Origin of the sequence: Acidovorax sp. 56, assembly GCF_002749705.1 — a bacterium.
Classification (GTDB): domain Bacteria; phylum Pseudomonadota; class Gammaproteobacteria; order Burkholderiales; family Burkholderiaceae_C; genus Acidovorax.
The window spans coordinates 3,452,465-3,507,355 of record NZ_PEEV01000001.1 but is presented as its reverse complement, the minus strand read 5'-3'; the positions used below and the strand labels follow the sequence as shown (position 1 = coordinate 3,507,355).

The window sequence follows — 54,891 nt, the reverse complement described above, 5'->3', positions numbered from 1 at the left end:
CCACCCGACGCAACGTGCTGGCATCGGCCCTGGGCCTTGTGGGCGCGGGCAGCGCGCTGGCCCTGACCGGCTGCGGCGGGCTGGGCAGTGAAGCCCAGTTGCGCTTCATCAACGCCACGGTGGATTACACCCAGGCCGACTTCTACGCCGCAGGCGAGCGCGTGGTCTCGTCGCTGAGCAACGGGGGCAACATCTCGGCATGGTGTTCGGTCGAAGCCGACAGTACCCAGATCGCGCTGTACGCCGCCGGCGGCTCCAGCGCCAAGCTCACAGAAACCCGTACGCTGGAAGAAGACACCTACACCAGCTTGCTGGCGTATGGCTCACTGGCCAACAGCCTCAAGTTCAAGTTCTTTGCCGAATCCAACAGCAGTGCAGACAGCAGCAAAACCAAGGTGCGCGTGTTCCACGCCTGCGAAAGCCTGGGCGGCCTGGACCTGTACCTCACCAACACCAGCAGCTTGAGCGGGCTGAGCCCCACCGCCACCGTCACGGAATACGGCGACATCAGCGACTTTGTCTCGGTGGCGTCCGGCCTTTACCGCGTGCGGCTGACCAGCAAGGACGACCAAAGCAATGTGCTGTTTGACTTCACCAGCCAGATCACGCTGGGCAGCACCTCGGTGGTCACGCTGATCGTGGTGCCACGCAGCAGCGGCTCGTACCCCAACATCAGCGCGCTGCAAGAGCAAGGCGGCTACGCCCTGCTGGCGAACTCACTGGCCAGTTAAGCGCCGCTCAACCCCTGCCACGCAGGCCATCGGTGGCAGGCGGCGGGCGCCGGTGGTATTCTTTTCGGCCCACCCAGGAGACCCGCCCATGAACGCCCCCACCGCTGCTGCCCACCTGCTGCCCGCCATTGCCCTGCGCGATGTGCCCCAGGCACTCATCGACGCCCTGCAAACCCGCTTTGGCGCGCAATGCTCGCTGGCCCAGGCCGTGCGCGAGCAGCACGGGCGTGACGAGGGCTCGCTGCAGGCGCCGCCCCCTAGCGCCGTGGTGTTTGCGGAAAGCACGCAGGACGTGGCCGACGCGGTGAAGCTGGCCAGCCAGTACGAAGTGCCCGTGATTGCCTACGGTGCAGGCTCTTCGCTCGAAGGCCATCTGCTGGCGGTGCAGGGCGGCATCAGCATCGACGTGAGCCGCATGAACCGCGTGCTGAGCATCAACGCCGAAGACCTCACGGTGACCGTGCAGCCCGGCATCACGCGCAAAGCATTGAACGATGCCATCAAGGACACGGGCCTGTTCTTCCCCATCGACCCTGGCGCCGACGCCAGCATTGGCGGCATGGCGGCCACCCGCGCCAGCGGCACCAACGCCGTGCGCTACGGCACCATGCGCGAGAACGTGCTGGCGTTGCAAGTGGTCACCGCCAGCGGCGAAGTCATCCACACAGGCACCCGCGCCAAAAAGAGCAGCGCGGGCTACGACCTCACCCGCCTGCTGGTGGGCAGCGAAGGCACGCTGGGCATCATGACCGAGATCACCGTGCGCCTGTACCCCCTGCCCGAGGCCGTGAGCGCCGCCATCTGCTCCTTCCCCAGCATCGAAGCGGCCGTGCGCACCACCATCCAGACCATCCAGCTGGGCGTGCCCATTGCCCGCGTGGAGCTGATTGACCGCCACACCGTGCGCATGGTCAACGCCCACAGCAAGCTGGGCCTGCGCGAAGAGCCCATGCTGCTGATGGAGTTTCACGGCTCACCCGCCAGCGTGAAGGAGCAGGCCGAGATGGTGCAAGACATTGCCAACGAATTTGGCGGCCAAGCCTTTGAATGGGCCAGCACCCCCGAGGAACGCACCCGCCTGTGGACCGCGCGGCACAACGCCTACTTTGCCGCCGTGCAAAGCCGCCCCGGCTGCCGCGCCATCAGCACCGACACCTGCGTGCCCATCAGCCGCCTGGCCGACTGCCTGCTCGAATCGGTTCATGAAGCGGAAGCCAGCGGCATTCCCTACTTCCTCGTCGGCCACGTGGGCGACGGCAACTTCCACTTCGGCTACCTCATCGACCCGAACAGCGCCGAAGAACGCACAAAGGCCGAAGCCATGAACCACACCCTGGTCGCCCGGGCTCTGAGCATGGGCGGCACCTGCACGGGTGAGCACGGCGTGGGCATCCACAAAATGGGCTTCTTGCTGGACGAGACAGGCGCCGGCGCGGTGGACATGATGCGCGCCATCAAGCGCGCGCTGGACCCGAAGAACATCCTGAACCCAGGGAAAATTTTTGCGATGTGAGGGTGCGTGGCGATGCCACGGCCATCGCAAATTTTGCTATTTAATTGATAGCTATCAGCGCTTTATCTGCAAGCCCTAGATGCCATATTGATTGCAAAATCAGCACCTCGCTTTCCCCAACGCAGCGCTCCGAAGAAACACCATGCCCTTTGACATGTACGCCAACGGCCAGCATGAGGCCATTGGGCACCAAGAGGAATTCATCTTCGCGCTGATTCAGGCAGATGGACAACGCTTCCCAGCGCTGTCTGCGCTGTGGAGTGCGTACTACGATGACCCCCTCCTCTCACCCGCGCAGGCCGGTGCGCTGCTGCATGAACTGATTGATTTTCTGGCCAGCCATGGAGGCACTGCCAACAAGGCGCTGGCCCATACCGTGGTGCGCCTCTTGCCGTTCTTCAGCATGGCCTGCAAGGGTGGTCATGAGATACGCACGGAGAGTGACTGAGAGAATCGGCGTGCCCGTCGGAGACAAGCGCACCAGTGACACTACGTCTTTCGACGTCGCATGCCCCAACCCACCGGAGGAGTCTGTATGGCTGAAGAGAAAACCAAGGGACCGGCTTCGTACTTTCCGTCCATTGAAAAGACTTACGGCAAACCGATTGCCCACTGGCTGGATGTTCTGAGCAATGCGGGCGAGCGCAAGCACATGGAGTACGTGGCCCTGCTGAAAGAGCAACACCAAATGGGCCACGGGCATGCCAATGCGCTGGTGGCTTACTTTCTTGCCAAGAGGTGAACGGCTTGGTCACTGCTACAGACATCCAACCACGCGCAACATGAACATGCCCCCGATGAAACCGCTGTTTTCACGGTCAGAAAAGTTCCTTGCGGCCTTCAGTGCCATCTTGTTTGTGTTCGCCGCCGCTTGGGGAACATGGTATGAATCCCAGTCCCATCCCCTGCCTGCATTTCGAACCTTCTCTGGAAATCTCTGGGCCGCTTGGCCCGCTGCAGCGCTGGGCGCTTACATTGCTGCCGTGGTGGTGCTTCAGCGCAAGCACACGGCAGCGCAGCTGTACTTCCTCGCAGGATTTTCCGCCTGCGCATGGCTTACCCTGGCAAGCTTCGTATCGTCCACAGCCACCATGAGCTTGGTCCTCGTTTCGGGCATGCTCTACCGCGCCGGCGATCGCACTTCAACCGCTACAAATTAAATAGCATTTCAAATCCAAGGTCTGCCACTCAAAAGTCGCTAAACCTCAACACTTTTCGGAAATCCCTATGAAACGTTTGAATTGGCAACGCAACACCTTCCTTGGGCTGGCCTGCATCGCGCTGGCAGGCTGCGGCGCAGATGTGGCCACCACGGCCGTGACCACCACCAAGCTGCAGGCAGAGCAAGCCAAGCAAGCGGCGGCCCAGGCCGAGCAAATCAAAGCGGGCCTGGCGCAAGCAGCACAAAGCGCTGAAGCGCGGGCTTCGGCGGCAGAAGGCCAATGACCGCTCACTGCGCTCACCCATGCACAGCGCGCGAATCGAGCGGCGCCTGCGCCCGGTCGTTCAAGCCATAGTCCCGCACCACCGCTGCCACACGCAAGCGGTAGTCGCTGAAGATGTGGGCACGGCCCCGCTGCTGCGTGTCCCGGTGCGCCTCCACCTGGCGCCAGCGGGCCACGGCGGCTTCGTCGCGCCAGAAGGACAGCGACAGCAAACGGCCTGGCTCGCTCAGGCTTTCAAAGCGCTCGATGGAGATAAAGCCATCCACTTGTTCCAGCAGCGGGCGCAACGCGGCGGCGGCTTGCAGGTACGCATCCTGTTGACCAGGGGCGGGTTGCACCTCAAAGATCACGGCCATCATGCGGGGGCTCCTTCCACCCGGGCGTGGGCGGGCAGGCTGAAGGTGCCCTCCACCACCTGGGGGAAGCTGCGCTCTTCGCGCAGGATGAAGCGCTGTTGCTGGGCCATGGCAAAGTTTGCTTGCCCCTCGGGGTCGGCCCGCAAGCGGGCGCGGTAGGCCTCGTACGCGGCCAGCGAGTCAAAGCCAATCAAACCCCAGGCCTCGTAGTTGCTGCCCTCGTGCGGCACAAAGTAGCCCAGCAGGTGGCCGCCGCAGCGGGGAATGATCTGCCCCCAGCGGCGGGCGTACTCGGCAAACGCCTCGCGCTGGAAGGGATCGATTTCGTAACGGATGAAGCAGGTGATCATGGCGGCATTGCGGTGAAGTGGGTAGGCCCTGCACGATAGGCGGTTGACGGGCATGGATGGTTCGCTGAAGATCGAACCATGAAAGACGGACCCCACATTGCGCGCATTGCCGCGCTGATCGGAGACACAGCGCGGGCCGATGTGCTCACAGCGCTGATGAGCGACCGCGCACTCACCGCCACCGAGCTGGCCGCCGTGGCGGGCGTGACCAAGCAGACCATCAGCGCCCACCTGGCCAAGCTGCTGGATGCCGGGCTTCTGGCGGTCGAACAGCAAGGCCGCCACCGTTACTTTCGGCTGGCCAATGCCGAGGTAGCGCAGCTGCTGGAGTCGCTGATGAATGTGGCCTTCCGCTCTGGCGCGGTGCGTGTGCGGTCCAGCCCGCGCGAGCCCGCCCTGCGCCGCGCCCGCATGTGCTACGACCACCTAGCGGGCGAGGTGGGCGTGCAACTGTACGAAGCGCTGGTGCGCCAAGGGCTGTTGCAGCCTGCGCCGGATGGCGTGGCCCTGACGCCCGCAGGCACGGCCTGGTTCACCCAGGTAGGTATCGACACAGCAGCCCTGCAGCAACAGCGGCGCATGCTGTGCCGCCCGTGCCTAGACTGGAGCGAGCGCCGCCACCACCTGGGCGGTGCGCTGGGGGCCGCATTGCTGCAACGCTTGCTGGAGGGCGGATGGGCTCGCCGGACGCAAGATGCCGCAGGCGCCCCTTCTCGGGTGGTGCAGTTCACCCCCAAGGGAGAGTTGGCGCTGCGCGAGTGGCTGGCCGCTACGGCCCCCGCTCACTGACGGCCGTCCACCGGCACCCGCCCGAATCGCCCCCTCCCGATCACTGCATGAAAACCCTGCTGCTCTTCACCCTCACCGCCCTGGCCGAAATCGTCGGCTGCTACCTGCCCTGGCTGTGGCTCAAGCAGGGCAAGCCGGCGTGGCTGCTGGTGCCTGCGGCGGCCAGCCTGGCGCTGTTTGCGTGGCTGCTGACGCTGCACGACACAGCGGGCGCTGGCCGGGTGTATGCGGCGTATGGGGGTGTCTACATTGGCGTGGCACTGGCCTGGCTGTGGGCGGTGGATGGCATCCGGCCCACGGCCTGGGATGTGGCTGGGGTGCTGGTGGCGCTGGCGGGCATGGCCATCATCATGCTGCAGCCGATGAAATGAATACACCCCCTGAGTCGCCTTTGGCGCCTCCCCCCTCTCCTTCGGGAGGGGGCGTCCCCGGCGCGGCGGGGCGGCCCTTGCGCGGGGACACTGGCCTGCGCCGCGCCAGTCTCGAATGCTGCGGCGCCCAGGCCTCAGTTCACCTTGATGAGCCGCCAGTCGATGCGGTTGTCGGTGCGCTGCACCAGTTCAATGTTTTTCTTCATGGCCCAGGCCAGCATCTGGTTGTGCAGCGGGATGTGGGCGACGGTGTTGTTGTGCAGTTGCAGGCCTTCGGTGAGCAGGCGGTTGCGCACGGGCAAGTCGGTTTCGGTCTTCACACGGTCCACGATGTAGTCCATGCGCTCGTTGCTGTAGCGGCCCAGGTTGTAGTTGCCGTCGCCCCCGGTGGTTTTGGTGCGGACCAGGGACTGCAGGGTGTAGAGCGCGTCGAACGTGGGCACGCCCCAGCTGAGCATGGCAATGCTGGCCTCGTGCCGCTGCGCCATGGGGTAGTAGGTGACGGCAGGCAGCGTGCGCAGCTTGGCCTTGACTCCCACGCGCGCCCACATGGAGGTAATGGCCTGGCACAGCTCTTCGTCTTGCACGATGGCGTTGTTGCTGCAGGCAAAGTCCACCTCAAAGCCGTCTTTGTAGCCCGCCTGGGCCAGCAGGTCTTTGGCAGCAGCGGCATCAAAAGGCAAGCGCTTGTCCACGGCTTCGGCCCAGCCGTTGACCAGGGGCGAGACGATGGCCCCCGTGGGCTTGGCCATGCCGCGCATGGTCACGCGCTGCAGCGTGGCGCTGTCAATGGCCTGGTACAGGGCCTTGCGCACGCGCAGGTCTTTGAGCGGGTTTTTGCCCTTGATGTTGCTGCCGGGCAGCTCGTCGCGGAACTGGTCCAGAGCCAGGTACACGGTGCGGTTTTCCACCATCTCCATGACCTTGAGGTTCGGGTGGGCCTTGACGCGGGCCAGGTCCTGGATGCTGGTGTCGCGCACCATGTCCACCTCGCCCGAGAGCAGCGCGGCGATGCGCGTGGCTTCGGATTTGATGGGGGTGTAGGTGATTTCGGTGACGTTGCCTTCGGCCTTGCCTGCGCCCCACCAGTGGGGGTTGGTGGTGAAGACGATGCGCTGGTCGGGCACCCATTCCTTGAGGGTGAAGGGCCCGGTGCCCATGGCGTTGCGGTGCGAGTGGGTTTCTTCCTTGCCCTTGATGTCTTTGGGCTCTAGCGAGTGGTGCTTTTCGGCCCAGGCCCGGCTCATCACGCGCAGCTCGGTCAGCTGGTTGAGCAGCACGGGGTTGGGGTTCTTCAAGAAGATGTCGATGGTGTCGGCGTCGACCTTGGCCACGCGGTCCATGCCCTGGGTGTAGATGGCGTAGGTGGATGTTTTGGCCATGGCGCGTTGCAGCGAATAGACCACGTCTTCGGCCGTAAGGGCCGAGCCGTCGCTGAACTTCACGCCCTGGCGCAGCTTGAAGCGCACTTGCGTGGGGGTCACTTCCTTCCACGACAGCGCGAGCACAGGCTCGATCTTGAGGGTGCGGCTGTTGAACATGACCAGCGACTCGTACACCGCCGCGTGGATGCCGTTGCCCAGGGCGCTGTTTTGCGAGTGGATGTCCATGGTCTGGATATCGCTGGAGCCCGCCCATTTGAACGGCTTGGCCCAAGCGCTGGGGGTGGCGCACAGCCACAGCGTGGCCGTGACGGTGGTGGCGGCGACGGCCCTCAGAGAACGCTGCAATGGCATGGAAAACTCCCTGGATGAATGCGAGGTGCACCGCGGGTGGTATGGCGAACGGCGGTGCCGGGCACTATGCAGCACATCGCGTGCCACGCCCTTGGGGGATTGCACTCTTGCAGGGTGCGCTGGTGGGCGTACAGGCCCTGGCGCAGAGCGCACATGCTATACATTCAATAGCTGCTAGCGCTTTTACTGCGTGCGCTAGCGGCCATTTTTATTCAAACCCATATGCGCTGGTTGACTGTCTCTCGTTGTTTTGGCGCGGCCTTGTTGCTAGCGCTGCTGGCATGGCCGCTGGGCATGCTGTGGGTGTTGTCGCATGAGGACTACCACCCTGAGCCCGGGACGCTGGACTATTACCTGGGCCTGTCGTCCCTGGTGCGGGGCGTGCCCCTGCCAGCGGATGGGGATGCGCCGGAGTACTACGGATCCACCGGCGACGGACCCAAGCAGCCGGTGAGCATGGTGACGCTGCAAGTGCCACCCGAGCAAGCCAGCGCCACCCTGGCCCGGCTGCAGGCCTATCTGCAGACCAAGGGCCTGCAACCCACCGGGCCGTTCAAGCACGAGGCGACCGACACCGCCACGCTGCAAGACTGGGAATACGCCAACCCGCAACGCACCGAGGTGGTGGTGCTGCGGCAGGTGGTGCCCGCCCACCCCACTGCGCGCACCGATGGCGCTTCACGCAAGGTCACGTTCAGCGTGATGCACTACGACTAGGCGGCGGGTTCATTCGCCACGCCCCAACGCCCCACGCGTGCGCCCAGCCACACCCAGCCCTCAGGGCCGTTCGCGGTCTGGCACGCGGGTGTTCAGCGCGGCGGGGCGGTAGTCGGGCAAGAAAGCGCAGCCTTTGCCAAAGGCCGCCTCGAAGGCCGGGCACTGGCTGGCAATGCTGGCGGGGGTGGGCTGGGTGCCGTCATCCACCCAGCGCAGCAAGGCTGCCACCAGGGTGGGATAGGTCGGATCGCTCAGGTAGCTGTGGCCGCTGTGCTGGGTAAAGGTTTGCACCAGATGCCCACTGGTACCCGCCTTGTCCATGGTGGCCTTGAACACCGAGTCCAACTCGACAAACGCGGTGGGGTCGTTCACGCCTTTGACGGTGAGCACCGGCACGGGGATGCGGCCGGTGGGGTCGGTGTCTTGCGCAAAGCGGGCGACGGCAGCCGGGTCGGCGCGGTAGCGCAGCACGCCCGCGTTCAGGACCGCGTCCGCAGCGGCATCGCCCGAGCCGCTGTAGCGCACGCCCTGGTTGCCAAATGGGCTGGCGCCGCCGGTGCGGTGCTGCACCACATCGCGGTAGTGGAAGGTGGCCCAGTTCATGTGGCTGTGGATGGAGCTGGCCGGGATGCGGACCACGTCGGTGATGAGCTTCACCTTGCGCTGCTGATCAGGCGTGCGCTCGGCCTGCGGCTTGTCCAGCCCCAGGCACTCGTTGACGCGCGCCTGCAGGTCGGCCTGGGCCATGTGGGCATCGGCAGGCAGGCCGATATTGAGCGGGTAGGCGGCCTCCGTGGGGCGGGGGTGGTTGCCGCACAGGTACTGGTAGACCACGCGCAGGTCGGTGCGAAAGTCGTACGAGCGCGAGCCCCCGGCCAGCACGCCGCTGGTGAGCAGCACGGCATCGTAGGGGCGCTTGCCGTCGGCCGTGGTGGTGAACCTCTCCGCCCCCCGCGCCGCCACGCTGGCCCCCCACGATTGCCCGTGCAAGATGGTGCGCTGGGGCTGCGCCACCTGGCTCACAAAGATCTGGCGCAGGCGTTCGGTGTCCTCGGCAGCAGCACGCACTTCCACACCGCCCTGGCGGAAGGTGCTGCCCGCCCATGCATAGCCCGCCTTGACCATGATGGCCCAGCGCTCCAGGTCTTCCACCGACCGCTCCAGCTTGGGCACGCCCAGCGCCGGGCCGCCGTGGGCGTGCAGCACCAAGTGCCCATTCCACTGGTTGGGCAGGGCGATCAGGTAGTAAGCCCCCGCAGAGTCCTGGCCTGAAAGGCAGCGGGCAATCGATGCCACGGCTTTGGGGCACGCGGTGGGCGTGGGGGCGGCCTCAGGGGCCTGGGCTTGCAGTTTGGCCTGAGATGCGGGGGCCTGCGGCGGCAGCGGCGCGCAGGCCGCTGCCAGCACAGCCAGCCCCGCCAGGGCCAGCCGCCCGGGCAAAGACGAATTCAAAAGGGGGTAGCGCATGGTGGTGTCTCCTGTAGGTATGGGTGCCGATGCTGGATGCCCACGCATCGTAGAAAGCGCCACTCCATACGTCAAATAGGCTGCACTACCGTAGCTGATACGATTTTGATATGACGAAGACACCACAGCCCCGCCCCCACTGCCGCCGCGCCAACCAGGAGCGGCACTGATGGACCTGCGCCAACTGCGGTACTTCCTGGCCGTGGCGCAGACCGGCCACATGACCCGCGCGGCCGAAGCGCTGGGCATGGCCCAGCCCCCGCTGAGCCAGCAGATCAAGGGCCTGGAGACCCAGATAGGCCTGCCCCTGTTCAAACGCCATGCCAAAGGTGTGACGCTGACCGAGGCGGGGCGCACCCTGCAGGCCGATGCCACCCGGCTGCTGCACGACTTTGATGCCCTGCAAAGCCGCATGCAGCTGCTGGCCGAGGGCAAGACCGGGCGGCTGGACATTGCCTTCACCAGCTCGGCCGCCGCGCACGAGTTCACGCCTTACGCGCTGCGCGAATGCCGCGCGCGCCACCCCGGCCTGGTGCTGGACATTGGCGAAGCCAACGCCGCCGAAATCACCGAGGCCGTGGCCCAGGGCCGCCTGCACTGCGGCCTGCTGCGCGTGCCGGTGGACCGGCCCCCCGGCCTGGTGTTCGACACCCTGCAGCACGAGCCCGCCATGGTCGCCCTGCCCATCGACCACCCCTTGGCGCTGCGCCAGCGGCGCGGCCAGCCCACCCCCGTGCGCCTGGCCGATCTGCAGGACGAGCCCTTGATCCTGGTGCGCCGCACGGGGGCACCCGGCCTGTACGCCAACCTGCTGGCCCTGTGCGCCGCCCAGGGCGTGCAGCCCCGCGTGGTGGCCGAGGTGCCGCGCATGCTCACCAACCTGAACCTGGTGGCCGCAGGCACGGGGGTTTCGGTCGTGCCCTCGTCCATGCTGGGCGTGCACCGCCACGCCATCGCCTACCGCCCGCTGGACGTGGGCAGCCAGCTCGATGTGCCCCTGACCCTGGTGTACCGCGCCGAAGACAACGTGGGCGCCACGGCCACCTTCACCCGGCTGCTCAACACCCTGGCATCGCACAGCCAACCCCACCCACCACAGGCACGCCACCACCCCACTGAGCGGCCAATGACCAGATCGCCAAACGGCCAAAAAATGCACACGCCCGGCATGTAACCATTGGCAACCTGGGTGTTACAGGCAGTCAACGCAGGCAAACTCCCACCCATCTGTTTTTATTCAACCCAGCGGCCGCGCGAGGAGCGCCACGCCGCCCACCACCATGACACACCAACCATCACGCATCGCACGCATGTCTCGCTGGATCAGCGCCGCCTTCCTGGGCACTGCCTTGCTCACCGGTGCGGCCTGGGCTGGCACCGCCGAGGGCGTGCGCGCCTACGAAAAGGGCCAGTTCACCCAGGCCCTGAAAGAACTGCAGCCAGCCGCCCAGGCGGGCGACGCCGAAGCCCAATTCCACCTGGGCCTGATGTACGACTTTGGCCGCGCTGTGCCAGTAGACCATGTCAAGGCCGCAGCCCTGTACCGCAAGGCCGCAGACCAGGGCCACGCGGATGCGCAATACCACCTGGCCGTGTCTTACGACGACGGCGAGGGCGTGCCGCAAGACTACAAACAGGCCGTCTTCTGGTACACCAAGGCCGCCAGCCAAGGGCTGGCCAAGGCCCAGTACAACCTGGGCGTCTCGTACGACAAGGGCGAAGGCGTGGCCAAGGACCACAAGATCGCCGCGCAGTGGTACCGCAAGGCCGCAGACCAGGGCGACTCTGACGCCCAATACAACCTGGGCGTGGCCTACGACGACGGCGAAGGCGTCGAACAAGACCACAAGCAGGCCGTAACCTGGTACCGCAAAGCGGCAGCGCAAGGCCACTCACGCGCGCAATTCAACCTGGCCGTGTCTTACGACGACGGCGAAGGCGTTGCCCAGGACAAGAAGCAGGCCGTGCACTGGTACACCAAGGCCGCCGAACAAGGCGATGCCGATGCGCAGCAAAACCTGTCGGTCATGTACGCCAAGGGCGAAGGCGTGCCCCGCGACGCCGCCAAGTCCCGCTACTGGGCCCGCAAGGCCCGCGAATCACGGGCGCGGGACGAGAATTGATGAGATGCAAGGGCCTCGAATGAGGCCCTTTTTTATGGGATGAATTTTTAGAGGGAACTGCCTGGAGGAACTTGAAAACCATAGGTCGAAGCACCTCATGAAGCCAGCGGACAGGCATCCTTCAGGAATGCGGCGTTGGACCCAGCGCCAGCAGTAAAGCCGCTCAAAAAATGCAGGCCTCAATTCGTGAGGCAACATCGAGGTAAAACCGATGACTTCAATGACCGAACCGCTTTTCCTTACCGTAGACAGAGATAGCGTCTGCGCGGGGGATGACTGTGAATCTCATGAACGCTCATTTGCCGCACCACTTGGCTCGTCTGTTCCCGAGTTGATCAAGCTAGCAACAAGCGCGTGCAGGCTAGCGGGCATTGCGGGTGGCAATGCCACTTGGATTGTCGAAGTCGGAGGGTATGGAGGGCAACCGGTTGCTGTAGTGGCACAGCAATGGGATGAACCACGCCTACTGATTCCGCACGCAACCACCGTTGATAGCCTTTTCGCCCATCAGAAGACAAAGCTGTTCTTTAAGTATTGGTGCCAAGCAAATCCAGAAGCGGTCTTCAACGCCCTGGCGTCAAACAGTCCGCTTCCAAGTCGGTACGCTTAACCTGCCCTCAAGCCGACGTCTGCATCGCCGAATTGGGTAAGTCTCGCCCTCACCCCGCCACCGCCGCAGGCCGCGCCAAGCGTGCTGCCAGCCCCACCCCCACAAACGCCGCAGACACCACGCTCAGCGCCAGCGTAGCGGCAGAGCCGAAGAAGATGCCCGAGGTCATGCCGTGGTCCAGCATGGCGCCGAACACGGGGGCGGACAGGCAAAAGCCCAGGTCCAGGCCCGAGTACACGGTGCCGTAGACACGGCCGGTGGCTCCAGGAGGGGCGGCGCGTTTGATGAGCATGTCGCGCGAGGGGCCGGCCAGGCCGGTGCCCAGGCCGGCAATGGAGGCCACTGCCAGTGCGGCGATGCCGGGCAACAGCCCTGTGCCCACCAGCGCCAGTAGCACGGCAGAGCCCAGCAGGCAGACCGAGATCACCTTCTCCAGCCGCTGCACGCGGCCCACCAGAAAGCCGCCCACCACCATGCCGCCAGCGCCACACAGCATGTAGCCGGTGACCACCATGGCCGTCAGGCTCAGGGGCAGGCCGTACATGGACTGCAGCGCGGGGCTGGCGAAGCTTTGGATGGCGCTGAGCGCGCAGGTGCTCCAGAAGAAGAACGAGAAGCACAGCCACACCGAGGGCAGCTTCAGAAAAGCCATGGGGTGCTCGGGCTTGGCGGCCTGGGCGCCAGCGCCCTTGGCCTGGTGGGCCCATTCGCCCTTGCGGTCGTCCAGCGCTTCACGGTTGATGACCATGATGGCCAGCACCAGCAGCGCGAACACGGCACCGCTCAGGCTGGCCGTGCGCCACGAGCCAGTGGCCGTGGCAATGCCCGCCATGAACACCGGCGCCAGGGCCCAGCCCAGGTTGCCGCTGATGCCGTGCACGGCAAACCCGTGGCCCAGGCGCTGGGGGGACACACGCTTGTTCAAGATGGTGAAGTCCACCGGGTGGAAGGGCGCATTGCCCAGCCCGGCCAAGGCCGCCGCAACCACCAGCCCCACATAGCCCTGAGCCGTGCCCGCCACCAGCCCTGCGGCTGCAAAGCTGGACAGCGCAAAGAACATGATGGGCCGCGCGCCGATGCGATCGACCAGGAAGCCCGACAGCGCCTGGCCCACGCCCGAGATGACGAAGAACACCGACACCAGCAGCCCCAGCTCGGAATAACTGAAACCGAACTCGGCAATGAGCCAGGGGAACAGCGGCGGCAGCAGCATGTGAAAGAAGTGCGAGCTGCCGTGGGCCAGCCCGACGAGGCCGATGGTGCGCGCGTCTTGCCGCAGCGGCACTGCGTTGGGGGAAGAGATGCCAGGAGATGCAGAAGTCATGGGGATTGATCTTAGGCAAGCCGGGCTCGGCAGGTTTACGATAGTCGGTCAATTTCTATCGCCAATATGCCAATGCCATCCATGGAAGCCATTGCAGCCCCCGCATCCGCCGCGGCATCGCCAGTGACCGCTGCCTCCACAGGGGCCCCACGCGCCCGGCGCCCGGTGGCGTATGTCGATTCGCTGACCCCGCACCTGTTTGTGCCCACGGCCCAGCGCCCGGTGCGCGCCAAGGTGCGCCAGCTGCGGGCCGACACGCGGGTGATGCCGCACAGCCACCCGTGGGCGCAGGTGGCCATCTCCACCACCGGGGTGATCCAGCTCACGGTGGACCGGGGCACCTACATCGTGCCGCCATCGCGCGCGCTGTGGATACCGCCGGGCATGGAGCATGCCGTGACGATGGTGGAAGACGCCGAAATGCGCACGCTGTACTTTCACCAACCGCGCGGGCGCTGCGGCCCAGCGGCCTTGGGCGAGCGCACTGCGCCACACGGGCAGGCTGCGTGGCGCCAGTGCCGGGTGCTGGAAGCCTCAGACCTGCTGCGCGCCGTGGTGCGTGAGATGCCCACCACCCCTGACGATGGGCCCGCGCCCGATGCCGCCACGCTGCTGCGCGAGCGCCACCTGAGCGCCCTGCTGTGCGACGAACTGGCCCGCGCAGCCCCGGTGCGGCTGGGCGTGGACCTGCCGCACGACAAGCGCCTGCGCCAACTGTGTGAGGCGGTGCTGGCCGACCCCACCCGCCACACCACACTGGAAGCCTGGGCGCAAGACACCGGCGCCAGCCTGCGTACCGTGGCGCGGCTGTTTCGCACCGAGCTGGGCAGCACCTTCACCCAGTGGCGCCAGCAGGTGATCTTGGCCAAGGCGGTGTCGCTGGCAGCGGGCCGCATGCCCATGGGCCAGATCGCGGCGGAGCTGGGCTACAGCCCCAGCGCCTTCAGCGCGATGGTGCGCAAGTCGGTGGGGCAGCCGCCGGGACAGTTTTTGGGGCAGCGGTAGCCCAGGGCAGCGCTCAAGCCGAAGGCGCTGGCAGAGGCCCTGGCGTGGCAAACAGAAAGCCCTGGCCCAGGTGGCAGCCCAGGGCGCACAGGGCGTCGGCCTGGGCCTGGGTTTCGATGCCTTCGGCCACCACGCTCAGGCCCAGCGAGCCCGCCAGCGCCACCACGGCGCGCACCACGGCGGCACTGGCACTGCCCTGGTTGGCGAGGGGGGCTGTGAGGGGGGCGACAAAGCTGCGGTCGATCTTGAGCGTGAGCAGCGGAAAACGGTGCAGGTACCCCAACGACGAATAGCCGGTGCCAAAGTCGTCCAGCGCCAGCGACATGCCGTGGCTGCGCAGCTCGTTGAGCAGGTCGCAGGTGCGCTCGGGGTCGTCGATCAGGGCGCCTTCGGTGATCTCCAGGCACAGGCGCGAGGGCGGCAGGCCCGCAGCTTTCAGCATGTCCAGCAGCTGCTGGCAAAAGTGCGGGTTGCGGAAGTGGCGTGGCGCCACGTTCAGGCCCAGGTAGCCGGTGAAGTCGGTCTGGGCGGCAATGGCCTGGCTGGCGGCGGCAAAAATCTGCCAGTCGATGGCTTCCATGCTGCCGCTGTCTTCGGCCACCTGCAAGAAGTCGGCCGGGGCCAGCAGGCCCTCGCTCGGGTGCTGCCAGCGCACCAGGGCTTCATAGCCCAGCACCTGCCCGTCCTTGAGCGACACGATGGGCTGGAAGTACGGCACAAACTGGTGCTGCTTGAGGGCTGACCACAGGGCGTTCTCGATGGTCAGCACGCGCAGGGCATCACTGTGCAGGTGCGCGTCGTACAGCTCAAACCGGCGCCGACCATTGACCTTGGCGCGGTACATGGCGGTGTCGGCATTGCGCAGCAAATCGGTGGGGGTGGCCGCGGGCTGGTCGCACATCATGATGCCGATGCTGACCGACGCAAACAGCTGCTTGCCCTCCACCACCATGGGCTCGTCCAGCACCTGCAGCATGCGGCGCGCCAGGCGCATGGCGGCTTCCAGCGTTTGGGCGTCGCTCAACAGCACGGCGAACTCGTCGCCCCCCACGCGGGCGATCATGTCCGAGTCGCCCAGCGTGGCCAGCAGGCGCCGCCCAATTTCTTGCAGCACCGCGTCGCCCGCGTGGTGGCCCATGCTTTCGTTGATGAGCTTGAAACGGTCCACGTCCACAAACATCACCGCAAAGCGGCGGTGCCCGTGGCGTTGCAGGCGTGCCTGCAGCCAGGTCAGGCGCTCCAGCAGATAGCTGCGGTTGGGCAGGCCGGTGAGCGCGTCGTGCAGCCCCTGGTGCTGCAGTTGGGCCTCAACCCGCTCGCGCACGGCGATTTGCTCTTGCAGCTCGCCCGTGCGCTCGGCCACCCGCTGCGCCAGCTCGGCATTGGCCCGCTGCAGCGATTCGGTGGTGCGCCGACGCACCAGGCTGCTGGCGATCTGGTGCGAGACAAAGCTCAGCAGCAGCCGGTCGCGGTCGGAATACGACACATCGGCCAGGTAGCTTTGCACGGCAATCACGCCCAGCGCCCGCCCATCGCACACCAGCGGCACGCCCAGCCAGGAGTTGGCACGCGGCCCGGCCGTCTGGAAGATGCCCTGGGCGATGAGTTCATCGGCCTCGGCCCGGCTCACCAGCAGCGGCTTGCGGGTGCGCAGCACGTATTCGGTCAGCCCCCGGCCCATGTGCCGGGTGATGCCTTTGCCGCCCTGCTCGTCCACGTAGTAGGGAAAGTGCAACTGCTGCCCGTCCTCCGACACCAGGGCGATGTAGCAATTGCGGGCGTTGATGAGGTCGCCCACGGTGTCATGCACGGCGCGGTAGAAATCGTCCATGCTGCCCATGTCGTTGGCGCGCTCGGCAATGCGGTAGAGGGCGGCCTGCAGCCGCTCGCCGCGCTGGCGGCGGGCCACCTCGGCCAGCAGGGCCTGGTTGGCCTGGGCCAGCTCGGCGGTGCCCGCCTGCACGGCCTGCTCCAGGGCCTGCTGGCTTTGCTTGCGCTGCACGGCGGTGAGCACGTGGCTGGCCACAAACTCCAGCAGCGCCTGCTCCTCGGGGCCGTAGCGGTCGGGCTCGTCGTAGCTTTGCACCACCAGGGCGCCGCGCACGTGGCTGCCCTCGCGCAGGGGCACGCCCAGCCAGTCCTGCGCATGGGCGCCGCGCGCCCGCAAGGGGCCGGGCACCTGCTGTGCCAGGGCCTGCATGGAGCCGCGCCGGGGCAGGCCGTCGCGCACCAGGTACCAGGTCAGGGCCTGGGCATAGTCGGCCATGGCAATGCGCTGGCCGCTTTGGTGCAGGTCGGGGGTGGCTTCGTCCACCATGTAGATGAAGTCCAGGCTGTCGCTGGCCTCGTCGTACAACGCCATGAACAGGTTGCGCGCGTACATGAGCGAGCCCACGATGGCATGCAACTGCTGCAGCATGTGGGGCATCTCCAGGTCGGAGCTGGACAGCTCGGAGATGGCAAACAGGGCGCGCTGCAGGCGCTCGGCCTGTTCGGCCCGGTGTACTGCGGCACGCAGACGCTCCAGTTCGCTGGAGGTCTCCTCAGAGTCTGGAAGCGGGAAGCGCGTGTCGTTCATGGCGGGCGGTATCCGCACATTGTTGCCCAAGCCGAGGGGGCGGATTGGCAAACGGGCCCCTGGCCGCCCCGCAACACGGCACAACGTTGCGCTGGCGCACCAGTTTTACCCGCATGGCCAGGGCTTGCAGCCCATCGCCGCAAGCCTTGCGTCAGAGTTGTAAGAAACTGTTTTTATGGCGGGCGGGATGCGCTCCTGGGTCCCGGCTCTGCTTTTCGCCTGGGCCGGGCAGCGCAGTCGGCGGGCAATGTGTCACACCTGGGGCTGGCATTCTGTGGCTGGGCTGCCCGGCCTGCGGCGGCCGTCCAGCGCCTCGGCCAGCCGGTACAGGGCGCGCACCCGCCCCGGGGCAGAGGCCCCGTGCTGCGTTGGCGTGGGCACCACCTGCAGCAGCCCGGCCGACTGCAATTGGGCGAAGGTGCGGTACACCGTGCTCAGACTCACCCGGGTGCCGCGCTCCAGCAGGCGCAGGTAGGCATCGTCCGCCCCGATGCCGAGCGCTGGCGCGGCCTGCACCACCTGCAGGATGGCGATGCGCGCCACGGTGGGCCGCTGCCCGGCCCGGCGCAGGTGTTGCAAGACGCTGTGCGACACCCGCATCACTCCGATGCCAGGGCGACCACCGGGTCCAGCGCGGCAGCGCGGCGGGCGGGCATGTAGCCAAACACCAGGCCCGTGGCCACGGCGCAAGCAAACGCCCCCGCCATGGCCGTGACCGAGAAGATGGCGGGCACACCCGCCACCATGAGGGCCGCCCCCACCAGCAGCCCCATGGCCACGCCCGAGCCCCCACCCACCAGCGTGACGAGCACCGCCTCGGTCAGGAACTGGCGCAGGATGTCGCCCTGGCGCGCACCCGTGGCCATGCGGATGCCGATTTCGCGCGTGCGTTCGCGCACAGTCATCAGCATCACGTTCATCACGCCAATGCCGCCCACCACCAGCGAGACGGCAGCGATGAGCCCCAGCATCAGCGTCATGGCGTTGCGCGTCTGCGCCTCGGCCTGCAGCTTGGCGGCGGGGTTGCCAATGGCAAAGTCCTCGCGCCCGTGGCGCTGCAGCAGCAAGGCGCGCATGGCCTGCTCGGCCGCCTGCACCTGGGCCACCGACGCGGCGGCCACCACGGTGTAGTCGGGCTGGGTCTGGGCACGGTACACGCGGGCGCGGCCGGCCTGGTAGGGGATGAACACCATGTCGTCGTAGTTCTGCGCGCCCGAATCGGCGCCGCGCTCGGCCATCACGCCAATCACCTCGAACGGCGCGTTGCCGATGAGCAGGTGGCGGCCCAGCGGGCTGGGCGTGTCGGGGAAGAACTGCTCGCCGGCCTTGTGCCCCAGCACCACCAGCGGGGCCATGTCGCGGTCTTCAGCGGCGGTGTAATAGCGGCCTTGGGCCACCTGCCAGTGGTGCACGCGGGGCATGTCTTCGCTGGCGGCAAACACGTACAGCTGGCGCTCCACGTTGGCATAGCGCACGGGCGTGGGGTCGCCAATGACGGGCATGACGGTGCCGATGTCGGGCAGCTGCGCCAGCGCCTCCAGGTCTTGCGCGGTGATCTCGCCCTGCGGCCCGCCCTCGCGCGGGTGGGTGGTGCCCAGGTACATGATGGTGGTGCCCATGGCGCCCATCTGCTCCACCACGCGCTGCTTGGCGCCCTCGCCCACCGCCATCATCACAATGACCGAAGCCACCCCGAGGACGATGCCCAGCAGCGTGAGCGCCGTGCGCGTGCGGTGGATGCGCATGCCGCGCCAGGCGCCTCGGGCGGCCTCGGCCAGCTCGGCCCACAGCGCGCCTGCCCTGGCGGATTCACTATTATTTTTATAGCTGCTAGCGCTTATTCCTTGGGCGCTAGAGGCCAATTTGGCTTCAAACCCCAGCACTGGGCCCGCCGCACCGCTGTCGGCCACGATCTGCCCGTCGCGGATCTCGATGACGCGTCGCGCCTGCGCGGCCACCTCGCGGTCGTGGGTGATGAGCACGATGGTGTGGCCTGCGTCGGCCAGCTCGTGCAGCAGCGCCATCACCTCGGCACCGCTGTGGGTGTCCAGCGCGCCCGTGGGCTCGTCGGCCAGGATGATGCGCCCGCCGTTCATCAGCGCCCGCGCAATCGACACGCGCTGCTGCTGCCCGCCCGAGAGCTGCGTGGGCCGCAGGTGCTGCTTGCCCGCCAGGCCCAGGCGGCTGAGCAGCGCACTGGCGCGCTCGGCCCGCTCGCTGCGCGGCAGGCCGGCGTACACGGCGGGCACCTCCACGTTTTCGCGGGCGGATTCAGAGCGGATGAGGTGGTAGCCCTGGAAGACAAAGCCAAACGCCTCGCGTCGCAGCCAGGCCAGTGCGTCGGGGCCCAGGCCCGCCACGTCTTGCCCCTGGAAGAGGTACTGCCCGCTGCTGGGCCGGTCCAGGCAGCCCAGCAGGTTCATGAGCGTGGACTTGCCCGAGCCTGACGCCCCCACGATGGCCACGAACTCGCCCGCGTGGATGCGCAGCGACACGCCGCGCAGCACCTCCACCTCGGGCTGCTCGCCCCCGCCGTAGCGGCGGCGCACGCTGCGCAGCTCGATCAGCGGGGCCGCGCTGTGGATGGCATCCACGGGCCCACTCACAGCTTGAACCTTTGCGGCCCGCTGCGCGCGGGGCGCTCGCCCGTCACCAGCCGCTCGCCCTCTTGCAGGCCACTGCGCACCTCGGCCAGGTGGCGGTTCTTCACGGCCACCTGCACAGGGCGGGTTTCGATCTGCCCATCAGCGCGCAGCACGCGGGCACTGTGCGTGGGGCCGTCGGCTGTGGGCAATGCCCCAGCGGACGAGGCCTGTGCTGGCAAGGGCTGCAACGCGGCCAGCGGCACGGCCAGCACGCCCTGCGCCTGGGCGGTGATGAAGCTGGTCTGCGCGGTCATCTGCGGCATCAGCTCGCCGTCGGCGTTGTCCACGTCAAACAGCACGGTGTATGACACCGCCTTGCTCGCCGCCGCCTGCGCGCCCGCGCCGCCAGCGGCCTTGGCCTCGGGCGTGGGCGGCGCGGGCAGCAGCTGGCGCACGCGGCTGTGCCAGCGCCGGGCCGTGGCATCGGTCTGGCCACCCAGGGTGGTGAAGTACACCGGCATGCCCACCTTCAGGCGGCGGATGTCGGCCTCCGACACCTCGGTCCACACCGTCATGGTGGTCAGGTCGGCAATGCGCAGGATGTTGGGCGTCTGGTAGGTGGCGTTCAGCGTCTGCCCCTCGCGCGCCTCCAGCGCCACCACCGTGCCCGCCATGGGCGCGTAAATGCGGGTGTAGCCCAGCCGCGCCTCGTCGGCCTTCAGGCTGGCCTGGGTCTGCTCGATCTGCGCCTTGAGGTGGTCGATGCGCGCGGCGGCCGATGCCAGCGTGGCCTCGGCCCCCTGCAGGTCGTTGAGCGTGGTGGCGCCCAGCGGCTGCAGCGCCTGCTGGCGGGCGTGCTGGCGCTGGGCCAGCAGGTGCTGGGCTTGCTGCTCGGCCAGCTGGGCTCGCAGCCCGGCCAGCGCGGCGCGGGCGCCATCCACCGTGGCCTGCTGCACGCTGGGGTCAATCTCCACCAGCAGCTGGCCTTTCTTCACCTCGGCCCCGGGCTGCACCAGCAGGCGCAGCACCTGGCCCGACACCTGCGCGCCCACGTCCACGTAGCGCTGCGGCTGCAGCGTGCCAATGGCGGCCACGCTGGCTTCGATGTCGGCACGCGCCACGGGGGTGGTGTCGTACAGCACATCGGGCTGCTTCACCCACCACGCAGCGGCGCTGCCCAGCACGGCGGCTGCGGCCAGCCCCAGCGCGGTGCGGCGCACCCAGGGTCTGCTCGGTAAGCCCATGCCCATCAGCGCACCACCTCAAAGCTGAGCGTGGCGGTGTGGCGCACCTCCTCGTACTTGGTGCCGTCCACCATGGCCGAGCCGTTGATGCGGGCCGAGACCTCCAGCACGTACAGGCCTGCAAACGGTGTCTCCAGCTGCACGGTGCCATCGGCCGCCGGGGTGAGCGTGCGGCTCCAGCCCGCGCTGGTGTCCACGTTCACGCGCGTGGCGGCCACGGTCTGGCCCTTCCACACCAGCTTGAAGGTGTTGCCACCGGGGGTGGTGGGCACCAGCTCCAGCTCGTTATGGGCCTTGGTGTCCTGGCGGCCCAGCTTGGCCTGGTAGTAGGTGAGCACGCCATTGGCACTGGCGTGGCGCGCTTGCAGGCGCAGGTCGGGCAGCGCCACACCCACGCGGCCCTGGGGGCGTGGCACACGGATGGAGGCGGCCTGCACCGTGGCCTCCAGCGGCTGCGCATCGCCTTGCAGGGCGCGCACGGCTTGCAGCGGCGGCAGGCTGGGGGCGGGCTGCGCCACCGTGCCTGCCAGGGCTTGCGCGCCATCGGCATGGGGTTGCAGCCACAGGGCATCGGCCTGGGCGGCCAAGGGTGTCAGGCACACCCAGCCTGTCAGGCACCAAGCCGCTCGCGCGGCCACGGCGCGGGTGATCCAGTGGGTCATGGCAGTCAAGCTCCTGCGCGCCATCAGAACCGCACGTCCACACCCAGGCGCAGGTTGCGCGGGGCGCCGTAGTACGAGTTGCCGGTGGTGGCGTAGTAGCTCTTGTCGAACGCGTTGTAGAGGTTGGCGCTGAGCGTGACGCTGGAGGTGACGGCGTAGCGCACCATCAGGTCCACCACCGCGTAGGCGGGCTGGGTGTTGCGCACCTTGAGTGGGCCTTGGTCCTCCGCATAAATTGCGCTTTGCCAGCGCAGACCACCGCCCACCGTCAGGCCCTTGCCCACGCCTGCAATGCGGTAGCTGGTGAACAGCTTGGCCGTGGTTTGCGGCACGTTGGTCAACAGCCGATTGCGCAACCGGTCGTGCGTGATGTTGCGGGCCACGCTGGCGGCCAGTTGCCAGCCGGGGCGCAGCGCGCCCGAGGCCTCCACCTCCACCCCGCGCGTGCTGGTGCCCGACACCGCTTCGTAAGCCTGCGAGCCATCGGGCGCAAACGCGTTGGGAATGGCCACGGCCAGATTGTCCTGCCGCGCCTTGTACACCGAGGCCCCCAGATTCAGCTTGTCGCCCCAGAACGCGCCCTTGGCCCCCAGCTCAAAGCTGTCGCCCGTTTGCGGGTCGAGGTAGGCACCGCTCACGGTGCGGTTGCTTTGCGGCTTGAAGATGCTGGTGTAGTTGGCATAGGCCGACCAGTGCGCGCCCAGGTCCACCACCAGCCCCAGGTAGGGCGTGACCTCGCCCGACTCGGACCGGTCGGTGATGTCCACGCTGCCGGTGCTGTAGGTGAGGTCGATCTTGTAGCGGCTCCAGTCCGTCACGCGCGCCCCGGCCAGCACGGCCACGCCGTCCATGGGCTTGAGGCGGGTGGTGGCAAAGGCGCTGTTCATACGCTCGTCCGATTGGTAGTGGCCCACGCTGGGGTTGTAGGGCGCAGCGGGGCTGTTGCCGTCCCATGTGTAGATGTTGGGCACCGCGCTGCTCCAGTTGTCGTGCCACCAATTGGTGTACGTGGGGTCGCTGAAGGTGGTGCGGCTCATCTGCGCGCCCAGGGCCAGGTCGTGCGTGCGGCCCAGCAGCGTGTAGGTGCCGGTGGCCTGCACGTCCAGGCTGTCTTGGGTGGGCTTGGCCGTCCAGCGGCCCGCCCAGATGGTGACGCCTGCACCCGTGGCCCGGTCGGGGTTGCCGCCGCTGGCGTAGCCCACCAGTTCGTCGTAGTGGCTTTGCGTGCGGCTGGCCGTGGCGCGCAGTTGCCAGTCGCCCGCCAGGCGGTGCTCCAGCGTGGCAAACACGCTGTTGTTGTGCCGCTCGGAATATGCCCAGCTGGGCGCGGCCGAGGCCGAACGGCTCCACTGCGCGCGCGTGCCATCGGCGTAGTAGGCGGGCAGCCCTCCGCGCGCGTGGCCCGTGGCATCGTGGTTTTGCAGCGATGCACCCGCGCGCAGCAACGTGCCCGGTGCCAGGTCGGCCTCCAGCACGCCGTACAGCAGCTGCTTGCGCTCGTTCAGCCGGTCGATGTACGAGTCGTTGTCTTGCGCCGCTGCCACCAGCCGCCCGCGCAGCGTGCCTGCCTCGTTCAGCGGACCGCCCACATCGGCCTCCAGGCGGCGCAGGTTCCACGAGCCCGCCTCGGCCTTCACCTGGGCCTGAAAGTCTTGCGTGGGCCGCTTGCGGATCAGGTTGATGGCGGCCCCCGGCGTGCCCAGCCCGTTCATCAGGCCCGAGGCACCGCGCACCACTTCCACCCGGTCGAACATGGCCATGTCGTTGGTCTGGAAGATGGAGCTGTAGTTGGAGTCAAGCTGGCGCACGCCGTCCACCATGTAGGTGTCCACCTCAAAGCCGCGCGAGTAGATGGGCGATGAGTCCGACCCCGCGTTGCCTGCCTGGCTCACCACCAGCCCGGCCGTCTGCGCAGCCACATCGGCCAGCTGGGTCAGGCCCTGGTCTTCCATGCGCTGGCGCGTGATGACGCTGACGGACTGCGGCGTCTCGCGCAGGCTCAAGCCCAGCGGCGTGGCCGTGCCCGATTGGGCGGTGGTGTACGAGCCGGTGTGCTCCGTCAGCGGCCCCCGCTCGGCCTGCGCCTGCACGCGCACCTCAGCCAGCGCAATGCCAGCGCTGGCTGCGCCTGCTGCCCCGGCGGCCGGGTCGCGCTGCACCGTGACCAGGCTGCCCTCGATCACCGCCACCAGCCCGGTGCCTGCCAGCAACCGGTCCAGCGCCTGCCGCGCCGTGATCGTGCCCTGCACCGCAGGCGCCTGGCGGCCCTGCACCAGCGCAGGCTGCACCACCAATTCCAGCCGCGCCTGACGGGCCAGGTCGTTCAAGGCCTGGGCCAGAGGCTGCGCCGCAATCTGCACCGGCAGGGCTGCTGTGGTGGCGGCGTTGGACGCGGGTGCTGGATTAGGCGCAGGGGTCTGGGCCTGCGCAGCCAAAGCATTCAGGGCCAAACAGGCCGCCAGGGCCAGGGGTGCAGGGCGGGGGCAAAGGCTGCGCATGGACGGAAATTCCCTCGGGTGTGAGTGCATGGTGAACATTGCGAACAAGAAGTGTTCTCATGTAGACGCGGCACTTTGCGAGCCCCCTAGGTCGGTGGGGAAAAATTTTTCAGGCGGGGATTTCTGCGCAGTTGCCCCCTGCTTCTGAGGGCCTGTTTGACATCCCTCGGGATGGCTCAGCTGGCTCAAGGCACCTGGGGCAAGGCCAAAGCTCGGAGCAAGGAATGGGTTGTGGCGACAGATGAAAGCGGACGTTCAACGATCGAGGTCAGTCGATGGCCCGTGGGGGCCGGTCCGCTGGACCGGATTGATGCGCCGCCGACGCGAAAAATAGACTGACCCGCCAAGAACCAATAAAGCGAGGAAGCCGTTGCCGACAACAGAACCTATAGAGCGATTGGAAAAGGATGGTTGAAAGAGGGCCACCTGAACCGTGCTGGAAAGCGACCTGGCCCCGGGGGGTTGCCACGTTTTGGGGCTGTCGCCATGGCCTGCGATGAACGCCAGCATGAGTGCGGAAACAAGGATGGCACCAGCACTGCTAGCCATTGCAACGCGGGCGGCGGCATAAGACTTGCGAAGGCAAGCAACCAAGAAAACCAGTAGAAGCAAACCAGAGGGGCTAATCACGGCCTGAAGTAGCTTGATGCCGGGCTGATAGGTATTGGACAAAGAGGCTGTTGCAGCCTGGAAATACAGAGCCAAGGCGTACAGCATGAGAACAGGCGCGGCTTGGACGGCAACCAAGCCAACGGCTGAACGGTGCGGAAAATTAAGCGGCATAACGTCCGCGCTCAGTGGGCGGCGTAGCGATCCGCTGCAACAAAAAGTTGCGCAACGACGCTGCCAACTCGAAAACGGCTGGCAAATTACTCACGAGGAAGCTCGCGAATCTCGACCGTACCACCGGCTTCAAACAGAGGATTGCCGGTCAAGAACTGCTTCGCATCCTCGGCACTTTCGGCACGGACGCGAATGAAACCAGTCAATTCACTGGACGAAATCGTGACAGTTCCCGACTTGCTCACGCGAATACCAGAGCCAATAGAACTGCCACCATCGAAGCGACCGCTCTGGCGCAAGGCGTTGATGTAGCGCCCCCACAGTTCCTGGTTTTCGGCCATATCCGCGTCAGCGGGATCGTTCAACATGAAGAGGATGTAGTCATTCATAACGAGGGGTGTTCATCGTAAAAGAGGCTCGCACTCCGACTACCGGGCTGCTCCCGAGCGATGGACTGGCCTCTCGCTGCGCAACGTAAGGTTTCCCGAAAAACCTGCGGCATAAATTGGGGTGGTACGGAATATTCTGGACACGGACTACTCCTGAAAGGAGCTTGCAGCCTAAGTTTGCAGGAGATGGTCTGTTCAAAAATCTAGGTATAAAAATTCCGCGAAACCCGACACGCTTCAACTCAACAAACTATATGGGCGGAGAGCGGGATTGCCAAAAGCACGTTTGGGACTGTGGGCCAATGGGCAGCAATTCCATGGCAGCCTCCGGGTGGTGGCTCTCAAAGCGGCTCCGGGCACGAAGCGGATCGTCCACAGTTTCTGAGACATTCACCGCCCCACGCCCGCCACCTCTGCTGCTTCGATGCACGTGGCCTCCTTCCCCCCCCTGACCCTCACCACAAGCCACTGCCCGCACCGGCAGCACGCGCGGCAGCGCACGCACAAAGTTGTCGAGGTGGCGCGGGTCGAACGTGCCCGTCAGGCGCAGCGCGCCCAGTTGCGGGTCTTGCAGCGTGATGCCGGTGGGGCCGTAGCGGCCCAGCTCGGCCAGGGCCTGCACCAGTGGGGTGTCGTCAAAGCTCACGCGGTGGGCGCGCCAGGGGGCGATGCCTGAGGGCGGCACGGCCACCACGGGGCCCAGGGTGCCTGTGGCATCCGTCACCACCTGCTGCCCGGCGGTCAGCAGCACCGGCGCTGCACCAGGTGCGGCCACCTGCACCCGGCCCTCTTCCACCGCCACGTGCACGCCGTCGTAGCCCGCCATGCCGGGGGTGTAGCGCACCGCAAACCGGGTGCCCACCACGGTGATGCGCACCGGCCCGGCCAGCACATCAAAGGGGCGTGCTGCATCGCCTTGCACCTGGAACATGGCCTGCCCCTGCGCCAGGCGCACCTCGCGCCGCTGGGCGTACAGCGACACGTCCAGTTGCGTGTCGGTGTCCAGCCGCAGCAGGCTGCCGTCAGGCAACTGCACCTGGGTTTGCTGCCCCTGGGGCGCAGCAAAGGCCTGGGCAAACTGCGGCGGGCTTTGCCAGGGCGACCAGCCCACCACTTCCATCACGCCAAACACGGTGCCCAAGACCAGCGCTGCTGCGACGGCACCTTGCGCCCAGCGAGTGGATGCCGCGCCCAGCCATTGGGGGAAGGCTTGCGCGCCCGTGCGCAAACCGCCCAAGAGGCGTTGATGAGCTTGGTGACGTGGCGGGCTGACATGGCGGCTGGCCTCGGCCGCCATGTCGTGCGCCAGTTGGTCGCGCAGGTGCTGCACGGCCGGGGCGCCCAACTGGTCCAGCGCCTGCCAGTCGGCCTGCCAGGCGGCGTAGGCCTGCTGGTGGGCGGGGCTTTGGGCTTGCCAGTGGTCTAGCGCATGCTGCTCTTGCGCGCTCAGCCCGTGCTGGCTGCGCACCCACCAGCGCAGTGCCTGCTCTGGCAGCGGCAGGTGTACGTGGGTGTCGTCTTCAGAGAAGTCCATGGGGGTCGGGCTCAGGCGGAGTGATCGGGTTGGGGAGCGCAGGGAGCGTTGGTGGCTTGGGGGCCTTCTTGGGTGAAGACGCACCGGGGGCGACCGCCCCCAAGGTGCGCCCCTGCTCCAGCGCCTCGCGGCACTGGCGGCAGGCCAGCATGGCGCGCTGGATGTGCTGCTCCACCATCTTGCGCGAGATGCCCATGTGCGCGGCCACCTCGGCCTGTGGCAGGCCGTCGAACTTGTGCAGGATGAAGGCCTCCCGGCAACGCAGCGGCAGCGCATCGATGGTGGCCAGCAGCGCCGACATGCCCTGGGCCGAGGCGGCCTGGGCCTCGGGGCCCAGCGCAGCGGGCGCGGGCAGGTCGGCCACATCGGGCACGGGCCCGTCACCCTGCGCGCCATAGGCCACATCGCCTGCTGCGTGCGACGCGCGCACGGCCTGGCGGCGGTGCTGGTCGATGAGCAGGTTGCGCGCAGTGCGGTACAGCAGGGCCCGGGGCTGCTCCACCACCTGGCCCGATTGCTCCAGCGCCAGCACACGGGTGTAGGCCTCGTGCACCAGGTCCGAAGCCCGGTCACGGCTGCGCACCGCACGCGCAAAGTAGTTCAGCAGTTCTTGGTAGTAGTGGGCAAGCACGGGCACACAGCCTGTCGGTGGGGCCCTGGCGCGCACGGGTGCGCCTGATGGGCATGGACGGCTGGGGGCGTGGCGTGGGCTGGCCCGTGGCTGGGAAGGAGCGGGATTGTAAAACCTGCCGGGTGCTGCAGGGCCGGTGGCCCGCGCCGCCGGGCATGAAGGCGGGGCCAAGCGGGAAGGCACCATTTCAAGCAAAATACCCCTCCAGCGCTTGCAATACAAGCGCAAGCAGCTATATTTTTAATAGCAAAATGTTTGCTACGCAAGGATGGACCCATGACTGCACGCACCCTGCACAGCTACGAGCCCCGCAAGGGCCATGGCCTGCCGCACGACCCGTTCAACGCCATCGTGGGGCCGCGCCCGATTGGCTGGATTTCGACCCGCAGTGCACAGGGCGCGCTGAACCTGGCGCCCTACAGCTTTTTCAACGCTTTCAACTACGTGCCGCCCATCGTGGGCTTTGCCAGCATCGGCGCCAAGGACACGCTGCGCAACGTGCAGGAGACGGGCGAGTTTGTGTGGAACCTGGCCACGCGCGACCTGGCCAAGGCCATGAACCAGACCTGCGCCGCCGTGGCGCCTGAGGTGAGCGAATTTGCGCTGGCCGGCCTCACCCCCCTGCCCAGCACCCAGGTGCAGCCGCCCCGCGTGGCCGAAAGCCCGGTGACGATGGAGTGCCGCTGCACCCAAACCCTGCAACTGCAGAGCGCCGATGGCGTGCAGGTGCCCACCTGGCTGGTGCTGGGCGAGGTGGTGGCGGTGCACATCGACACCGCGCTGCTCAAGGATGGCGTGTACGACACCGCCAGCGCGGGCCACATCCTGCGCGCAGGGGGCCCGGCAGACTACTTCACGGTGGGGCCAGAACAGTTGTTCAAGATGTACCGGCCGCGCTGATTCAAGGCCGTGCCGCTTCCCAGCTACGTGCTGGCAGAGGCATCACCCGATGTGTCCACGGGCACATACAGGCTGTTTTTCATGGTGTCGATCACCACGTGGGTGGTCATGCGGGTGATCTGGGGGATGTCGCTCATCAGGCGGGCCGCCAAGGTGTCGTAGGCTTTCACATCGCGCGCCACGATGACCATCATGATGTCAAAAGTGCCCGTGACGTAGTACACCTGCTGCACGCCCGGCTCACCCTGAGACCAGCTGCGAATGCGCGGCAGCGCTTCGTAGTTGTCCTTGACCTCCAGCCCGGCCAGGAAACTCATCACCCCGCCCACAGCCTGCGGGTTGACCACGGCCACCTCGGCGCTGATGACCTTGTCGGAGCGCATGCGCCGCAAGCGGCGCTGCACAGCCGAGGCCGACAGGCCCACCTCCTGGGCAATGACCTCAGCGTTCATCTGGCAGTCGCGCTGCACCAGGGCCAGAATTTTGCGGTCGAAGAGGTCAAGGCTTGCATCCATGCGCGGCATTTTAGGGATTCGGCCTCTTTGCACTTGGACACTTGCAATATCCCCGTGTGGACTGAGCCCGGCGACAAGCTCAGCGTGAACGGTTCAAGTGGCTTACCCCCATCCACAGGCGGGGGCTTGCCAATCCGCCTTCAGGCGCCAGCGCCCCGGTTCTGCACCAACCCCATCGCTAAGCGGCCCTCTCCCACCGACCAATCGGAATAATCGTTCTCGTGCATGAAGATGAAGACATCGGCCGGGTTCACGCCCGCTGCACTTTGCAGGTTGCAGGCAATTGCCTCATAGAGCGCACGCTTCATGGCATCGCTGCGCCCCCGGCGCAGCGTGATCTCGACCACCACCACCTCCTCGGACCGAACCACCCCGTTAAAGGTGCGGCTGCAGGCAAAGTCACCCGGCTGGTAGCTGGCCACCATGTTGAACAACTCGTCCGCCGGCATGCCAATGCTGCTGACCAAGGCGTCGTGGATGGCTTGGACGATGCACTGGCGGGCTTGCGCCGACAGGTGATGGGGAACGTTGGTACGGATGAAGGGCATGACATATCCTTTTTATGTTCGTTTTACTCAAATAGAAGCCGCAACAAAGCAGGCTGGCAGTCGCTACGATGCAACGCTTTCTTTTGCTATTTTGAAAAACTGCCTGCCCCTTGAAAAGCGATGATTGCGCACACCCTATGTGCATTGAGATCAATTAAATGAGCTACCGCCTTCCCCCCTTGGGCGCCTTGCGCGCATTCGAAGCGGCCGCACGCCTGGGCCGCATGAACGCGGCGGCGCACGAGCTGTGCGTGACACCCGGCGCCGTCAGCAGACAGGTGCGCCAACTGGAGGAGCACCTGGGCATCACCCTCTTCGACGGCACCAAGGCCCGGCCCACCCTGACCCCGGCCGCACGGGTGCTGCAGCCCGTGCTGAGCAATGCCTTTCGACAGATGGCCGATGCCGTGCGCGAAGTCAGCGACCCCAGCCGGGGCCCGCTGGATGTGGCTTGTTTGAGCACCCTGACCGTGAAATGGCTGCTGCCACGCCTGTTCGACTTTCAGGCGCGCTACCCTGACATCGATGTGCGCCTGCGCACCAGCGAAGCCGATGCTGACAACACGCCCCAGCGCAGCGACCTGGCCATCACAGTGCAGGCCACACCGCCCCGCAGCGAGGACACCGGCCTGCTGCACCTATTCCCAGAGCACCTGGGGCCCGTGCTGAGCCCGCACCTGGCCCAGCGAAGCACTGCACCGCAGCAGATGCCCGACGATCTGCGCTCACCCGCGTGGCAAACCCTGCTGCTGCGCACCCGTACCCGGCGCAACGCATGGGCCATGTGGTGGGCTGCAGCCCATGCAGATCAGCCCATGCTGCCAGAGGCCCAAGGCAGTGCAGGGCCTGAATTTGAGCACTACTACTTCACCCTGGAGGCTGCTGTGCGCGGCCTGGGCATCGCCATCGCGCCCTGGCATTTGGTGATGGACGACGTACAGGCGGGCAGGCTGGTGGCCCCCTGGGGCTTCGTGGCATCGGGCTACCACTATGTGCTGCGGCGCAGGGCCACCCAGCCCCTGGCGCCCCGGCTGGACACTTTTTGCACTTGGCTGCGCGAGCAGGCGCAGGCCAACACACCGCCCCCACAACCGCCCCGACCCACTGGCACCCCATGATCCAAAGCGGCGTTAGGCACCCACACCCTGCCGCCAAACCGCACAGACATTTCAAAGCGCGCACAAAAACAGCGCAGCAGCCACCCAATTTGCAGCCCTGCCGCAAGTTTGTTGGCAATACTCATGTCCTTTTGCGTTCGCAAGGCACAGCCGCAGGGCAACCAGGGGTTTGAGGCCCGCGATGCACATGAACCAACCACCAACCCATCTGGAGCAGGATGATGTTCAAACGCGAGGCCCTGAAGTGGCTGGCAACGGGCGCCTTGGCAGGCAGCATGGCAATGGCAGGCGTGGCAAACGCCCAGCCCGCATCCCCGGCAACGCAGGATGTGGTGCGCATCGGCACCCTGTCGGACTATGCCCCCTTTGAATACAAGGACGCCAGCGGCCAGCTCAAGGGCATGGAGATCGAACTGGCCCACGCCATGTGCAAGCACATGCAGGCGCGCTGCGAGTTCGTGACCATGGACTTCGACGCCCTCATCCCCGCCCTGCGCGCCAAGAAGATTGACGCAGTGCTGGCACAGATGTCCATCACCGATGAGCGCAAGAAAGCGGTGGACTTCACCGACCTGTTCACCCTGGCACCCGTGCAGTGGGTGGCCAAGACCGGCTCGGGCATCACCGACAACCCAGAGACCCTGCGCGGCAAGACCGTGGGCATCTATAGCGGCAGCAACCACGAGACCTACCTGAAAAAGCGCCTGCCCACCGCCAAGTCGGGCATCCGCGTCAAAACCTATCCCTCGCAAGACCCCATCTGGCTGGACATGGAAGCAGGCCGTGTGCAGGCAACCCTGACCGACACCACCGTGGCACACGACTGGCTGGCCAAGACCGGTAAGGCCAAGGGCTTTGAGCTGGTGGGCAAGCCGATTGACGACGTGGCCATGTTCGGCGAAGGCACCGGGATTGCCGTGCGCAAGGGCGACCCACTGCGCACACGCTTCAACGTCGCCATCAAGCAGGTGCTGACCGACGGCACTTTTGCCGCAGAGAACAAGAAGGTTTTCCCATTCAGCATCGCCCCCGCCGTCAAGTGACAGGCGCACGGCGCGACGGCCCGGCACTGTGCCGGGCCGTTTTGCTTTTTGCAGAGAACCCATGGCGTTATTGACAGGCCCCTTGACCGACTACGCACTGCCACTGTTGCAGGGCGTGTGGGTCACGCTGCAGCTGGCCTTTGCCTCGCTGGGGCTGGGACTGCTGCTGGGGCTGGCCCTCGCGGCCTGCCGCCTGAGCATGCGCCCTTGGCTGCGGCGCAGCGTGGGCCTGGCCACGGCCTTGCTGCGCGGCGTGCCCGAATTTGTGATCGTGCTGGTGTGCTACTTCGGACTGTCCAACCTCATCAACAACCACCTGGACGGGGCCATCGAGATCAGCCCGTTTGGTGCGGGGGTTTTTGCCCTGTCGGTGGTCTTTGCGGCCTACGCCAGTGAAGTGTTTCGCGGGGCTTTTGCGGCCGTGCCAGCGGGCCAGATTCTGGCTGCCCAGGCCTTGGGCATGCGGCCTGCGCAGGTCTTCTGGGTGGTGCGCCTGCCGCAGGCCTGGCGCATTGCGCTGCCCAGCCTGGGCAACCTGTGGCAATCGCTGCTCAAGGACACTTCGCTCGTGTCCGTGGTGGGGCTGGAAGATCTGCTCAAGAAAGCCCAGATGGGTGCCCAGTTCACCCAGCAGCCCTTTGTGTTCTACCTCGCTGTGGCAGCGGCGTATCTGGCCTTGCTGGCGTTGTCGCACCCCGTGCAGGCGACGCTGGAGCGCTGGGCCCAGAGGGGCTATGCGCCCCACCTGCGAGGGGGCACAGCATGAGCGCCGATAGCTTGGCCTCGTCCACCTTCTCCCATTGGCTCGCTAGCCTGCCCGCAGACTGGCAGGAGACGTGGGAATCGGTACAGGCTGCGTGGGACCCGATGCTGGACGGCTTGCGCGTGACCGCAGGCCTGCTGGCGGGCTCCGCACTGCTAGGCACCGCCTTGGCCCTGGTGCTGGCCGTAGCCACTGCCATGGGGCCCCGGCCTATCGCTGCAGCGGCACGGCTGTATGGGGCACTGGTGCGCGGCACGCCCCTGCTGGTGCAACTGTTTCTGGCGTACTTTGGCCTTGGCCAGTTTGAGGCGGTGCGGCAGTCCTCCCTTTGGTGGTTGCTGGAAGACGCGACCTGGTGTGGGCTGGCCGTGCTGTCGCTGAACCTGGCGGCCTACATGGCACAGGACCTGCGCGCGGGCCTGCTGGCCGTGCCGCTGGGCGAGCGTCAGGCCGCCATGGCCCTGGGCTTCACCCCCTGGCAGGGCATGCGCTGCATCGTGCTGCCACGGGCCTTGCGCATTGCCCTGCCCGCGCTGGGCAACCAGGCCATCGCCCAACTCAAGGCCACGGCGCTGGTCAGCACCATCACCGTGCTGGACCTTACTGGCGCGGCGCGGCAGCTCTCGGTGGCCTCGTACACCACCGATGCGCTGCTGGTGGCCGGGGCCCTCTATGCCACCCTCACCTTGGGCATCGTGGCTTGCGTGCGCTGGCTGGAGCGGCGCTTTACACACCGCAGCCTGGAGAAGTAAGCCCCTTCAAAAGGCACTTGCGCGCCCACCGCAGGGCTGCCGCGCCTCCCCTGCGGCGAATGCCGGATTTGTGCATTTGCACGCTTTAAAAGCGGCCACCCAGCACTGGGCCTGTCGTACCTTTGCCGGGCTTGCCTGCGGCGGTGCGTTGCCCCCGCAGCCCCCTTTTTCCTTTGCAGACCTCGCTCACCATGACTTTTACGCCCACCGCCAATCCCTTGCAAACCCTGCTGGACAAGCAAGGCCTGTTCGTTCTCGACGGTGCGCTGGCCACCGAGCTGGAGCGCCGTGGAGCGGACCTGAAAGACCCACTGTGGTCTGCCAAGCTGCTGATCGAGCAGCCCGAGCTGATCCGCCAGGTGCACCTGGACTACTTCCTCGCCGGGGCCGATGTGGCCACAACCTCCAGCTACCAGGCCACGTTCGAGGCCTTTGGCCAGCGTGGCTATTCCGTAGAAGAGTCGGCGGACCTGATGCGGCGCTCGATCACCCTGGCCTGCGAGGCCCGTGATGCCTTTTGGGCTGACACCGCCAACCGCCAGGGCCGCCACAAGCCGCTGGTGGCTGCGTCGGTGGGGCCATACGGCGCCATGCTGGCCAATGGCTCTGAATACACCGGCTACCAAGGCGTCAGCCGCGACGACCTGGCGCGCTTTCATGCCCCGCGCTTGCGGGTGCTGGCCTGCGCTGGTGCCGATTTGCTGGCCTGCGAGACCCTGCCCTGCCTGGACGAAGCCCTGGCCATTGCCAGCCTGCTGCCCACGCTGGACGACGGGCACGGCAGTGCGCCCGGCGCGTGGATCAGCTTCTCGTGTAAGGACGGCGAGCACAACAGCCAGGGCGAGCGCATGGCCGACTGCGCCGCCGCGCTGGACGGGCTGCCCCAGGTGTGGGCCGTGGGTGTGAACTGCACCGCCCCGCAACACATCCCCTCGCTGGTGGCGCACATCCACAGCCACACACGCACCCCGATCGTGGTGTACCCCAACTCGGGCGAAACCTACGACGCAGTGGACAAAGAGTGGCGCGGCAGCAAACCACCCGCCGCCCACGCAACTCCTTGCGATGCCTTTGCCGAAGCCGCGATGCGCTGGCACGCGCAAGGCGCGCGCCTGATTGGTGGATGCTGCCGTACCAGCCCGCAGGACATTGCAGCCCTCCAGCGCAGAGCTTTGGCCCAAGGCGTGTTACGCAACGATACAGCACCTTGATTTGCATCAACTGCGCAAATCCAGGGTCTACCTAACATGAAACTTACCAAGGAGTAAATTTCATGCAACTGCTCACACGCGACGATTTCCGGATCAAGGCTTCTCACTTCAACATCACGCGCGCAGAAAACCTGCTGCGCATAGCCTGCGGCGCGTTCATGTTTCCGCATGCACTGAGCAAGTTTGCAGCGTTTGGCGTGCTGTCTGCGGGCACCATCGGGTTCTTTGGCAAGGCGGGGTTTCAGCCGCCCGAGCTCTGGGCCTGGCTGGCAGCGTTCACCGAGGCCGCTTGCGGCATCGCCCTGGTGCTGGGGCTGTGCACCCGCTACGCCGCCCTGGGCGCAGCCAGTGCACTGGCGATTGCGGTGTATGCGCTGCACACCGTCAAGGGCTTTGGCTGGCTGTGGAACACCGGCGGGTACGAGTACCCCATCTTCTGGGGCCTGGCCTGCGTGGCCGTGGCGTTGTGGGAGTTCCGCCGGGTGCATGGCCAACCCGGCCCACAGTAATACGGTCGTGCGCTTCCAATGTCCTTGGGCCAATCAAGGACCGACGGGAAAAGGTTGCCGCGCTTGCATTCGGCAAGGCCTGTGCCCATGCAGGCCGTGCCGCTAGGATGGATGGCTGATACAGGCCATTGCACTGGCCACGGCCCCGCGCCCGCCAGCGCGCCACCTTTCCCATCCATTGCTGCCATGACCGCTTCTACCGAAACCACCCGTGCCCTGGCCCCCCAGGGCGTTCTGCGCGCCTCCATCAACCTGGGCAACCCCATCCTGGCGGGCGTGGACGCGCAAGGCGCACCCAAGGGCGTGTCCATCGATCTGGCCCGCGCATTTGCCCAGCGCCTGGGTGTGGGGCTGGAGCTGGTGGTGTTTGACGCCGCAGGCAAGTCGGTCGAGGCCGTGCGCGGCGAGCAGGCCGACATCGGCTTCTTCGCCATCGACCCGCTGCGCGGCGAAGGCATTGCGTTCACCGCGCCGTATGTGCTGATCGAAGGCAGCTACCTGGTGCGGGCCGATTCACCCCTGCAGACCAACGACGAAGTGGACCAGAGCGGCCGCACCGTGACGGTGGGCAAGGGCAGCGCGTATGACCTGTTCCTGAGCCGCGAACTGAAGCACGCCACCATCGAGCGCGCCCCCACCTCGCCCGCCGTGGTCGACACCTTCCTCACCCACGGCCACGATGTGGCGGCGGGCGTGAAGCAGCAGCTGGAAGCCGACGCCCAGCGCTTGGGCGGCCTGCGCCTGTTGCCCGGGCGCTTCATGGTCATCCAGCAAGCCATGGGCACGCCCAAGGGCCGGGGCGCGGCTGCACAGGCAGCGCTGGCCCAGTTTGTCGAAGACATGAAGGCCAGCGGCTTTGTGGCCGAAGCCCTGGCGCGCCATGGCATCCAGGGCGCCTCGGTGGCGCCAGCGCAAGCCCAATCAAACTGAGGGCTCACCTCAGCCCGCCTCATGCAGCGCCACATCGTCAACAACGGCGGGCGCAATCCCGTACCACGGACACCAGCCCTGGACGAGGCGCCCCCGCCGTCGCAGATTGCCTTCACGCACTTTGGGTCAGCTGCAGGGCCATAGCTGTGGGTACCCGACGAAGACAGACACACGCCGGAATGCTGGCACGTGGATGCCACCACAGGCATGTGTGTGGGGTGTTCTAGACCAACACCCAAGCTGCCAAGGCGGGTAAAAATAGATGTCAAACCATGCCCTAAGGCGCATTTATAAAGCGCAAGCAGCTATTTATTTAATAGCAAACCAGTTCAACACCTGCTCCTTGTGAACGGTTCGGCATAGGTGTTCTTCCCAGCTAGGGCGATTCCTAGCTGGGAATCGCCTGTATAGCTTTGGCGGGGCAAAGCCGATTCAATCATGTCCATTGCACAGGGTCGCCGCGAGCAGCAGCCGCCCCGCGCAATGGCCCGCAGGCCCCAGTGCATCACCGGCTCCAGCGGGTCCAGGCAAGGACAGAAACCGATCACGGCCACAGAGCCAAACCAATTGAAGGAGTTGAACATGGGTGCAGCAGTAGGCGTAGTGGGTTCCGCATTGATGGGTGGTGGCGGCATGGGCGGCTTGCTCGGCGGAATCGGCTCCCAGTTCCTGGGTGGCATGGTCAGCGGGCTGCTGGGCGGCTCGGACATGGGCAAGACATTGGAAGGCTTCTCGCCCGTGAACATCCTCAACGCCACCACCAACTTGGTCAGCACCATCATGGGCGGCGGCGCCCAGCAGGCCACGCAAACCCTGCAGCGCGAAGACGGCATGCCCAAATTCCTGCAGGACGCCATCAGCCAGGCCATTGAGAAAGTGCTGCAAGACTGCCACAAGCCCAGCGAAGGCGCAGACGAAGCGATCTCGGACGCCGCAGGTGGGGGCATCCAAAGCGCAGTGGACGACATTGCCAAGCAAATCGTGGACAGCGTGCGCCGCCAGATGACGGAAGGCACCTCGGACATGGGCAAGGAATGCGGCGGCGGTGGCAAGACAGGTGCCAAGAGCTGGCTGCAGGCGATTGCACAGGCCATGGGAGAGGCCATGGGCAACAAGGCCTCCAAGATGGTGGAGCTGTCCAACAAGCTCAAGGAGAACTCGGGCGGCAGCGAACAAGACCAGGCCAAGGAGATGCAGGCGACGAATGCGGAGTTCCAGGCGGTGAGCCAGGAGTTCAAGCTGCTCACGGATGCGTTCAACACGGCGCTGAAGTCGCTGGGCGAAGGCATGAGCAGCATGGCGCGCAAGCAGTAAGGGGAGGTAAGAGGCAGCAGGTGGCTGGGTTGGGGCAGGCCATGCAGCCCGCTCCGGCCCCAGCCCCAGCCACTTCCTGGCAATCATCGCCAGTTGCAACAATGGAAACGGGCCGTTCTGCGGCCCGTTTTTATTGCAAACGCCCGATACGATGCGGCGGCACTGTGAGGCCAGCGCACGGGTTCGCCAATGCCTCATTCCCTGATTGAATTACCAGCGTTCACAGCACCACCTCCATGAAAGCCTTCAAACACCTGTGTATCGCCGCGGCGGTTGTGTTTTCCACGATGTCTCCGGCCAGCGCCTGGATGAGCGCGGATGGAGCAATGAACCTGTCCATTGGCGCGGGGCACTACATCCTCAACGAGCAAGTGCAGCGCGCCGCGCGGGCCAGCCGAGGGGGCATGTACAACACAGCCCCCAGGACGGCCCTGGCACGCACGCGTTTCACGCGCTCTTACAGCACAGCAGGCCTGGACACACTGGTCGGTTTTTACCCACCTTCTCAGCGCCCCCAAATGCGCCAAGGCTTTCTGGATTTGCACAACAGCTACCCGCAGGTGGCGCGCCAATTGGGGGTACCCACGAACGATGTGGCCACCGGGATTGCCTCGTTTCTTGCTGGCGCCTACATGGCCTACAACAACCACAACCTGAGCAACAGCTACGTGAGGCCCATGGCGGATCAGTTCAGGCATGCGCTGGCGAGCCAAAGCGATTTCACCCGCATGAGCGATTCCGAAAAGCAGCGCATGTACGACGTGATGGTGATGTTGGGCATGCTGATGGCAACGACCCAGGTGCAACTGCAGCGGCAGCCCGACCCAGCGCTGGAGGCTCAGATGCGCCAACTAGGCAGGCAGATGATCGAGGGATTTTTGAAGGTGGACGCCAGTCGCCTGCGCATCACATCATCGGGCATGCGCATCGTGTAATTACACGGCTTTCTTGTCTCCAGCGGCCAACCGCGCAGCAGCGGGGCCTCACCGGCCAGCGCTCAGCACAGCGCGCTGGCGTTCACGGCGCGGCTGGGCATGCCAGGCAGCCCAGCCGTTTTGGCACAGGCCAAAGCGCAGGGCTTGCCCCCCGTTGTACGGCGCGAGCCCCTGCGGCTGAAACCCCAGCACCTGCAGGCAATGGGCTGCGGAGCGATTGGTAGGGCTGCAATGGCCCAGGACATGGGATCGGCCCAACGTGCGCAAGGCGTGCTCCAGCAGCCACTCTCCCCCATCGAGAGCGAGCGTTCCACCCCAAGCCTGGGGGGTGAGCCGGGCGCCGATTTCCAAGGTGTGCAGGTCATCGCTGAGGTGCACCAAGCTGAACCATCCGCAAAAGGACCACCGAGGCTGCACCAAGGCGTCCAAAAATACGGCATCGATCTCGCCACAGGCGTGGGCCCGCAGGGCATCGGCAAGCACCTCGGCCTCGGGAGGGTGGGCACGCTCAGCGCACCAGATGCCGGTGCCTTCATGCAGGCGGTAGAACTGCTGCATGTTCTCCACAAACTGGTGGGCCACACGGGCGTCATCGAGCGGAACGTCGTCTGCCAGGTGGGCACGCACACGCGGATCGCGGTGCATCTGGACCAGCGCATGCACATCGCGCCAGCCAAATTCGCGAAGACGCAGCCGCGCGCCCTGGTACAGGTAGGGGGTCGAATCGGTCATCGCAGAGCACAGAGAGACTGGGTGAACGGCATTTCGCTCACAGCCCATGGGCATTGATCACGCGACGCATGGCTGCAACGCAGGCGATCGCGGCCTCTTTCTTTTCCACAGGGGCGCCTTCAGCAGCATGGGGCAAGACCAGTGCGGTAACGGCGTCGTCCTGAGGGCCTGCCTTCAGCGCACGGGTGAGCCGTTCAACGATTGGAGCACCCAACGCCAAGGGTGGAGACGCTGCCACGCGTTGGAGCGCACGGACCGCGCCACCGGAGAGCCAGAGCTTGCCCTCCATGCCTTGGCCACCCGACAGCCCCCCCGCAAAGATGGCAGCCAGAGGATGGGCCCACGGCGCCATCTCTGAAGAGAACACCTGGCAAGCGGCTTGCACCGCACCCACGTAGTAGCCCAGAGTAGCCGCGTGGCGGTATCGCCCCTGTGCGTCGTGCTGGTTGAAATGCCGGACGGGGTCTTCGCAGGCATCGTGGCTACAGCGCAGCTGTTCGGTCATGACCCGCAACTCGTTGGTACGGCCCTGGTGGACCATCTCTCGCACATAGGCGGCCAGGCCGTGCCCGCCACCGTGGTGGGTTTCCAGCGCCCCCAGAATACCTGCCGTGTCGCTGCAAACCAGGCGGGTCAGGGACTGCGCCAAAGCGGCATTGATTCCTTGGCGGGCCACTAGCCCGGGCACTGCGCTGCGGCCCACAGCCATCTTGCCGAGCAACTGGGCAGACCACTCGAACACGCTGGCTTTGGCACAGCGACTGGTGGCGCAGGCGCTGGCATCGATGAGCCGGAGCAAAGGCTCTGGATGGCAGGTGACGGTGGTAACACCGCCCCACGGGCAGGCTGGCACGCTGACATGCATTTGCTGGGCCGCGCCGACCACGGACTGCAAGCGCCCCGCTTCGCTGGGGTGGGGCGCGAGCAGTTGCAGCACTTCATCCACCTGGCGGGTGTGGTTTGCCAAGCCCGCCAGGGCTTGGGCTGCGAGCAAGGAGACTGCGGAGGAGACCGTGTCCCCACCCACCGCGGCGACCTCCATGCTGGACGGTGCGGCTTCAATGCGCGGAGCCCAGGTCTTCAAAAATGCCAGCGTTGTATCTGCACTGGCCCGTCGGCAAAGGCTATCGCCCCACAGGCTGGCAGCAGCCGAATGCAAGTAGACGGCGCCGACACGCGCCAGGTTATATCCGTCCAGACTGCTCGCTAGCAAGTCAAAGAGTTCGCCTTGCTCCCCGAAGGAGAGCCCTTCAGGGCCTAGGCCACGCAGCGCACACAGTTGCCCCTCGCTCAAGGCAGAAACCAAGGCATTGCGCTCCGCAGGAGACTGCCCGCGCAGTTGCTGCAGGATGGTGAGGGCCTCGGCATCGGGAACTCCATCGAGCCCCTCACGTTGGTCCCGCTGAACATCAAAGGCGGTGTCCCCCACTGCGGCCAGGGCAACCCAGGCGATGGGGGCCGACGCTGCGACCGATGTGACTGGCTGGATCGGGGTCGTCATGGCGCAGCGTGGTGCCATCCAAGGATGACCGCGAAGCAATCAACAGATAGGCGGCTGGCTTTGGACACGCAAGCTCAACGCCAAGAGGTTGGCGGGATCCAGCCCCCGGGCGCTGGCGGGGTGGCCAGGCTGCCAGCAGTTTGCCGAGTGGCCGCCAGAAAGGCCTCCACCGCCTGGGTACCCGCCCGGCGAGGGTCCGCATCGGCACTGGCCCAACTGCGGGCCATGGCCTGCAGGGCCTGGCGGCTGCTGCGGGACCACGTGCCTTCGAGCGGGTCCTCGGCAATGCTGAGCAGCTGGGCGCAATAGAGGCGACGGGCGGCATCGCTGTGCGAGACGAGGCCCACCAGTGCACGCGCACCCTGATCGAAGGACACAGCGCCTAAGGTGCCGCGTCCATCCGGCTGGGTGAACCAGGCACACAGGTATTCGATGGGCCCGATGGTTCGGGTAGCACGCTTGGCAGGGTCCCACTGCGCACCCCAGGCCGCATGGCGGCCTGAGGGCATGCGGCCGCTCTGCAAGGCCAGCACAAGGGTGTCAGCCACCACTTTCTGGGCTTGGGGGTTGCCATGTTCGCCAATGCGGCAAAGCACCTGCAGGAAGGCCGGGTACAGCGCATCACCAAGGGACAGGCACAAGCGTTCCATCCAACGTACGCGCTCTTCCGGCGACGGCAGATAGGCGCAGCCTTCGATGAGCACTTCAGCCGCAGCAGACCAGTCGGGTTGGTCTTTCAGGACAAGGCCGGGGATCTGGATCGACATGGGCCGCAGCGCGGCCTCAGGCGCGTGTAAAAAGGCAATCGACGAAGCGCGCTTGGAGTTGCGCAGGACTTTCGCCGCTGGCAGGCGGCACCGACAGCACCCGGGCTTCGCTGTGCGACCCCGTGAAGCCAAACAGGCTGGCACTGTCAGTCCCGCCCAAAGCAGGCAGATTCGCTTCAGGGGTTCGCAGCGCCGCACCAGAGGCGCCGGCCAGAAACGAGAGGGAAGACGGGGTCACCATGTCTGTGAACGGTTGAAGTTGGCAGTGGGCTCCATCTTAGAAAAGTGCTTGGCTGGGCGCCATTGGGAAGGCTCCTAGTTTTGCGGAGGTGATTGCAACAAAATGCTTCAAACCCACCGGAGCCACCACCTCCGTCAGCCGCCCAATGCCTGGACCTTTTGTAGCAGCGTGGGCAACAAGGCCGCGAGATGGTTCAGCAACGTCTTGACGAGCGTGGAGAGCATGGCGAGCCAGACCATGACGGCCGCCACGCTCTTGAGCGAGGTAGACAGCGAATACAGGTTGAGCTGGGGCGCAAAGCGATTCATCAGCCCAAGGGACAGGTCAATCGCATACAGGACCACCAAGGCGGGCGCGGCAAGCATAAAGCTCAGCCCCGCAAACTGGGCAAACGCGCTTTCGAACAAGGCCACACCGCCGCGCTGCACGGAGAGTCCTTGCTGCGCGAGGGGCCAGAGCAAGAAGCTCTCCATGAGCACGCCAATCCACAGCATCATGCCCCCGGAAAACATGAACACGTAGACCGCCAACCGGCCTAGGAATGCCCCAGACAGTGACGTCTGGCGACCCGAGAGGGGATCGGTCACCTGCGCCTGTGACAGCCCACTGGCGCCATCGACGATCTCGCCCGCAGCAGCGAACGCCCACAGCACGGCAGCGAGCAGCATGCCCAAGGCCAAGCCGAGAAAGGCTTCCTTGGCGAACAGGCCGATCCAATGGGAAACGCTCCAACCGAGAACGTTGACGGCGGGCTGCATGGCCAGCGTAACGACACCGAAAGCCAGAAACACCGCGCCACGCACAAGCTGCGGAACCGTGTCTTGCGACAGGACCGGCAGGAGCAAGAACGCCATCGCAAAACGGACGCTGGCCAGCGCAGCCAGCATGGCAAGTTCGCTGACGTTGTGGATGGCGGCAAAGGTGTCTCCCATGGCTTGAGCGCGTCACTTCCTCACGAGGGCGGGGAACTCCGTCATCACGCGGTCAGTGAACCGATAGAGAGTGCCCCCCAGCAATGAGGCCGTGATGAAGATGGTGAGCACGATGGCGAAAAACTTGAGTGCGTACTGCAGCGTCTGCTCCTGAATCTGGGTGGCTGCCTGCACCAAAGCGACAAGCAGGCCGACCAAGGCCGCCACCATCACAGGGGGAGCGGAGAGCAGCAGCACCAGCCACAGTGCCTGGTACATGAGTTGGATGGTCTGGCTTTCAAACATGGCGTTGTTGCAGCAAGGTGAAGAGGCGCGGTGTGCTCATACCGGTCAGTAAGACAGCACGAGACCATGGGTGAGCTTGACCCAACCATCCACCAGCACGAACAGCAAAAGCTTGAACGGCAGGGAAATGGTGGTGGGGGACAGCATCATCATGCCCATGGCCGTGAGGATGTTGGCAATGACCAAGTCAATGATGAGAAAGGGCAGGAAGATGAGAAAGCCGATCTGAAAGGCCGCCGACAACTCACTCACGGTGAATGCAGGAACAACCACGACAAAGTCACGTTCGCTCAGTTGTGCGGCACGTTCTGGGCTGAGGCTTTTCTGTGCGGTCTTGAGAAAAAAAGCGCGTTCGTGCGCCGAGGAGTGCTTGATCAGGAAATCCCGCAGCGGCTCTTTGGCCGCATCGGCCACAGCCAGCATGCCGGAGGTACTGCCCACATTCGAGACGCTGCGGGCACGCTCAGCCATGTCCAGGCCCACCGGCAGCATGACGTAGATGGTGAGCACCAACGCCATGCCGTTGAGCACGACATTGGGCGGCACCTGTTGCAGCCCAAGGGCATTGCGCAAGAGGCTGAGCACCACAATGATTTTGGTAAACGATGTCACCATGACGCCCACGAATGGGGCCAGCGAGACCACGATCACCGTGATCAGTGCCGATGACGGGGTAAATTGTGTGAGATCCATGCGTTCTATGAGGGCCAGCGGCAGTGCCGCCACCCCGTTCTCCCGGGTTGTTGTTGGGTTTCAGCGGGTTTCGCCAGACGGCTCGAAGGGGTGAGAGGCTGCTGCTTCAACCTTGAAAGCGTGGCCTCTGCCTAATGGCAGGAGGCCGCCCGAGGCGCGCACGGCTCCGGCTTGGCGCACCTGCACTGCCAGGTTCTGGGGATGCAATGGCAGCGCAGCCGACCGCGTAGCTGTTGGCGACCATCCAAGCCAATGCTCCAGCGGTACAGACAAAGGGGCTACCAACACGACATCAGCCTGCTCTGATGCGTCCAGCGGCGCCGTGCATGGCACGCGCGTCGTCCCCGTATCGGCACACAATGGGCCCAGCGTGAGCTGCTCCAATGACACTTGGCCACGTCTCCATTGACCGCTGCAAGGTGCCAGCCGATGGAGAGGGTCGCGTACGGTGATGGGCCAGTCAGTGCCGAATGAGGGGGCGAGCCAAAGCAAACTGCCGATGGGGAGGCAATCCAGTTCATCGCCATGCAAATGGTCAATGCAGACCTCGGCCTCCACTTGGGGCCAGATCACGTGAGGTGCCTGTAGCCATGGGGGTGGAGCAGTGCGCAAGGCCGACCAAGGCAACCTCAGCCTGGTGCCTGCAGGAGCCAACGCAGGCGCGCGCACCACAGCCTCGCACCAGGTGGCAGGGTCAGACGCATCGCAAGGCAGTGGTTCGGGTGCCAAGTCCCAGGGCGCTAGCTGCCACTGCTCAACGGCACTGACCAAAGGCTCGGCCTTGGCCATCTCCAACATCAGTTGCGGCCCCGTCAACGGCCCAGGGGCAAGGGCCAAGGCATCCATGGGCAGCAGCAAGCCTGCCACTGACGCCCCCAGATGTCCCTTGAAATACAGAACCGCTGATGGAGTGGCATCTCGCGCCATGGCCGTGGGCTCAAGACTCGATGTCATCGTCAAAGCCGATATCCTCCAGCCCCCCGGCACTGCGCTCACGCAGGCGGTCACGCAGCCGTTCCAGGTGGGGCGCCAGTTGTTGCCGGGTGGCGGCGTCTCCTCCCACCCGCAACTGCCATTGGCCCGCGCCGGTTTGAGCCAAACGCAGCGCCAGCGTGGCAGCCTCAGCCCCACCCAGCGGCACCTGCATGCGCAGTGGCTGCCCCACGCCCAGGGCACTGGTCTGCAAAACCGTAGGTATGGCATCCGGCAATGGGCTGGTGGGCAGCACGGGCTGTGCGACGGCAGTGTGCCCTCCCAGCCCAGCCGAATCGCCCCCCAAGGCCTGCCCGCTGTGCCCCACCAAAGGCGGCAAATACGGCATCAGGCCGGGCAAAGGCAGGCCAGCGTCGGCGGGCGTGTGCTCAGACGTTTCAGCCTCTTCTGGCTCATCATTCCCCCTGTCGCGAACACGTCGGATCGCAGCATCGAAGTCACGTCTCGCCTGGACTGGGGCCTGTGCCCATGGGTTCGCCGATGGCGTACTCTGCAATGGAGCGACCTCTCGTGCCTTGGACGAGGTGGTTTGGCGGATTTCACTCATGCCCTGGTTTCCTCATGGTTCTGGTCGCAGGGGTGGGTCTTCGCGATCAAGTCGCATCTCTTGCTCACGCCGCAGGCCCTTGCGGGCATCGTCCCGCAGCGTGGTGCAGGCCTGGTGCTGAGCCACCGCGTGCAGCCACGCGTCGCGGGCAGCACCGGACCGGTTCTGGGCATTGAACAACTCTTCCTCCTCGTCGATCAGTGCGTACTCAGAGCGCTCAAGTTGGTCATCGAGGACTTCTTGCGCCGCACTGGCGTAGGCGGCCAATGTGCCCAGACGGGCGGCGTATTCACCGATCAAGCTGCGCTGCAGTGCCAGTCGCTGGTCCTGTAGCTCCCGTATCTGGGCCTCACGCTCCTGCACCAACTGCTGCGCATTGCGCACGTCCAGTTCTGCACGCTGGTAGGCCTGCAGGGCTTTGCGCTCACGCAGCTCACGCAGGCGCTGCAGCTGCCTGGCTGCAGCCAATTGCTGTGCATGGCTCACCGCAGTCATATACGGGCCTTCTCGTGTTCACCGCAGCATCGGATCTCAGGACACGCCAGAGGTCCAGAAGTCCAAGAGGGCAGTCGGCAGGAAAGAGAAGACATTGCAAGAGTCATGCAGTTCTCAGTGCAAGAACTGCTGCAGCGCAGCGAGGGTTTCTTGAAAGGCCGTGCCTTCGTCAGGGCGCTGGCGCAGCAGTGCCTGCAGTGCGGGCTGCGCCGCGATGGCATCGTCGGCCAAAGGGTCGCTACCCGGAGCGTACTCACCCACCTGGAGCAGAAACCGGATCTCTTCGTGCTTGGCCATAAGAGAGCGCACCCGCTGGGCGGCTTCTTGCTGCGGCTGACCGGTCACGCGGTTAAAAACGCGGCTGGCACTGGCCAGCACATCTATCGCCGGGTAATGCCCAGCCTGCCCCAGCTGGCGGGAGAGCACGATGTGCCCATCCAAAATAGAGCGGGTTTCTTCCGCCACAGGGTCGGAGCCGTCTTCATCCTCTGCCAGCACGGTATAAAAAGCGGTGATGGAGCCATGCGCATCGTTGCCCGCACGCTCGAACAGGCGCGGTAACTCGGCAAACACGCTGGGCGGAAAGCCCCGCCGCACGGCGGGCTCTCCGACGGACAGTCCGATCTCGCGCAGAGCCCGGGCATACCGCGTGACAGAGTCCATCATGAGCAGCACACGCTTGCCCTGCTCGCGAAAATGCTCGGCGATGGCCGTCGCGGTTTGCGCAGCCCGCAGGCGCTCCATGGCAGGGCGGTCGGAGGTGGACACCACAATCACCGAACGTTCCAAGCCCTTCGCACCAAGGCTGTCCTCCAAAAACTCACTGACCTCTCGGCCACGTTCGCCAATGAGCGCAATGACATTGACATCGCTCTGGGCAAGCTTGGCCAGCATGCCGAGCAACGTTGATTTACCCCCACCGGCCATGGCAAACACGCCCAGTCGCTGGCCTTCACCTACTGTGAGTAGCCCATCCAAAGCACGTACGCCCGTCACGAACGGGGTGTCAATCGGACGCCGGGTCAGGGGGTTGGGCGGATCTGACTGAAACGAGCGCAGCGGCAGACCCACAGGAAGGGGACGCCCATCCAGGGGGTTGCCAAATGCGTCCAGCACGCGCCCCAGCAACGCATCCCCCACAGGCACGAACGTGCCAGTGTCCAAAGCCTCGACCTCAGCCCCCATGGACACTCCGAGCAAGTGCCCCAGAGGGACCAGAATGGCATCGTGCTCGCGCAAACCCACCACCTCGGCCCGCAGGGGTGGGTTATGCAGTTGCGCAGGGTCGCGTATGAGGCACTGCTGGCCAATGGAAACCCGCAGACCGCTCACTCGCAAAGTGGTCCCGAAGGCTTGCACTACGCGTCCGCGCGCAGCCACGGGCTGCAGCGACCTGAGGGATGCCAGCACGGCTGGATCAAGCAATGGGCGGGGGGAGGTATCCAGGGTCATGGCATCCAGGGCAATGTTGCAACGTCGGTCATTCAGTCCGCAGGAGCACCTGCCGCTGACCCACTTCCAGCTGCTGAGTGGCATGGGCCAGCATGTCATCCAGTCCCGCCAGCAAGGCGCCTGCTTGTGACTCCACCACGCAGGTCAGTCCCTCCAGAGTCGGGTCGGGCAGACACTGCACAGACAGAGGCAATTCCCGCAGCGACAGTTGGGCACGCACCCCCTCCATCAGGGATGGCGGCAATCTCAGTCGCACCGGCTGTGGTGGAACGACCTGCTCCAAAGCCCGCACGGCCAAGGCTGTGACCACCTGCTCAGGGGCGATTTCTGCAGCCATGCAACGCACCAGCCCTGATGCCAATTTGACCAATGCGTCGCGCAGCTCATCGCGCTGGTCTTGCAGTTGCCGGGATAGATCGTGCAGTGACTGGGATAACTTTTGCGCCGACTCTTCGAGTGCGATCGCCTTGCCTGCTTCATATCCGGCGAGATAGCCACGCTCTTTGGCCTCAAGCTCTGCAGCGGCCACCGTCTGGCTGCTGCTGTCCATCAATTGCCGCAGGGTGGTGAGCAGCGCCAAGGCGTCCTGAAGAGGAGCCACGTCTTGCGGCGGCACCACACGGGATGTCGTGACCACAGACAAGAGAGCGTCGTGGTGCAGCGTGAGTTGGTAGCTCATGGCGTGTCTGTCGTGTAGGTGTGGTCCTGAGGCAGGACAGGCGCCAACCCAGCGGCAGCTGCGGTCGCATGGGCTTGCCGTAGCGCAGTCTGTGCCCACTCGGGGTGAACATCAATGGAATTCACTAACGCTGGTGCATCGGCCCATGACAGATGGCCAGCCAAGGCGTCACGACACGCATGCGGGCAACCCCACACCAGCAACGCCCGCCCCCACGCCACAACATATGCGGCGATGCTCTGCTGCGGCGGCAGCAGGGGTTTGGGGGCGCTGGCCAAAGCCAACGCCGGAATTTGGGTATCTGTGTTGAGGACCGCACTGAGCGCCTGAGGCCCCACAAGCCCAACGATGGGGGCCAACTGCCGCCCATCAATGCAAGATCGCAGCGACAACTTGAGCCAACCCAGGCCAGCCAGGGCACACAGGGCTTCGCGCGAAGCGATCGGCCAGACAACCCACAGCGGGCACTCATGCAATTGCTGCCAACTCCATGGCAGGCCGTGCAACTCCTTTGCCAGCACGGCCCGCGCACGACGATTGCCAGCCGCCTGCGCGAGGGCGAACGCAGTCCCCCCCTTATCAGTCGATGCAGACGAGGGGGCGTGCGCCATAGCGGCTGCGCTCAAGTGGTCGATGCTTTCCACTCAGGCTCAGGCCTCACTGGCCATGCTCTTCGGTGCCGCTTCGACCACAGGGGCCTTGGCACGCCGCAATGGCGCTACAGCGGCATCCACCATCGATGCCAAGCCCCTCTGCGGCGAAGGCTGCACTGCGGCCTCACGGCGTTGCCACCAAGCGGCGACAACAACGCCCCCGGTAATCAGAAAACCCAGGCCCGTGACGAACAACAGCAAGCTGCCATATTGGGACCAGAGGGCAGATGCCAACGATTGGGGCGCAGCAGGCGGAATGGGTTCTGCGGGAAACAAGGCCACGGTCACGTTGTCATAAGGCAGCCCTTCCATGGCATTGACAACCAACGCCTTGATCTTGCCCGTCTGCTGGCTCAGGTCCACACCAGGCCGATGCTTGATGAACACCGATGCTGTCGAGTGTTGCGGCTTGTCAGACAGCGGATTTTTCTCTGGCACTGACACATGCACTCGGGCTTGCACCACACCGTCGATATTGGAAAGCGTATTCGACAGCTCCTGCGAAAGAGCATGGGTGAAGCGGGCGCGCTCTTCCAGTGCCGAAGACACAAAGCCTTCTTTCTTGAAAACCTGGCCAATGGTGTCAAACGACTCCTTGGGAAAGCCACCTGCCTGCAAAACTTCAACCGCTCGGGAAAAGTCGCTGGAACGGGTACTCACGACAAAGGCTTTGCCGTCACGTGATGCCGCTTTGTCGGCCTGGAGACCGGCATTGCGCAGCACGGCAACCATTTCGTTGGCCTGTCGCTCACTCAATTGACCATAGAGATCCTGCTGCGAACAAGCGCTCAGGCAAATGAGCAAGACAGGGGCGACGGAACGCCATAGGCGGAAAGTTCTCACACTCGATCCTGCGGGGGAAAGCGGTCTCATTCGAAGGACTCTGGCCACTCAAGCCTGTTGCCTGAACAATTGCTGCAGACCATCCGATGTACGGTTGGCAATGTTGGCGGTGAGCTGGCTGTGGAACAAGAACTCTTGAGCCCGCACGGTCAGCATGACCATTTCTCCGGGGGTCATATCGTTGCCTGCGGCCATGGCGGCCTGAGCATGCTCCTCTAGCGAGACAGCCTCGGCATTGATGTGCTCCAGCGGCTTGAACAATGCTTGCATTTCCTCGCCCGGCGCAGACACAGGCTGGGCATTGAGGGTGCTGAAGCCACCGGCTTGGGCTCGCGCCAAGGCCTCATGAAAGCCGGACATATCGGTAAGCGAAATGCCGTAGCCCGCGTGGACGCCGCCACTGCCGAGCAAGGCGGAAGTGTCAGCACCTGGGGCGCCAAGGCCCATGGATAGGGTGGAGTTCATCAGTTCACCGCCACATCACTGCTTGCGCGCCATGGTTTCCAGGGCCGTGCCAACAGACTGCAGCGAGGTGTGCGCGCTGTTGGACATGAATCCCATTTGCTGTGCCAGCATCGTCATGTGGGTGATGTGGGCAGGCTTGTCGTTGCCATCGGCCAGCGCATCGCCAGCGGCTTCAATTTCACTGGCCTTTGCATCCAGTGTCTTGCCCCAGGCATCGGCCATGACTTCGTACCAGCTTGACCCCTTGCCGCTGCGGCTTTGGGTGCCGGTCATGCCGGTGGTGGCCATCATGGCCAGTGGGTTGATGGAATTGCTCATGCGTTGACTCCTTCAAGGAAACGCTGGCGGACATCGCCAGCTTGGAACGTTGAAATGCAGGAAAAATGGCGCTGCAGCACAGACATACGGCAGGGCGCTAACAACTCAAAAGGCCAGCACGCTGCCAACACCGTCGCGCTCCATCTGGACCTTGTCTGGCAGGATGGAAACAATGCGGTGGCCACTGGGCAACATGGCACCTTCGAAGTAGCGGGTTCCATCCACAGTGACCAAGTAAGCGGGTTCCCCCGGAACAACGGCCGCTACGCGCTTACCTGGATCATTGATGCCAGAGGCCGCTGGTGGAGGCGCTGGCGGCGCATCGTTGGCGGCAACCAGTTGTTTGAGGCCTGGAACGTCGCGCCGGGCCGCAGACTGCACGTGCTCCAGCAGTTTGGAGTCGCTGATGGCGGTTTGCACACGCACGACCCCGGGGCCGGTGGCACGGACTTCAGCAGCGACTCCGTTGAGGCGATACACCTCGGCCACGCTGGCCGCCACCTGTTCATTGACCCAGACAGACAACCTGGCAGGGGACCGGTCGGTCAAGGCTTTTTCCAGTCTTGTGCGCTCTGCCTGGGACTCCAGGTGCCCGGTCACAAAAAGCTGCCCATTGCGCGACTCCACGTTCAGGGCTGTCAGGCCGAGGTGCGAGAGGGTCTGGCGAATGTTCACCGCCTGCTCTTGAGGGCTGAGCGTAGAAGGCCCCATCGCCCAAGCCAGCGTCAACGTACAAACGGAGACACCGACCAGAGCGGTTCCAGCCAGCATGAGACGGGACGTCCAGCTGCGCCGTGGCAGTGGTGCCATTTTTTCCCCTGAGGAAGTCGCGGCAGGGGCCGCCTCAGGGGGCTGGACTTCTTCAGCATGGGTGCTCTCGTTTTGCACCGTCTCCTGCGCCTGGGGCGCAACGTTTCCGTCGAACAGGCCAGCCCATTGGGATGCTCCCATCTTCCCAACGGCCATGCGCACCCCACCCACCGAAAAGGGGACGTACAGAGCCAACCCATTACGCCCTCCGGGCAGCAAAGCGTGGTCGGCCACGGTGCAGTCGCCCTGCTCAGCCTGAAGCACCAGGCCATCTTCAGCCGAGAACGAGAGGACGGCACTGCCCTGCGCCTGTTGCAGCACCACTTCGCTAGACCAGTCGCGGCCGATACGCAGCGTCTGACCCGGCTGCATTACCGATGAAGCGCCTCGCTGCTCGCCACTCAATACACGAAGTTCGTACAAAGGTTCTGTGTTCATTCCACGGGACTCCTGGACCCAGACTTTCGGGCGGTGATCACTGTGATTGCTCACCCCAGCCCTGCTGCAGACCCGTGCTCGGATTGACCGGCTCAACGGGGCGGGCGGGCGGGGACGGCTCTTCCATGGCCGGGACGGGCGGTGCTGCAACGGCACCGCCCGGACGCAGCGGGCCCATCGGGGCACTGGCACTCATCGATCGGCGCGCAGGGATCAGGCGCGGCGAGATCAGGAACAATCGCTCCACGCGTTCATGCTGATCGGTGTTGGAGCGAAACAAGCTACCCGCCAAAGGAATGTCGCCCAGTAAGGGGACCTTTGACACGCCCTCGCTGGTGGACTCTTTGACCATGCCGCCAATCAGCAAACTCTCCCCCGCCACAATCAGGGCCTGGGTGTTGATGGAAGAGCGTTCGACAATCGGGATCGAATCGACTTGGCTAGCGCCACTGATGCCACCGTCTTCGATCTGGACGAGCAGCTTGATGCGGACATCAGAGCCGTCCTGGAAGACATGGGGCGTCACACGCAGCGAAGTGCCGGCAGAGACCTTGTACAGATCCACCTGTTCGCGACCTGCCACACGCACATAGAAGCTCTTGTTGGTGTCGAACAGTGCTTCGACGTTGGACAGCGTCATGACCTGCGGGCTGGAGACGACACGCGCCACGCCCTTGTTCTGCAGCGCATTGATGCGGGCTGCAAAGTTATTGCGCCCACCCAGCACCAACGACATGAAGCCACCCTGCCCTGCCGGAGTGATGTTTTGCACAGGCGTGGATCCCAGAAGGCTGTTGTCGCTGCTCGTTCCATTGCCAAACAAGAAGGAGTAGCGATCGCCTGTCAATCGCCAGTTGATTCCCAGCTCACGCAGTTTGTCGGTACTCAGATCGATGATGGTGGCCTCGATCTCCAGCGCCTGAGGCTCGATGTCCAGGGACTTAATGAGCTCATCGTAGTAAGGCAAACGCTCAGGCAGATCGCGCACGATCACCGCATTCAAACGGACATCGGCCTCAACTCGGGCCTGATTGGCAGCCGACGAGGCGCCCAGACCGTCGAGCAGGGAGGCATCCACACTAGCGACCTGAACGCCACCAGGGCGGTTACCCCAGGCTTGCTGCACCGTTTCTGCGGTGGCCAGCATGGGATTGGCGCCCGAGGCCCCCAGCGTTCCCTGGCGCGCCAAGCCCTGCCCACGCAGGCCAGGCTCCGAAGCGCCCCGATACTGGGTTAACGCTGGCGACGGATTGCCCCTCTGCGCGGTCAACAGCGACCGCAAAATGCTGGCCACGCCGGGAATCACAGTCACAGTGCCACCGTACTGCGCACTCACATCCTGCGCCCAAGCGTATTTCAGGTAGTACACCTTGAAGCCCACGGGCGCCAGCGTAGTGGACTGGCTTTGCTGGCCCGAGGCCAACTCTCCCACCAGTTCGACAAACCGGCGGTTGCCACTGGCAATCAATCCACCACTCTGACTGACCCGCAGGGTATTGCGTGAATCCATGACCTGCATGTCTCGGGCAGTGCTGATCACCTGCCGTGCATCGCCCTGGCGCATCGCAAAAGTGCGCGTGGTGACTTCGTTGGGTGTGTAGATGTGCACCACCGAACCATCGTAGTAAGCCATCAAGCCAAAGGATTTTTGGATGTTGGAAAAAACGCGCTCGGTAGGCCCTCGAAACACGCCATTGACGGCACCTTTGACGTTGGAGCTGACAGAGACGGGCACATCCATGGTGCCGAAAAAGTCCTGGAGGAATGCGGCGATCGGCTGCTCGCGCACCGTCATGTCAACCTGCCGGTCTTCAAAAGGAATGGGGGTAGCATGCACGGCCCCAGCGCTCAGCGCCAACCCCAAGGCACAACCGGCCACCCACATGCGCCAGCCGCGCTCAAGCGGTACAGCGGTGCCATGCGCCAAGTGCTTTCGCACTTCTGCACTCTTTTTCACTCCCAGATCAGAACTCATTTTTTTATATCAATGGAAAGGTCAAACACACAGCCGGCGTATCGCTGGCTACTTCTCTTGTGACGCGGCCTCCAGCATGGGCGCATCGTCTTTTCCGACATGGGCCAGCACGCCCAAATGCAAGGTCGGGATCAACTCGTGGTAGCTGAGGACTGGCGTGTCAAAGCACTCCACCTCAATCAGCTTGCGAACATGTCGCCGGATGTCCACCGCTGTGACGATGGCCGCAGGCTGGTGACGGCCAACGGCCTCTGTGAATTTCTGAATCAGTTGCGTGGTCTGGGCAGGGTCCAACGCCAGCTGCTGCACTCCGCCATTGACACGCACGGCACCGCGCAGCATTTCCTCGATAGACGGATCGATCAGCAAGGCATTCAGCCGTCCAGCAGGCGCATACCGGTAGCACAGCTGGCGCTTGAGACCAATACGCACCAACTCGGTCAATGCAAAGACGTCTTTTTCCCGCTGGGCAGCATCGGACAGGGTTTCGAGAATGTCCCGCAGATTGCGAATGGCCACCTCTTCCTCCACCAAACGCCGAAGAATCTCTGCGACGCGGGCCAACGGCAAGGCTCGCAAGGTTTCCTTCACCACGTCGGGGAGATCCACACTGGCGCGTGTGAGCAAATGGTTGGTTTCCTGGGTTCCCAGAAAAAGCGAAGCATTGCGGCGCAGCGCCTCGCGCACGGCCATAGACAGTGCGGCAGGCGCACCCTCGGACACCATGGCGCCCTGGGCGACGGGAACCTCATGCACCATCAGCCGCCACGGAGCCTGCGCACCCAGGTTTTCCAAAGCCAGCGCGCCCTGCTCGCCAGAGGGTGTCCCTGGGCCGTTGGGGCCTTGCACGACATGAACGTCAATGCGGGGCAATCGCAGCCCCAGGTGCAGTTGAAAGTGATCCAACACACCTTCCAGGCCATGCAAAAGCTCGCGGCTGGCTTCTGCCGTGAGGCGGCCAGACGGCAACTCCAGCAGCAGCGGTACGTTAGGGCGTGCGGGAATGGCGTCGGTGGACATCAAATCAGGAGCATCAGCTGCCCGTCGGCGAACCGCCACCACCTTCGGGCCAACCCAGCGATCCCAGCGCTCACGCAAGGCCGGGGTCAGCATCGCCCCTGTGACAAAGAAGGCCATGCCCAGTAAGCCAAACACCACCGCAGGAAACCCCGGCACCGCAGCAAACAGCAAACACAAGCCACCCGCAACCAACAGTACACGTGGCTTGGCGGTGAGTTGCCGCCCAATGGCGTCGCCCAAATGCTTGTCGTGCTCATCATCGGTCGTGCGCGTCACCAGCAAGCCTGCCGACATGGCACCCAACAGTGCAGGAATCTGCGTCACCATGCCATCACCGATGGCCAAGATGCAGTACTTGATGGCTGCCGCCGACATGGGCATGCCTTGCTGCAACACACCCACAGCAAGACCACCGAGCAGATTGATGATGATGATGATGATGCCGGCGATGGCATCGCCCTTAACGAACTTCATCGCACCATCCAGGCTGCCGTTGAGCTTGCTTTCGCTTTCCAACTGCCGCCGCCGGCGACGCGCCTCATCTTTGTCAATCAGGCCGGATCGCAGATCCGAATCGATCGACATCTGTTTGCCAGGCATGGCATCGAGGGAGAACCGAGCGGCCACCTCCGCTACGCGCTCAGAGCCTTTGGCAATCACGATGAACTGCACCACCGTGATGATCAGAAAGACCACAAGACCCACAACCAGATTGCCACCAGCCACCATGTTGCCGAAGGTGTCGATGATGTGCCCCGCTTCGCCATGCAGCAAGATCATGCGCGTCGTCGCAATCGACAGCGACAGCCGAAACAAGGTGCTGATGAGGAGCACGCTCGGGAACACCGAGAACTCCAGCGGATTGGCCACATAGATGGCCAGCAGCAGCAGCAACACGCCACCAGAGATGTTGACGGCCACCAGCGTATCCAGCGCCCAGGTAGGCAGGGGCACGATCATCAGCGCGATGATGGCAACAATGCCCGCCACCAAAACGATGTCGGTGTAACGCGCTAAGCCACCCCCTCGGTGATCGACCCGTGCAGCCGACCTGAAATAGCTCGCAAGGCTCA

General features: G+C 65.1%; 57 protein-coding genes (2 of these 57 only partly in view). 23 read left to right on the top strand and 34 right to left on the bottom strand.

The window, feature by feature from the left end; all coding sequences use genetic code 11:
- From CLU88_RS15550 to CLU88_RS15525, 6 genes are all read left to right on the top strand, one after another.
- Nucleotides 1–731 carry the 3' portion of a DUF4397 domain-containing protein gene (locus tag CLU88_RS15550; RefSeq protein WP_158235610.1) on the top strand. 46 nt of this gene lie to the left of the window's left edge, so 731 of the gene's 777 nt are visible here — the last part of the coding sequence; its start codon lies off the left edge, out of view; its stop codon occupies nt 729–731.
- Nucleotides 732–819: 88 nt separating this feature from the next.
- Nucleotides 820–2,244, top strand: a complete 1,425-nt coding sequence (locus tag CLU88_RS15545) for an FAD-binding oxidoreductase (protein WP_099657367.1) — start codon at nt 820–822, stop codon at nt 2,242–2,244.
- A gap of 142 nt (nt 2,245–2,386) precedes the next feature.
- A complete protein-coding gene (locus tag CLU88_RS15540) occupies nt 2,387–2,692 on the top strand; it encodes a hypothetical protein (protein ID WP_099657366.1) in 306 nt (101 codons plus the stop codon).
- An 87-nt stretch (nt 2,693–2,779) separates the two neighbouring features.
- Entirely contained in the window at nt 2,780–2,986 is a 207-nt protein-coding gene (locus tag CLU88_RS15535) for a DUF4287 domain-containing protein (protein ID WP_099657365.1), read from the top strand.
- Nucleotides 2,987–3,041: 55 nt separating this feature from the next.
- Complete coding sequence (locus CLU88_RS15530; protein WP_143226021.1) at nt 3,042–3,404, top strand: hypothetical protein; 363 nt, start codon at nt 3,042–3,044, stop codon at nt 3,402–3,404.
- A gap of 67 nt (nt 3,405–3,471) precedes the next feature.
- A complete protein-coding gene (locus CLU88_RS15525; protein WP_099657363.1) occupies nt 3,472–3,690 on the top strand; it encodes a hypothetical protein in 219 nt (72 codons plus the stop codon).
- Between the two features lie 13 nt (nt 3,691–3,703).
- On the opposite strand, the gene CLU88_RS15520 is transcribed toward CLU88_RS15525, so the two are convergent.
- Together CLU88_RS15520 and CLU88_RS15515 are read right to left on the bottom strand one after the other, a co-directional pair.
- Nucleotides 3,704–4,048, bottom strand: a complete 345-nt coding sequence (locus tag CLU88_RS15520; RefSeq protein ID WP_099657362.1) for an antibiotic biosynthesis monooxygenase — start codon at nt 4,046–4,048, stop codon at nt 3,704–3,706.
- A complete protein-coding gene (locus CLU88_RS15515; protein ID WP_099657361.1) occupies nt 4,045–4,395 on the bottom strand; it encodes an NIPSNAP family protein in 351 nt (116 codons plus the stop codon). Before CLU88_RS15515 ends, CLU88_RS15520 begins: the two co-directional genes overlap by 4 nt.
- Before the next feature lie 78 nt (nt 4,396–4,473).
- Between CLU88_RS15515 and CLU88_RS15510 the strand changes: the two genes are divergently transcribed.
- Both CLU88_RS15510 and CLU88_RS15505 read left to right on the top strand, forming a co-directional pair.
- Nucleotides 4,474–5,184, top strand: coding sequence for a helix-turn-helix transcriptional regulator (locus tag CLU88_RS15510; RefSeq protein ID WP_099657360.1), 711 nt, complete (start codon nt 4,474–4,476; stop codon nt 5,182–5,184).
- Nucleotides 5,185–5,231: 47 nt separating this feature from the next.
- Nucleotides 5,232–5,555, top strand: a complete 324-nt coding sequence (locus CLU88_RS15505; RefSeq protein WP_099657359.1) for a YnfA family protein — start codon at nt 5,232–5,234, stop codon at nt 5,553–5,555.
- Between the two features lie 134 nt (nt 5,556–5,689).
- Here the strand turns inward: CLU88_RS15505 and CLU88_RS15500 are convergent, their stop codons facing one another.
- The gene (locus CLU88_RS15500; RefSeq protein WP_099657358.1) at nt 5,690–7,291 is read right to left on the bottom strand and encodes an ABC transporter substrate-binding protein; all 1,602 of its coding nucleotides are present in this window, start codon (nt 7,289–7,291) and stop codon (nt 5,690–5,692) included.
- A gap of 231 nt (nt 7,292–7,522) precedes the next feature.
- Here CLU88_RS15500 and CLU88_RS15495 point away from each other — a divergent pair, with 231 nt between their 5' ends.
- Entirely contained in the window at nt 7,523–8,008 is a 486-nt protein-coding gene (locus CLU88_RS15495; protein ID WP_143226020.1) for a hypothetical protein, read from the top strand.
- Nucleotides 8,009–8,068: 60 nt separating this feature from the next.
- On the opposite strand, the gene CLU88_RS15490 is transcribed toward CLU88_RS15495, so the two are convergent.
- Nucleotides 8,069–9,475 carry a hypothetical protein gene (locus CLU88_RS15490; protein WP_233205493.1) on the bottom strand — a complete coding sequence of 469 codons (1,407 nt, stop codon included), beginning with the start codon at nt 9,473–9,475 and terminating at the stop codon, nt 8,069–8,071.
- 169 nt (nt 9,476–9,644) lie between these two features.
- On the opposite strand from CLU88_RS15490, the gene CLU88_RS15485 reads away from it, so the two are divergent.
- Complete coding sequence (locus CLU88_RS15485) at nt 9,645–10,649, top strand: LysR family transcriptional regulator (protein WP_099657356.1); 1,005 nt, start codon at nt 9,645–9,647, stop codon at nt 10,647–10,649.
- Between the two features lie 136 nt (nt 10,650–10,785).
- Nucleotides 10,786–11,598 (top strand): tetratricopeptide repeat protein, encoded by an 813-nt coding sequence (locus tag CLU88_RS15480; RefSeq protein ID WP_099657355.1) that lies wholly within the window; start codon nt 10,786–10,788, stop codon nt 11,596–11,598.
- Nucleotides 11,599–12,257: 659 nt separating this feature from the next.
- Here CLU88_RS15480 and CLU88_RS15475 read toward each other — a convergent pair.
- Nucleotides 12,258–13,532, bottom strand: coding sequence for an MFS transporter (locus tag CLU88_RS15475; RefSeq protein WP_199173462.1), 1,275 nt, complete (start codon nt 13,530–13,532; stop codon nt 12,258–12,260).
- Between the two features lie 81 nt (nt 13,533–13,613).
- Here CLU88_RS15475 and CLU88_RS15470 point away from each other — a divergent pair, with 81 nt between their 5' ends.
- Nucleotides 13,614–14,537 carry a helix-turn-helix domain-containing protein gene (locus CLU88_RS15470; RefSeq protein ID WP_233205492.1) on the top strand — a complete coding sequence of 308 codons (924 nt, stop codon included), beginning with the start codon at nt 13,614–13,616 and terminating at the stop codon, nt 14,535–14,537.
- 13 nt (nt 14,538–14,550) lie between these two features.
- Here the strand turns inward: CLU88_RS15470 and CLU88_RS15465 are convergent, their stop codons facing one another.
- The 10 genes from CLU88_RS15465 to CLU88_RS23300 form a co-directional block, all read right to left on the bottom strand.
- Nucleotides 14,551–17,115 (bottom strand): EAL domain-containing protein, encoded by a 2,565-nt coding sequence (locus CLU88_RS15465; RefSeq protein ID WP_099657352.1) that lies wholly within the window; start codon nt 17,113–17,115, stop codon nt 14,551–14,553.
- 252 nt (nt 17,116–17,367) lie between these two features.
- Complete coding sequence (locus tag CLU88_RS15460) at nt 17,368–17,709, bottom strand: transcriptional repressor (RefSeq protein WP_158235609.1); 342 nt, start codon at nt 17,707–17,709, stop codon at nt 17,368–17,370.
- A gap of 5 nt (nt 17,710–17,714) precedes the next feature.
- Nucleotides 17,715–19,709, bottom strand: a complete 1,995-nt coding sequence (locus tag CLU88_RS15455) for a MacB family efflux pump subunit (protein ID WP_099657350.1) — start codon at nt 19,707–19,709, stop codon at nt 17,715–17,717.
- A gap of 8 nt (nt 19,710–19,717) precedes the next feature.
- On the bottom strand, nt 19,718–20,944 hold the full coding sequence (locus CLU88_RS15450) for an efflux RND transporter periplasmic adaptor subunit (RefSeq protein WP_099658924.1): 1,227 nt from the start codon (nt 20,942–20,944) through the stop codon (nt 19,718–19,720).
- 5 nt (nt 20,945–20,949) lie between these two features.
- A complete protein-coding gene (locus CLU88_RS15445) occupies nt 20,950–21,606 on the bottom strand; it encodes a hypothetical protein (RefSeq protein WP_099657349.1) in 657 nt (218 codons plus the stop codon).
- Nucleotides 21,607–21,629: 23 nt separating this feature from the next.
- The gene (locus CLU88_RS15440; RefSeq protein ID WP_233205490.1) at nt 21,630–24,134 is read right to left on the bottom strand and encodes a TonB-dependent receptor; all 2,505 of its coding nucleotides are present in this window, start codon (nt 24,132–24,134) and stop codon (nt 21,630–21,632) included.
- 225 nt (nt 24,135–24,359) lie between these two features.
- Nucleotides 24,360–24,821 carry a hypothetical protein gene (locus tag CLU88_RS15435; protein WP_143226019.1) on the bottom strand — a complete coding sequence of 154 codons (462 nt, stop codon included), beginning with the start codon at nt 24,819–24,821 and terminating at the stop codon, nt 24,360–24,362.
- Between the two features lie 152 nt (nt 24,822–24,973).
- On the bottom strand, nt 24,974–25,276 hold the full coding sequence (locus CLU88_RS15430) for a YciI family protein (protein ID WP_099657346.1): 303 nt from the start codon (nt 25,274–25,276) through the stop codon (nt 24,974–24,976).
- A 250-nt stretch (nt 25,277–25,526) separates the two neighbouring features.
- Complete coding sequence (locus tag CLU88_RS15425) at nt 25,527–26,810, bottom strand: FecR domain-containing protein (RefSeq protein ID WP_099657345.1); 1,284 nt, start codon at nt 26,808–26,810, stop codon at nt 25,527–25,529.
- Nucleotides 26,797–27,441 carry a sigma-70 family RNA polymerase sigma factor gene (locus CLU88_RS23300; RefSeq protein ID WP_143226018.1) on the bottom strand — a complete coding sequence of 215 codons (645 nt, stop codon included), beginning with the start codon at nt 27,439–27,441 and terminating at the stop codon, nt 26,797–26,799. Before CLU88_RS23300 ends, CLU88_RS15425 begins: the two co-directional genes overlap by 14 nt.
- A gap of 276 nt (nt 27,442–27,717) precedes the next feature.
- Here CLU88_RS23300 and CLU88_RS15415 point away from each other — a divergent pair, with 276 nt between their 5' ends.
- Complete coding sequence (locus tag CLU88_RS15415) at nt 27,718–28,341, top strand: flavin reductase family protein (protein WP_099657343.1); 624 nt, start codon at nt 27,718–27,720, stop codon at nt 28,339–28,341.
- Between the two features lie 23 nt (nt 28,342–28,364).
- On the opposite strand, the gene CLU88_RS15410 is transcribed toward CLU88_RS15415, so the two are convergent.
- Together CLU88_RS15410 and CLU88_RS15405 are read right to left on the bottom strand one after the other, a co-directional pair.
- Nucleotides 28,365–28,856, bottom strand: coding sequence for an Lrp/AsnC family transcriptional regulator (locus CLU88_RS15410; RefSeq protein ID WP_099658923.1), 492 nt, complete (start codon nt 28,854–28,856; stop codon nt 28,365–28,367).
- Nucleotides 28,857–28,996: 140 nt separating this feature from the next.
- On the bottom strand, nt 28,997–29,404 hold the full coding sequence (locus CLU88_RS15405; protein ID WP_099657342.1) for a tautomerase family protein: 408 nt from the start codon (nt 29,402–29,404) through the stop codon (nt 28,997–28,999).
- Between CLU88_RS15405 and CLU88_RS23405 the strand changes: the two genes are divergently transcribed.
- The 10 genes from CLU88_RS23405 (at nt 29,403) to CLU88_RS15360 (ending at nt 37,979) form a co-directional block, all read left to right on the top strand.
- Entirely contained in the window at nt 29,403–29,528 is a 126-nt protein-coding gene (locus CLU88_RS23405; RefSeq protein WP_255410664.1) for a hypothetical protein, read from the top strand. The genes CLU88_RS15405 and CLU88_RS23405 overlap by 2 nt on opposite strands.
- A gap of 34 nt (nt 29,529–29,562) precedes the next feature.
- A complete protein-coding gene (locus CLU88_RS15400) occupies nt 29,563–30,522 on the top strand; it encodes a LysR substrate-binding domain-containing protein (protein ID WP_099657341.1) in 960 nt (319 codons plus the stop codon).
- Between the two features lie 221 nt (nt 30,523–30,743).
- Nucleotides 30,744–31,565 carry a transporter substrate-binding domain-containing protein gene (locus CLU88_RS15395; protein ID WP_233205489.1) on the top strand — a complete coding sequence of 274 codons (822 nt, stop codon included), beginning with the start codon at nt 30,744–30,746 and terminating at the stop codon, nt 31,563–31,565.
- Nucleotides 31,566–31,626: 61 nt separating this feature from the next.
- Nucleotides 31,627–32,331 (top strand): ABC transporter permease subunit, encoded by a 705-nt coding sequence (locus tag CLU88_RS15390; protein ID WP_099657340.1) that lies wholly within the window; start codon nt 31,627–31,629, stop codon nt 32,329–32,331.
- A complete protein-coding gene (locus tag CLU88_RS15385) occupies nt 32,328–33,080 on the top strand; it encodes an ABC transporter permease (protein WP_233205488.1) in 753 nt (250 codons plus the stop codon). Before CLU88_RS15390 ends, CLU88_RS15385 begins: the two co-directional genes overlap by 4 nt.
- 191 nt (nt 33,081–33,271) lie before the next feature.
- On the top strand, nt 33,272–34,291 hold the full coding sequence (gene mmuM / locus CLU88_RS15380) for a homocysteine S-methyltransferase (RefSeq protein WP_099658920.1): 1,020 nt from the start codon (nt 33,272–33,274) through the stop codon (nt 34,289–34,291).
- A 62-nt stretch (nt 34,292–34,353) separates the two neighbouring features.
- Complete coding sequence (locus CLU88_RS15375) at nt 34,354–34,800, top strand: DoxX family protein (RefSeq protein WP_099657339.1); 447 nt, start codon at nt 34,354–34,356, stop codon at nt 34,798–34,800.
- A 186-nt stretch (nt 34,801–34,986) separates the two neighbouring features.
- A complete protein-coding gene (locus CLU88_RS15370) occupies nt 34,987–35,730 on the top strand; it encodes an ABC transporter substrate-binding protein (RefSeq protein WP_099657338.1) in 744 nt (247 codons plus the stop codon).
- A 582-nt stretch (nt 35,731–36,312) separates the two neighbouring features.
- Nucleotides 36,313–37,044: a hypothetical protein gene (locus CLU88_RS15365; protein WP_143226017.1), complete on the top strand. Its 732-nt coding sequence runs from the start codon at nt 36,313–36,315 to the stop codon at nt 37,042–37,044.
- Between the two features lie 236 nt (nt 37,045–37,280).
- Nucleotides 37,281–37,979, top strand: coding sequence for a DUF6683 family protein (locus tag CLU88_RS15360; RefSeq protein WP_143226016.1), 699 nt, complete (start codon nt 37,281–37,283; stop codon nt 37,977–37,979).
- Nucleotides 37,980–38,027: 48 nt separating this feature from the next.
- Here CLU88_RS15360 and CLU88_RS15355 read toward each other — a convergent pair whose 3' ends face one another.
- The 17 genes from CLU88_RS15355 to CLU88_RS15265 form a co-directional block, all read right to left on the bottom strand.
- Nucleotides 38,028–38,711, bottom strand: a complete 684-nt coding sequence (locus CLU88_RS15355; RefSeq protein WP_158235608.1) for a GNAT family N-acetyltransferase — start codon at nt 38,709–38,711, stop codon at nt 38,028–38,030.
- A gap of 37 nt (nt 38,712–38,748) precedes the next feature.
- Nucleotides 38,749–40,212 (bottom strand): hypothetical protein, encoded by a 1,464-nt coding sequence (locus tag CLU88_RS15350; RefSeq protein ID WP_143226015.1) that lies wholly within the window; start codon nt 40,210–40,212, stop codon nt 38,749–38,751.
- Between the two features lie 74 nt (nt 40,213–40,286).
- Complete coding sequence (locus tag CLU88_RS15345) at nt 40,287–40,979, bottom strand: hypothetical protein (protein WP_099657333.1); 693 nt, start codon at nt 40,977–40,979, stop codon at nt 40,287–40,289.
- A 375-nt stretch (nt 40,980–41,354) separates the two neighbouring features.
- On the bottom strand, nt 41,355–42,152 hold the full coding sequence (gene sctT, locus CLU88_RS15335) for a type III secretion system export apparatus subunit SctT (protein WP_099657331.1): 798 nt from the start codon (nt 42,150–42,152) through the stop codon (nt 41,355–41,357).
- A 12-nt stretch (nt 42,153–42,164) separates the two neighbouring features.
- Nucleotides 42,165–42,437: a type III secretion system export apparatus subunit SctS gene (gene sctS / locus CLU88_RS15330; RefSeq protein ID WP_099657330.1), complete on the bottom strand. Its 273-nt coding sequence runs from the start codon at nt 42,435–42,437 to the stop codon at nt 42,165–42,167.
- A 45-nt stretch (nt 42,438–42,482) separates the two neighbouring features.
- Nucleotides 42,483–43,130, bottom strand: a complete 648-nt coding sequence (gene sctR, locus CLU88_RS15325; RefSeq protein ID WP_099657329.1) for a type III secretion system export apparatus subunit SctR — start codon at nt 43,128–43,130, stop codon at nt 42,483–42,485.
- A 937-nt stretch (nt 43,131–44,067) separates the two neighbouring features.
- Nucleotides 44,068–44,670, bottom strand: a complete 603-nt coding sequence (locus tag CLU88_RS22835) for a hypothetical protein (protein ID WP_143226014.1) — start codon at nt 44,668–44,670, stop codon at nt 44,068–44,070.
- Nucleotides 44,671–44,682: 12 nt separating this feature from the next.
- The gene (locus tag CLU88_RS15315) at nt 44,683–45,165 is read right to left on the bottom strand and encodes a hypothetical protein (RefSeq protein WP_099657327.1); all 483 of its coding nucleotides are present in this window, start codon (nt 45,163–45,165) and stop codon (nt 44,683–44,685) included.
- A gap of 114 nt (nt 45,166–45,279) precedes the next feature.
- Nucleotides 45,280–46,617, bottom strand: coding sequence for a FliI/YscN family ATPase (locus tag CLU88_RS15310; protein ID WP_099657326.1), 1,338 nt, complete (start codon nt 46,615–46,617; stop codon nt 45,280–45,282).
- A gap of 28 nt (nt 46,618–46,645) precedes the next feature.
- Nucleotides 46,646–47,296, bottom strand: a complete 651-nt coding sequence (locus CLU88_RS15305; protein ID WP_099657325.1) for a FliH/SctL family protein — start codon at nt 47,294–47,296, stop codon at nt 46,646–46,648.
- A 650-nt stretch (nt 47,297–47,946) separates the two neighbouring features.
- Nucleotides 47,947–48,822 (bottom strand): type III secretion system inner membrane ring lipoprotein SctJ, encoded by an 876-nt coding sequence (gene sctJ, locus CLU88_RS15295; protein WP_099657323.1) that lies wholly within the window; start codon nt 48,820–48,822, stop codon nt 47,947–47,949.
- Between the two features lie 18 nt (nt 48,823–48,840).
- Nucleotides 48,841–49,257 carry a hypothetical protein gene (locus CLU88_RS15290; protein WP_233205485.1) on the bottom strand — a complete coding sequence of 139 codons (417 nt, stop codon included), beginning with the start codon at nt 49,255–49,257 and terminating at the stop codon, nt 48,841–48,843.
- Nucleotides 49,258–49,272: 15 nt separating this feature from the next.
- Nucleotides 49,273–49,575, bottom strand: coding sequence for a hypothetical protein (locus CLU88_RS15285; protein WP_099657321.1), 303 nt, complete (start codon nt 49,573–49,575; stop codon nt 49,273–49,275).
- A 105-nt stretch (nt 49,576–49,680) separates the two neighbouring features.
- Nucleotides 49,681–50,823: a hypothetical protein gene (locus CLU88_RS15280; protein ID WP_143226013.1), complete on the bottom strand. Its 1,143-nt coding sequence runs from the start codon at nt 50,821–50,823 to the stop codon at nt 49,681–49,683.
- Between the two features lie 37 nt (nt 50,824–50,860).
- Nucleotides 50,861–52,798, bottom strand: coding sequence for a type III secretion system outer membrane ring subunit SctC (gene sctC, locus CLU88_RS15275; protein ID WP_099657319.1), 1,938 nt, complete (start codon nt 52,796–52,798; stop codon nt 50,861–50,863).
- Between the two features lie 48 nt (nt 52,799–52,846).
- Nucleotides 52,847–54,808, bottom strand: a complete 1,962-nt coding sequence (locus tag CLU88_RS15270) for an FHIPEP family type III secretion protein (protein WP_233205484.1) — start codon at nt 54,806–54,808, stop codon at nt 52,847–52,849.
- Between the two features lie 80 nt (nt 54,809–54,888).
- On the bottom strand, nt 54,889–54,891 hold the 3' portion of the coding sequence (locus CLU88_RS15265; RefSeq protein ID WP_099658919.1) for a lytic transglycosylase domain-containing protein. The gene runs 603 nt beyond the window's last position; only the last 3 of its 606 coding nucleotides appear in the window; its start codon lies off the right edge, out of view; its stop codon occupies nt 54,889–54,891.

Excerpts from the sequence above, each read along its gene's own strand:
- CLU88_RS15445 (WP_099657349.1), bottom strand. The coding sequence starts at position 21,606 with ATGACCCACTGGATCACCCGCGCCGTGGCCGCGCGAGCGGCTTGGTGC.
- CLU88_RS15415 (WP_099657343.1), top strand. The coding sequence starts at position 27,718 with ATGACTGCACGCACCCTGCACAGCTACGAGCCCCGCAAGGGCCATGGC.
- CLU88_RS15475 (WP_199173462.1), bottom strand. The coding sequence starts at position 13,532 with ATGACTTCTGCATCTCCTGGCATCTCTTCCCCCAACGCAGTGCCGCTG.
- sctC (WP_099657319.1), bottom strand. The coding sequence starts at position 52,798 with ATGAGTTCTGATCTGGGAGTGAAAAAGAGTGCAGAAGTGCGAAAGCAC.
- CLU88_RS15400 (WP_099657341.1), top strand. The coding sequence starts at position 29,563 with ATGAGCTACCGCCTTCCCCCCTTGGGCGCCTTGCGCGCATTCGAAGCG.
- CLU88_RS15405 (WP_099657342.1), bottom strand. The coding sequence starts at position 29,404 with ATGCCCTTCATCCGTACCAACGTTCCCCATCACCTGTCGGCGCAAGCC.
- CLU88_RS15285 (WP_099657321.1), bottom strand. The coding sequence starts at position 49,575 with ATGAGCAATTCCATCAACCCACTGGCCATGATGGCCACCACCGGCATG.
- CLU88_RS15510 (WP_099657360.1), top strand. The coding sequence starts at position 4,474 with ATGAAAGACGGACCCCACATTGCGCGCATTGCCGCGCTGATCGGAGAC.
- CLU88_RS15430 (WP_099657346.1), bottom strand. The coding sequence starts at position 25,276 with ATGAATGACTACATCCTCTTCATGTTGAACGATCCCGCTGACGCGGAT.
- CLU88_RS15280 (WP_143226013.1), bottom strand. The coding sequence starts at position 50,823 with ATGAACACAGAACCTTTGTACGAACTTCGTGTATTGAGTGGCGAGCAG.
- CLU88_RS15290 (WP_233205485.1), bottom strand. The coding sequence starts at position 49,257 with ATGAACTCCACCCTATCCATGGGCCTTGGCGCCCCAGGTGCTGACACT.
- CLU88_RS15425 (WP_099657345.1), bottom strand. The coding sequence starts at position 26,810 with ATGGACTTCTCTGAAGACGACACCCACGTACACCTGCCGCTGCCAGAG.
- CLU88_RS15370 (WP_099657338.1), top strand. The coding sequence starts at position 34,987 with ATGACCGCTTCTACCGAAACCACCCGTGCCCTGGCCCCCCAGGGCGTT.
- mmuM (WP_099658920.1), top strand. The coding sequence starts at position 33,272 with ATGACTTTTACGCCCACCGCCAATCCCTTGCAAACCCTGCTGGACAAG.
- CLU88_RS15500 (WP_099657358.1), bottom strand. The coding sequence starts at position 7,291 with ATGCCATTGCAGCGTTCTCTGAGGGCCGTCGCCGCCACCACCGTCACG.
- CLU88_RS22835 (WP_143226014.1), bottom strand. The coding sequence starts at position 44,670 with ATGAGTGAAATCCGCCAAACCACCTCGTCCAAGGCACGAGAGGTCGCT.
- CLU88_RS15440 (WP_233205490.1), bottom strand. The coding sequence starts at position 24,134 with ATGCACTCACACCCGAGGGAATTTCCGTCCATGCGCAGCCTTTGCCCC.
- CLU88_RS15450 (WP_099658924.1), bottom strand. The coding sequence starts at position 20,944 with ATGGGCTTACCGAGCAGACCCTGGGTGCGCCGCACCGCGCTGGGGCTG.
- sctS (WP_099657330.1), bottom strand. The coding sequence starts at position 42,437 with ATGTTTGAAAGCCAGACCATCCAACTCATGTACCAGGCACTGTGGCTG.
- sctJ (WP_099657323.1), bottom strand. The coding sequence starts at position 48,822 with ATGAGACCGCTTTCCCCCGCAGGATCGAGTGTGAGAACTTTCCGCCTA.
- CLU88_RS15310 (WP_099657326.1), bottom strand. The coding sequence starts at position 46,617 with ATGACCCTGGATACCTCCCCCCGCCCATTGCTTGATCCAGCCGTGCTG.
- CLU88_RS15345 (WP_099657333.1), bottom strand. The coding sequence starts at position 40,979 with ATGTCGATCCAGATCCCCGGCCTTGTCCTGAAAGACCAACCCGACTGG.
- CLU88_RS15375 (WP_099657339.1), top strand. The coding sequence starts at position 34,354 with ATGCAACTGCTCACACGCGACGATTTCCGGATCAAGGCTTCTCACTTC.
- CLU88_RS15315 (WP_099657327.1), bottom strand. The coding sequence starts at position 45,165 with ATGACTGCGGTGAGCCATGCACAGCAATTGGCTGCAGCCAGGCAGCTG.
- CLU88_RS15470 (WP_233205492.1), top strand. The coding sequence starts at position 13,614 with ATGGAAGCCATTGCAGCCCCCGCATCCGCCGCGGCATCGCCAGTGACC.
- CLU88_RS15535 (WP_099657365.1), top strand. The coding sequence starts at position 2,780 with ATGGCTGAAGAGAAAACCAAGGGACCGGCTTCGTACTTTCCGTCCATT.
- CLU88_RS15360 (WP_143226016.1), top strand. The coding sequence starts at position 37,281 with ATGAAAGCCTTCAAACACCTGTGTATCGCCGCGGCGGTTGTGTTTTCC.
- CLU88_RS15410 (WP_099658923.1), bottom strand. The coding sequence starts at position 28,856 with ATGGATGCAAGCCTTGACCTCTTCGACCGCAAAATTCTGGCCCTGGTG.
- CLU88_RS15390 (WP_099657340.1), top strand. The coding sequence starts at position 31,627 with ATGGCGTTATTGACAGGCCCCTTGACCGACTACGCACTGCCACTGTTG.
- CLU88_RS15540 (WP_099657366.1), top strand. The coding sequence starts at position 2,387 with ATGCCCTTTGACATGTACGCCAACGGCCAGCATGAGGCCATTGGGCAC.
- sctR (WP_099657329.1), bottom strand. The coding sequence starts at position 43,130 with ATGGATCTCACACAATTTACCCCGTCATCGGCACTGATCACGGTGATC.
- CLU88_RS15465 (WP_099657352.1), bottom strand. The coding sequence starts at position 17,115 with ATGAACGACACGCGCTTCCCGCTTCCAGACTCTGAGGAGACCTCCAGC.
- CLU88_RS15435 (WP_143226019.1), bottom strand. The coding sequence starts at position 24,821 with ATGCTGTACGCCTTGGCTCTGTATTTCCAGGCTGCAACAGCCTCTTTG.
- CLU88_RS15490 (WP_233205493.1), bottom strand. The coding sequence starts at position 9,475 with ATGCGCTACCCCCTTTTGAATTCGTCTTTGCCCGGGCGGCTGGCCCTG.
- CLU88_RS15395 (WP_233205489.1), top strand. The coding sequence starts at position 30,744 with ATGTTCAAACGCGAGGCCCTGAAGTGGCTGGCAACGGGCGCCTTGGCA.
- CLU88_RS15305 (WP_099657325.1), bottom strand. The coding sequence starts at position 47,296 with ATGAGCTACCAACTCACGCTGCACCACGACGCTCTCTTGTCTGTGGTC.
- CLU88_RS15365 (WP_143226017.1), top strand. The coding sequence starts at position 36,313 with ATGGGTGCAGCAGTAGGCGTAGTGGGTTCCGCATTGATGGGTGGTGGC.
- CLU88_RS23405 (WP_255410664.1), top strand. The coding sequence starts at position 29,403 with ATGACATATCCTTTTTATGTTCGTTTTACTCAAATAGAAGCCGCAACA.
- CLU88_RS15385 (WP_233205488.1), top strand. The coding sequence starts at position 32,328 with ATGAGCGCCGATAGCTTGGCCTCGTCCACCTTCTCCCATTGGCTCGCT.
- CLU88_RS15530 (WP_143226021.1), top strand. The coding sequence starts at position 3,042 with ATGAAACCGCTGTTTTCACGGTCAGAAAAGTTCCTTGCGGCCTTCAGT.
- CLU88_RS15485 (WP_099657356.1), top strand. The coding sequence starts at position 9,645 with ATGGACCTGCGCCAACTGCGGTACTTCCTGGCCGTGGCGCAGACCGGC.
- CLU88_RS15350 (WP_143226015.1), bottom strand. The coding sequence starts at position 40,212 with ATGACGACCCCGATCCAGCCAGTCACATCGGTCGCAGCGTCGGCCCCC.
- CLU88_RS15525 (WP_099657363.1), top strand. The coding sequence starts at position 3,472 with ATGAAACGTTTGAATTGGCAACGCAACACCTTCCTTGGGCTGGCCTGC.
- CLU88_RS15355 (WP_158235608.1), bottom strand. The coding sequence starts at position 38,711 with ATGACCGATTCGACCCCCTACCTGTACCAGGGCGCGCGGCTGCGTCTT.
- CLU88_RS15515 (WP_099657361.1), bottom strand. The coding sequence starts at position 4,395 with ATGATCACCTGCTTCATCCGTTACGAAATCGATCCCTTCCAGCGCGAG.
- CLU88_RS15480 (WP_099657355.1), top strand. The coding sequence starts at position 10,786 with ATGTCTCGCTGGATCAGCGCCGCCTTCCTGGGCACTGCCTTGCTCACC.
- sctT (WP_099657331.1), bottom strand. The coding sequence starts at position 42,152 with ATGGGAGACACCTTTGCCGCCATCCACAACGTCAGCGAACTTGCCATG.
- CLU88_RS15545 (WP_099657367.1), top strand. The coding sequence starts at position 820 with ATGAACGCCCCCACCGCTGCTGCCCACCTGCTGCCCGCCATTGCCCTG.
- CLU88_RS15520 (WP_099657362.1), bottom strand. The coding sequence starts at position 4,048 with ATGATGGCCGTGATCTTTGAGGTGCAACCCGCCCCTGGTCAACAGGAT.
- CLU88_RS15505 (WP_099657359.1), top strand. The coding sequence starts at position 5,232 with ATGAAAACCCTGCTGCTCTTCACCCTCACCGCCCTGGCCGAAATCGTC.